Annotated in this window: 56 protein-coding genes and 2 pseudogenes (1 of these 58 cut by a window edge); 38 read left to right on the top strand and 20 right to left on the bottom strand. The window is 68.4% G+C overall.

The window, feature by feature from the left end; genetic code table 11:
* The 3 genes and pseudogenes from VF106_RS19795 to VF106_RS19805 all read left to right on the top strand — a co-directional run.
* Positions 1–229, top strand: a pseudogene (locus tag VF106_RS19795) (succinate--CoA ligase subunit alpha); the annotation flags it as partial.
* 177 nt (positions 230–406) lie between these two features.
* The gene (locus tag VF106_RS19800; protein ID WP_330841239.1) at positions 407–1,099 is read left to right on the top strand and encodes a DUF5336 domain-containing protein; all 693 of its coding nucleotides are present in this window, start codon (positions 407–409) and stop codon (positions 1,097–1,099) included.
* 131 nt (positions 1,100–1,230) lie between these two features.
* Positions 1,231–2,619, top strand: coding sequence for a cell division protein PerM (locus VF106_RS19805; RefSeq protein WP_330841240.1), 1,389 nt, complete (start codon positions 1,231–1,233; stop codon positions 2,617–2,619).
* Here the strand turns inward: VF106_RS19805 and VF106_RS19810 are convergent.
* Complete coding sequence (locus VF106_RS19810) at positions 2,609–3,406, bottom strand: phosphotransferase family protein (RefSeq protein WP_330841241.1); 798 nt, start codon at positions 3,404–3,406, stop codon at positions 2,609–2,611. The genes VF106_RS19805 and VF106_RS19810 overlap by 11 nt on opposite strands.
* Before the next feature lie 117 nt (positions 3,407–3,523).
* Between VF106_RS19810 and purN the strand changes: the two genes are divergently transcribed.
* Together purN and purH are read left to right on the top strand one after the other, a co-directional pair.
* Positions 3,524–4,132, top strand: coding sequence for a phosphoribosylglycinamide formyltransferase (gene purN, locus VF106_RS19815; protein WP_330841242.1), 609 nt, complete (start codon positions 3,524–3,526; stop codon positions 4,130–4,132).
* Positions 4,129–5,691, top strand: coding sequence for a bifunctional phosphoribosylaminoimidazolecarboxamide formyltransferase/IMP cyclohydrolase (purH, locus tag VF106_RS19820; protein ID WP_330841243.1), 1,563 nt, complete (start codon positions 4,129–4,131; stop codon positions 5,689–5,691). Before purN ends, purH begins: the two co-directional genes overlap by 4 nt.
* A gap of 10 nt (positions 5,692–5,701) precedes the next feature.
* Here the strand turns inward: purH and VF106_RS19825 are convergent, their stop codons facing one another.
* Positions 5,702–7,426 (bottom strand): LamG-like jellyroll fold domain-containing protein, encoded by a 1,725-nt coding sequence (locus VF106_RS19825; RefSeq protein ID WP_330841244.1) that lies wholly within the window; start codon positions 7,424–7,426, stop codon positions 5,702–5,704.
* 85 nt (positions 7,427–7,511) lie between these two features.
* On the opposite strand from VF106_RS19825, the gene VF106_RS19830 reads away from it, so the two are divergent.
* The 16 genes from VF106_RS19830 to VF106_RS19905 all read left to right on the top strand — a co-directional run bounded on the left by VF106_RS19830 (position 7,512) and on the right by VF106_RS19905 (position 22,831).
* On the top strand, positions 7,512–8,309 hold the full coding sequence (locus VF106_RS19830) for a class I SAM-dependent methyltransferase (protein WP_330841245.1): 798 nt from the start codon (positions 7,512–7,514) through the stop codon (positions 8,307–8,309).
* A 148-nt stretch (positions 8,310–8,457) separates the two neighbouring features.
* Positions 8,458–9,474 carry an ABC transporter ATP-binding protein gene (locus VF106_RS19835; protein ID WP_330841246.1) on the top strand — a complete coding sequence of 339 codons (1,017 nt, stop codon included), beginning with the start codon at positions 8,458–8,460 and terminating at the stop codon, positions 9,472–9,474.
* Positions 9,471–10,256: an MlaE family ABC transporter permease gene (locus tag VF106_RS19840; protein ID WP_330841247.1), complete on the top strand. Its 786-nt coding sequence runs from the start codon at positions 9,471–9,473 to the stop codon at positions 10,254–10,256. Before VF106_RS19835 ends, VF106_RS19840 begins: the two co-directional genes overlap by 4 nt.
* 4 nt (positions 10,257–10,260) lie before the next feature.
* Positions 10,261–11,118: an MlaE family ABC transporter permease gene (locus VF106_RS19845; RefSeq protein ID WP_330841248.1), complete on the top strand. Its 858-nt coding sequence runs from the start codon at positions 10,261–10,263 to the stop codon at positions 11,116–11,118.
* The gene (locus VF106_RS19850) at positions 11,115–12,356 is read left to right on the top strand and encodes an MCE family protein (RefSeq protein ID WP_330841249.1); all 1,242 of its coding nucleotides are present in this window, start codon (positions 11,115–11,117) and stop codon (positions 12,354–12,356) included. The genes VF106_RS19845 and VF106_RS19850 overlap by 4 nt, the downstream gene beginning before the upstream one ends.
* A 49-nt stretch (positions 12,357–12,405) precedes the next feature.
* Positions 12,406–13,413, top strand: coding sequence for an MCE family protein (locus VF106_RS19855; RefSeq protein WP_330841250.1), 1,008 nt, complete (start codon positions 12,406–12,408; stop codon positions 13,411–13,413).
* A gap of 115 nt (positions 13,414–13,528) precedes the next feature.
* A complete protein-coding gene (locus tag VF106_RS19860; RefSeq protein WP_330841251.1) occupies positions 13,529–14,518 on the top strand; it encodes an MCE family protein in 990 nt (329 codons plus the stop codon).
* Positions 14,515–15,537 (top strand): MCE family protein, encoded by a 1,023-nt coding sequence (locus VF106_RS19865; protein ID WP_330841252.1) that lies wholly within the window; start codon positions 14,515–14,517, stop codon positions 15,535–15,537. The genes VF106_RS19860 and VF106_RS19865 overlap by 4 nt, the downstream gene beginning before the upstream one ends.
* Before the next feature lie 14 nt (positions 15,538–15,551).
* The gene (locus tag VF106_RS19870) at positions 15,552–16,592 is read left to right on the top strand and encodes an MCE family protein (protein WP_330841253.1); all 1,041 of its coding nucleotides are present in this window, start codon (positions 15,552–15,554) and stop codon (positions 16,590–16,592) included.
* Complete coding sequence (locus VF106_RS19875; protein ID WP_330841254.1) at positions 16,592–17,803, top strand: MlaD family protein; 1,212 nt, start codon at positions 16,592–16,594, stop codon at positions 17,801–17,803. The genes VF106_RS19870 and VF106_RS19875 overlap by 1 nt, the downstream gene beginning before the upstream one ends.
* Entirely contained in the window at positions 17,788–18,291 is a 504-nt protein-coding gene (locus VF106_RS19880) for a hypothetical protein (RefSeq protein ID WP_330841255.1), read from the top strand. Before VF106_RS19875 ends, VF106_RS19880 begins: the two co-directional genes overlap by 16 nt.
* The gene (locus tag VF106_RS19885; RefSeq protein WP_330841256.1) at positions 18,288–18,941 is read left to right on the top strand and encodes a hypothetical protein; all 654 of its coding nucleotides are present in this window, start codon (positions 18,288–18,290) and stop codon (positions 18,939–18,941) included. The genes VF106_RS19880 and VF106_RS19885 overlap by 4 nt, the downstream gene beginning before the upstream one ends.
* Positions 18,942–19,151: 210 nt before the next feature.
* Entirely contained in the window at positions 19,152–19,706 is a 555-nt protein-coding gene (locus tag VF106_RS19890) for a hypothetical protein (RefSeq protein WP_330841257.1), read from the top strand.
* Between the two features lie 90 nt (positions 19,707–19,796).
* The gene (locus VF106_RS19895) at positions 19,797–21,257 is read left to right on the top strand and encodes a DUF6801 domain-containing protein (protein WP_330841258.1); all 1,461 of its coding nucleotides are present in this window, start codon (positions 19,797–19,799) and stop codon (positions 21,255–21,257) included.
* A 21-nt stretch (positions 21,258–21,278) separates the two neighbouring features.
* Complete coding sequence (locus tag VF106_RS19900) at positions 21,279–21,863, top strand: hypothetical protein (protein ID WP_330841259.1); 585 nt, start codon at positions 21,279–21,281, stop codon at positions 21,861–21,863.
* Positions 21,864–21,904: 41 nt separating this feature from the next.
* On the top strand, positions 21,905–22,831 hold the full coding sequence (locus VF106_RS19905; RefSeq protein WP_330841260.1) for a hypothetical protein: 927 nt from the start codon (positions 21,905–21,907) through the stop codon (positions 22,829–22,831).
* Positions 22,832–22,878: 47 nt separating this feature from the next.
* On the opposite strand, the gene VF106_RS19910 is transcribed toward VF106_RS19905, so the two are convergent.
* From VF106_RS19910 to VF106_RS19920, 3 genes are all read right to left on the bottom strand, one after another.
* Positions 22,879–23,556 (bottom strand): hypothetical protein, encoded by a 678-nt coding sequence (locus VF106_RS19910; protein ID WP_330841261.1) that lies wholly within the window; start codon positions 23,554–23,556, stop codon positions 22,879–22,881.
* Between the two features lie 128 nt (positions 23,557–23,684).
* Positions 23,685–24,911, bottom strand: coding sequence for a PucR family transcriptional regulator (locus VF106_RS19915; RefSeq protein ID WP_330841262.1), 1,227 nt, complete (start codon positions 24,909–24,911; stop codon positions 23,685–23,687).
* A 372-nt stretch (positions 24,912–25,283) separates the two neighbouring features.
* Positions 25,284–25,694 (bottom strand): hypothetical protein, encoded by a 411-nt coding sequence (locus VF106_RS19920; RefSeq protein WP_330841263.1) that lies wholly within the window; start codon positions 25,692–25,694, stop codon positions 25,284–25,286.
* Between the two features lie 129 nt (positions 25,695–25,823).
* Between VF106_RS19920 and VF106_RS50925 the strand changes: the two genes are divergently transcribed.
* From VF106_RS50925 to VF106_RS19930, 3 genes are all read left to right on the top strand, one after another.
* On the top strand, positions 25,824–26,366 hold the full coding sequence (locus VF106_RS50925) for an FAD-dependent oxidoreductase (RefSeq protein WP_414639030.1): 543 nt from the start codon (positions 25,824–25,826) through the stop codon (positions 26,364–26,366).
* Positions 26,288–26,872, top strand: coding sequence for an FAD-dependent oxidoreductase (locus VF106_RS19925; RefSeq protein WP_330841264.1), 585 nt, complete (start codon positions 26,288–26,290; stop codon positions 26,870–26,872). Before VF106_RS50925 ends, VF106_RS19925 begins: the two co-directional genes overlap by 79 nt.
* 553 nt (positions 26,873–27,425) lie before the next feature.
* On the top strand, positions 27,426–28,616 hold the full coding sequence (locus VF106_RS19930) for a serine hydrolase domain-containing protein (protein WP_330841265.1): 1,191 nt from the start codon (positions 27,426–27,428) through the stop codon (positions 28,614–28,616).
* Between the two features lie 561 nt (positions 28,617–29,177).
* On the opposite strand, the gene VF106_RS19935 is transcribed toward VF106_RS19930, so the two are convergent.
* Positions 29,178–29,876, bottom strand: a complete 699-nt coding sequence (locus tag VF106_RS19935) for an SDR family oxidoreductase (protein WP_330841266.1) — start codon at positions 29,874–29,876, stop codon at positions 29,178–29,180.
* Between the two features lie 330 nt (positions 29,877–30,206).
* Here VF106_RS19935 and VF106_RS19940 point away from each other — a divergent pair, with 330 nt between their 5' ends.
* Positions 30,207–30,779 carry a TetR/AcrR family transcriptional regulator gene (locus tag VF106_RS19940; protein ID WP_330841267.1) on the top strand — a complete coding sequence of 191 codons (573 nt, stop codon included), beginning with the start codon at positions 30,207–30,209 and terminating at the stop codon, positions 30,777–30,779.
* A 66-nt stretch (positions 30,780–30,845) separates the two neighbouring features.
* On the opposite strand, the gene VF106_RS19945 is transcribed toward VF106_RS19940, so the two are convergent.
* The 5 genes from VF106_RS19945 to VF106_RS19965 all read right to left on the bottom strand — a co-directional run bounded on the left by VF106_RS19945 (position 30,846) and on the right by VF106_RS19965 (position 35,831).
* Positions 30,846–31,712 carry an alpha/beta fold hydrolase gene (locus VF106_RS19945; protein WP_330841268.1) on the bottom strand — a complete coding sequence of 289 codons (867 nt, stop codon included), beginning with the start codon at positions 31,710–31,712 and terminating at the stop codon, positions 30,846–30,848.
* Between the two features lie 74 nt (positions 31,713–31,786).
* Positions 31,787–32,638 carry an alpha/beta fold hydrolase gene (locus tag VF106_RS19950; protein WP_330841269.1) on the bottom strand — a complete coding sequence of 284 codons (852 nt, stop codon included), beginning with the start codon at positions 32,636–32,638 and terminating at the stop codon, positions 31,787–31,789.
* Positions 32,639–32,857: 219 nt separating this feature from the next.
* The gene (locus VF106_RS19955; protein ID WP_330841270.1) at positions 32,858–33,769 is read right to left on the bottom strand and encodes an alpha/beta hydrolase; all 912 of its coding nucleotides are present in this window, start codon (positions 33,767–33,769) and stop codon (positions 32,858–32,860) included.
* Positions 33,770–33,972: 203 nt separating this feature from the next.
* Positions 33,973–34,974: an NADP-dependent oxidoreductase gene (locus tag VF106_RS19960; protein ID WP_330841271.1), complete on the bottom strand. Its 1,002-nt coding sequence runs from the start codon at positions 34,972–34,974 to the stop codon at positions 33,973–33,975.
* A gap of 41 nt (positions 34,975–35,015) precedes the next feature.
* Positions 35,016–35,831 (bottom strand): oxidoreductase, encoded by an 816-nt coding sequence (locus tag VF106_RS19965; RefSeq protein ID WP_330841272.1) that lies wholly within the window; start codon positions 35,829–35,831, stop codon positions 35,016–35,018.
* Between the two features lie 136 nt (positions 35,832–35,967).
* Here VF106_RS19965 and VF106_RS19970 point away from each other — a divergent pair, with 136 nt between their 5' ends.
* From VF106_RS19970 to VF106_RS19995, 6 genes are all read left to right on the top strand, one after another.
* Positions 35,968–36,627 carry a TetR/AcrR family transcriptional regulator gene (locus VF106_RS19970; protein WP_330841273.1) on the top strand — a complete coding sequence of 220 codons (660 nt, stop codon included), beginning with the start codon at positions 35,968–35,970 and terminating at the stop codon, positions 36,625–36,627.
* A 299-nt stretch (positions 36,628–36,926) separates the two neighbouring features.
* Complete coding sequence (imuA', locus tag VF106_RS19975; protein WP_330841274.1) at positions 36,927–37,820, top strand: DnaE2-dependent mutagenesis accessory factor ImuA'; 894 nt, start codon at positions 36,927–36,929, stop codon at positions 37,818–37,820.
* 95 nt (positions 37,821–37,915) lie between these two features.
* Complete coding sequence (locus VF106_RS19980) at positions 37,916–39,457, top strand: DNA polymerase Y family protein (RefSeq protein ID WP_330841294.1); 1,542 nt, start codon at positions 37,916–37,918, stop codon at positions 39,455–39,457.
* Complete coding sequence (locus VF106_RS19985; RefSeq protein ID WP_330841275.1) at positions 39,457–39,588, top strand: hypothetical protein; 132 nt, start codon at positions 39,457–39,459, stop codon at positions 39,586–39,588. Before VF106_RS19980 ends, VF106_RS19985 begins: the two co-directional genes overlap by 1 nt.
* Complete coding sequence (locus VF106_RS19990) at positions 39,588–42,914, top strand: error-prone DNA polymerase (RefSeq protein ID WP_330841276.1); 3,327 nt, start codon at positions 39,588–39,590, stop codon at positions 42,912–42,914. The genes VF106_RS19985 and VF106_RS19990 overlap by 1 nt, the downstream gene beginning before the upstream one ends.
* Before the next feature lie 96 nt (positions 42,915–43,010).
* Positions 43,011–43,589: a DUF8817 family protein gene (locus VF106_RS19995; RefSeq protein ID WP_330841277.1), complete on the top strand. Its 579-nt coding sequence runs from the start codon at positions 43,011–43,013 to the stop codon at positions 43,587–43,589.
* A gap of 132 nt (positions 43,590–43,721) precedes the next feature.
* On the opposite strand, the gene VF106_RS20000 is transcribed toward VF106_RS19995, so the two are convergent.
* Positions 43,722–44,255, bottom strand: coding sequence for a pyridoxamine 5'-phosphate oxidase family protein (locus VF106_RS20000; RefSeq protein WP_330841278.1), 534 nt, complete (start codon positions 44,253–44,255; stop codon positions 43,722–43,724).
* A gap of 41 nt (positions 44,256–44,296) precedes the next feature.
* The gene (locus VF106_RS20005; RefSeq protein ID WP_330841279.1) at positions 44,297–45,388 is read right to left on the bottom strand and encodes a serine hydrolase domain-containing protein; all 1,092 of its coding nucleotides are present in this window, start codon (positions 45,386–45,388) and stop codon (positions 44,297–44,299) included.
* 253 nt (positions 45,389–45,641) lie between these two features.
* Here VF106_RS20005 and VF106_RS20010 point away from each other — a divergent pair.
* Both VF106_RS20010 and VF106_RS20015 read left to right on the top strand, forming a co-directional pair.
* A pseudogene (locus tag VF106_RS20010) lies at positions 45,642–46,210 on the top strand (SDR family NAD(P)-dependent oxidoreductase).
* A gap of 217 nt (positions 46,211–46,427) precedes the next feature.
* Positions 46,428–47,132, top strand: a complete 705-nt coding sequence (locus VF106_RS20015; protein WP_330841280.1) for a helix-turn-helix transcriptional regulator — start codon at positions 46,428–46,430, stop codon at positions 47,130–47,132.
* A 79-nt stretch (positions 47,133–47,211) separates the two neighbouring features.
* On the opposite strand, the gene VF106_RS20020 is transcribed toward VF106_RS20015, so the two are convergent.
* Positions 47,212–47,562 carry a VOC family protein gene (locus tag VF106_RS20020; RefSeq protein ID WP_330841281.1) on the bottom strand — a complete coding sequence of 117 codons (351 nt, stop codon included), beginning with the start codon at positions 47,560–47,562 and terminating at the stop codon, positions 47,212–47,214.
* 139 nt (positions 47,563–47,701) lie between these two features.
* Between VF106_RS20020 and VF106_RS20025 the strand changes: the two genes are divergently transcribed.
* Both VF106_RS20025 and VF106_RS20030 read left to right on the top strand, forming a co-directional pair.
* Positions 47,702–48,307 carry an RNA polymerase sigma factor gene (locus tag VF106_RS20025; protein WP_330841282.1) on the top strand — a complete coding sequence of 202 codons (606 nt, stop codon included), beginning with the start codon at positions 47,702–47,704 and terminating at the stop codon, positions 48,305–48,307.
* A complete protein-coding gene (locus tag VF106_RS20030) occupies positions 48,300–49,379 on the top strand; it encodes a CU044_5270 family protein (protein ID WP_330841283.1) in 1,080 nt (359 codons plus the stop codon). Before VF106_RS20025 ends, VF106_RS20030 begins: the two co-directional genes overlap by 8 nt.
* A 134-nt stretch (positions 49,380–49,513) precedes the next feature.
* Here VF106_RS20030 and VF106_RS20035 read toward each other — a convergent pair whose 3' ends face one another.
* Together VF106_RS20035 and VF106_RS20040 are read right to left on the bottom strand one after the other, a co-directional pair.
* Positions 49,514–49,954 (bottom strand): pyridoxamine 5'-phosphate oxidase family protein, encoded by a 441-nt coding sequence (locus VF106_RS20035; protein ID WP_330841284.1) that lies wholly within the window; start codon positions 49,952–49,954, stop codon positions 49,514–49,516.
* A gap of 10 nt (positions 49,955–49,964) precedes the next feature.
* Positions 49,965–50,609 carry an AAA family ATPase gene (locus VF106_RS20040; protein WP_330841285.1) on the bottom strand — a complete coding sequence of 215 codons (645 nt, stop codon included), beginning with the start codon at positions 50,607–50,609 and terminating at the stop codon, positions 49,965–49,967.
* Positions 50,610–50,655: 46 nt separating this feature from the next.
* Between VF106_RS20040 and VF106_RS20045 the strand changes: the two genes are divergently transcribed.
* The gene (locus VF106_RS20045) at positions 50,656–51,600 is read left to right on the top strand and encodes a pentapeptide repeat-containing protein (protein WP_330841286.1); all 945 of its coding nucleotides are present in this window, start codon (positions 50,656–50,658) and stop codon (positions 51,598–51,600) included.
* Positions 51,601–51,694: 94 nt separating this feature from the next.
* Here VF106_RS20045 and VF106_RS20050 read toward each other — a convergent pair whose 3' ends face one another.
* From VF106_RS20050 to VF106_RS20065, 4 genes are all read right to left on the bottom strand, one after another.
* The gene (locus VF106_RS20050) at positions 51,695–52,489 is read right to left on the bottom strand and encodes an MOSC domain-containing protein (protein ID WP_330841287.1); all 795 of its coding nucleotides are present in this window, start codon (positions 52,487–52,489) and stop codon (positions 51,695–51,697) included.
* Positions 52,490–52,575: 86 nt separating this feature from the next.
* Complete coding sequence (locus VF106_RS20055; RefSeq protein WP_330841288.1) at positions 52,576–52,908, bottom strand: winged helix-turn-helix domain-containing protein; 333 nt, start codon at positions 52,906–52,908, stop codon at positions 52,576–52,578.
* Positions 52,905–53,663: a hypothetical protein gene (locus VF106_RS20060; RefSeq protein WP_330841289.1), complete on the bottom strand. Its 759-nt coding sequence runs from the start codon at positions 53,661–53,663 to the stop codon at positions 52,905–52,907. The genes VF106_RS20055 and VF106_RS20060 overlap by 4 nt, the downstream gene beginning before the upstream one ends.
* A 66-nt stretch (positions 53,664–53,729) precedes the next feature.
* Complete coding sequence (locus VF106_RS20065; protein WP_330841290.1) at positions 53,730–54,749, bottom strand: glycoside hydrolase family 113 protein; 1,020 nt, start codon at positions 54,747–54,749, stop codon at positions 53,730–53,732.
* 102 nt (positions 54,750–54,851) lie between these two features.
* Between VF106_RS20065 and VF106_RS20070 the strand changes: the two genes are divergently transcribed.
* Both VF106_RS20070 and VF106_RS20075 read left to right on the top strand, forming a co-directional pair.
* On the top strand, positions 54,852–55,493 hold the full coding sequence (locus VF106_RS20070; protein ID WP_330841291.1) for a TetR/AcrR family transcriptional regulator: 642 nt from the start codon (positions 54,852–54,854) through the stop codon (positions 55,491–55,493).
* 4 nt (positions 55,494–55,497) lie between these two features.
* Positions 55,498–55,891, top strand: partial view of a GNAT family N-acetyltransferase gene (locus tag VF106_RS20075; RefSeq protein WP_330841292.1) — the 5' portion only. Its footprint extends 161 nt past the window's final position; 394 of the gene's 555 nt are visible here — the first part of the coding sequence; its start codon is at positions 55,498–55,500; its stop codon lies off the right edge, out of view.

Below are 55,891 nucleotides of genomic sequence, written 5' to 3' on the forward strand. Positions count from 1 at the left end.
GGCCGCGGCCTACATCCAGGAGCACGTGTCGAAGCCGGTCGTCGGCTACGTCGCGGGCTTCACCGCGCCGGAAGGCAAGACCATGGGCCACGCCGGCGCGATCGTGTCCGGTTCGTCCGGCACCGCGCAGGCCAAGAAGGAGGCCCTCGAGGCGGCGGGTGTCAAGGTCGGCAAGACGCCGTCCGAGACGGCTGAACTGGCCCGCAAGCTCGTGGCCCAGAACGCCTGACCACCGCGAGTCACCAGACCGTGGGGCGGTTAGCTCGTGTAGCGTGCCGCCCCACCGACGGTAGTTCGTGGTCCCGGTCTCGCTGTGGGAACCGCCTCGTGTCTGCGACCGTCGAATGGTCTGCAAGCAGACGTGTGTCCTTACTATCGCGGCAAGTGAGCTGAGGAGAGCAACGCGATGACCTTCCCAGGCGGGGCCCCGGGTGGCTACCCGGGCCAAGGGCCGCAGCAGCAGCCCCCCTTTCCTGGCCCCGGCTACGGGCCGCCCCCCGGCGGGGGTACGAAGCTGAGCCTGCCGGCCATCCTGCACCTGGCCGTCGGTGGTCTGGGTCTGATCACCTTCTTCATGGGCTTCGCGGCCCAGACCGAACGCGACAGCGGCTTCTTCGCCAACGGCTCGGCCCTGCCGGCGCTGTTCCTGCTCGCCGCTGTGTTCTCGTTGCCGGCGATCCTCCCGGGCGAGGACAAGAAGGCGGGCGTCGCGCCGGCCGGGCTCGCCATCGCCGGCTGGTTGTCTGTGCTGTTCTTCACGTTCTCCACGTCCGCGGACGTGGGCACCGGCACCATCCTGCTGATGATCTTCGGCTTCCTGCAGACGGGTGCCGCGGTGGTCGCGTTCCTGTTCGACGCGGGCATCCTGAAGGTCCCGGCCCCGAACCCGTACGGTCACCAGCCCCAGCAGCCCGGTGGCGCGTTCCCGCCGTCCGGCCAGTTTCCGGCCCCGCCGCCGCAGCAACCGCAGCCGCCGCAGCCGGGTCAGTTCGGCGCGCCGCCCGGGCAGCAGACGACGTTCGCGCCGCAGCAGGGCCAGTTCGGCCAGCCGCCGCAGCAGCCCGGCACCCCGCCGGGTGGCTACCCCCAGCAGCACTAGAAGTTTTCTGACCGCCCGGATGGGGTGGCACCGGTTCCTCCGGTGCCACCCCATCCGCGTTTTCACCTGATCGGGTCATGCCGGCGCGTGGCGTCCCGCGCCTGGCGATGTCCACATGCGACTGTGGCCGCATGGCCGCCGACCTCGACGGATCCGACGAACCGGTGCCCGGAACGGAGTACGCGGAGCCCGGTGAGGAGCCGACCTCCGCCCAGGACGCAGCGCCTCCCGAGGAACGCGCACAACCCGAGACCGCGGGTGTCGTGGGTTCGGCCGCCGAGCCGGAGGTGTTGGCAGACCCGGTGCCGCCACTCACCCAGCTGCGCGTGCTCACCTTCCTCGCGGTCGGCCCCATCCTCACCGGCTACGTGGCGATCGCTTCCTTGCTCGCGGTCGTCACCGCGCTCGCCAGTCACGCACGTTTCACCACGACCGGTGTCCTGGGCGCCGCGCTGCCCAGCTGGCTCGCGGCCTACCAGGTGCCGGTGTCGGTTCTCGGGCTCGAGTTGGGGGTGCTGCCGCTCCTGCCCACGATCGTCGTCGTGGTGCTCATCGCCAAGACCGTGGCCCGTGCCACCGAGCGGCTGGACCTGCACCGGCCGGGGCAGGCGGCGCTCGTGGTCGGCGCCGTCGCCACGGCGCATGCCGCCGGTGGGCTGGTCGTCGCGATGCTCGTGGCCGGTGAAGAGGTCACCGTGGACCCTCTCGCCGCCTTCGCCCACCCCGCGCTCGTGTCCGCGACCGCCGCCACCTTCGGGGTCCTGTGTGGTCGCGTGGAACTGCTCGCCGTGCTCGCGCGGCGAGTCGACGTGGTGGCCGTCGCCGGGTTGCGGGCCGGGCTCCTCGCCGTGGTGCTGCTGCTCGCCGCCGGCAGTGCGGTCCTGACGTTCGCGCTGCTCACGTCCACCGCCGCCGCCCGGGACATGTTTCCCGCGGGGGCCGGCAACGCGGTCGGCATGCTGCTGCTGTCGATCGGCTACCTGCCCAACGCCGTCGTCGCCGCCACCTCGTTCCTCGCCGGGCCCGGGTTCTCGCTCGGCACGATCACCGTGTCGCCGCTCGAGTTCACCGGCGGCCCACCCCCCGCGGTGCCACTGCTCGCCGCGCTGCCGGAACAGCAGGCCGCGTGGTGGCCCGTGTTGTTCCTGCTGCCGCTGGCCGTCGGCGTGCTCGTCGGGTACCTGCTGCGAGACGTCGACGAGGACCCGGTCGCGCGCCTGCACGCGGTGGGTGTCGCGACCGGGGTCGTCGCGGTGTGCTTCGTCGTACTGGCCGCCCACGCCGGCGGCCGGCTCGGTCGCGGCACGTTCGACCCGGTCAGCATGCGTGCGGCGGCCGTGTCCATCGCGCTCGTGCTGTGGACGGCCATCCCCGCGGCGGTCACCGCCTGGTTCACCGGCACGCGGCCGGCCACCGAACCGCTGCCCGGGCTGATCGACGACCCGGAGGACGAGGACGAGGATGAGGACGACGAGCCACCCGCGCAGCTGCCCGACGCGGTCGAGGCGGCTAGGGACTAGCCAGCTCGCGGATGTCCGCCGCGATCGCGGCCAGCGGTTCCGTGTTGACGATCTCCGCGAACCAGTCCCACAGCTCCAGCGCGTGGAACAGCCGGTACAGCGTGAGCCGCGCCGGCCCGTCCGGCGGCAGTGGCCCGTATCCCGCCAGCAGCCCGGCGACCTTCCCCGGCGACCGCGTCAGGTCGTACTGCACCGTCTTCGCGAGGTCCATCAACGGGTCGGCGGCGATCGCGTTCTCAACGTCGACGAGCCCCGTCACCCGCCAGCCGTCGGTGCCCTGCTCGACCAGCACATTGCCCTCGTGCAGGTCGTTGTGGCACAGCACGGCACCGGCGCAGTTGCCCAACAGGTCAGACCGCTCCGCCACGTACTCGCTCGCCAGCCGGTGGATCGCCGGGTCGCCGTCCCGGTCCGCGAACTCCGCGAGCTTCGTGGCGAACCGCTCGCTCATGTAGGCGGTGTTGTCCGGCGCGGGGTCCAGCAGCGACGTGGTCAGGTAGCCGAACGCGGGTTGCGTGATCGTGTGCACGGCCGCCTGCAGCTCCCCGATCTGCCTGTAGACGTCCTCGATGGTGTCGACCCGCACCGAGGACAGCGGCTCGCCTGGCACACGGGTCAGGACCGTCACCCCGCGCGCCGTGTCGATGTGCACGACCGACGGCGCCCCCGCCACCCCTGCCAGCAGGGAGTAGACGTGGACCTCCTTCGCCTGCTTCCACCGCGACTCGCCGGTGTACCGCTTGACGACCAGCGCCTCGCCCGGCAACTCGTACACGGCCGTGCTCACAGGCGAAAGCTAGCCGAGGCGAACGTGCCGGGCTACCGGTTATCCGTGGTGTTCAGCCGTTGCCTAAGCTGCGGGTATGCCGCAGCACAGGAGCCGACACTGAGCGAGTCAATCTCGGTGAGACCTGACCGCCCGGCCAGGGTCGTCGTCCTGGTCTCCGGATCCGGCACCCTGCTGCAGGCCGTGCTCGACGAGCCTGACCTGCCCATCAGCGTGGTCGCCGTCGGCGCGGACCGGACCGGCATCGCCGGCCTCGAGCGGGCCGGGCGGGCCGGCGTGCCCAGCTTCGTCGTGCGGCTGAAGGACCACGCGGACCGCGCGGAGTGGGACCGCGCGCTGACCAAGGCGGTCGCGGCGTACGAGCCGGACCTGGTGGTGTCGGCCGGGTTCATGAAGATCCTCGGCCCCGAGTTCCTCGCCGCGTTCTCCGGGCGCGTGCTCAACACGCACCCCGCGCTGCTGCCGGCGTTCCCGGGAGCGCACGCGGTGGCGGAGGCGCTCGCGTACGGCGTGCGGGTGACCGGCTGCACGGTGCACCTCGTCGACGTGGGAGTGGACACCGGGCCGATCGTCGCGCAGGAGGCGGTGAGCGTCGTGCCCGGTGAGGACGCCGACGCGTTGCACGAGCGCATCAAGGTGGTGGAGCGTCGGCTGCTGGTCGACGTGATCGCATTGCTTACCCGGCAGGGGTACACGGTGCACGGACGAAAGGTGAGCATCCCGTGACTGACGAGCGGCGCCCGGTTCGCCGGGCCCTCATCGGGGTTTCGGACAAGGCGGGTCTGCTGGAGCTGGCGACCGGCCTGCACGCCAACGGCGTGGAGATCGTGTCGACCGGCGGCACGGCTCGCGTGATCGCGGACGCCGGCGTGCCGGTGACGCCGGTCGAGCAGGTCACCGGGTTCCCGGAGTCCCTCGACGGGCGCGTGAAGACACTTCACCCCCGGGTGCACGCCGGCCTGTTGGCGGACCTGCGCAAGCCGGAGCATGTGGAGCAGCTCTCGGCTCTGGGCATCGAGCCGTTCGACCTGCTCGTGGTGAACCTGTACCCGTTCGCGCAGACGGTCGCGTCTGGCGCGTCGCCGGAGGAGTGCGTCGAGCAGATCGACATCGGCGGGCCGGCGATGGTGCGCGCGGCAGCGAAGAACCACGCGAGCGTGGCGGTGGTCGTGGACCCGTCCCGGTACGAGTGGGTGCTGGAGTCGGTGCGTGGCGGTGGTTTCACGCTCGCGGACCGGCAGGGGCTGGCGGCCGACGCGTACCGGCACACGGCGACCTACGACATCGCCGTGGCGTCGTGGATGGGCTCGGTGCTGGCACCCGAGACCGAGACCGTCTTCCCGTCCTGGGTCGGCGCGAGCTGGGACCGCCGCAACGTCCTGCGGTACGGCGAGAACCCGCACCAGAAGGCCGCGCTGTACGTGTCCGGGCACACCTCAGGTGGTCTGGCCACCGCGGAACAGTTGCACGGCAAGGAGATGTCGTACAACAACTACCTCGACTCGGACGCGGCGTGGCGCGCGGCGTACGACCACGAGCCGCCGTGCGTCGCGATCATCAAGCACAACAACCCGTGCGGCATCGCGGTGTCCACTTCGGACATCGCAGAGGCGCACCGGAAGGCACACGCCTGCGACCCGGTCTCGGCGTACGGCGGGGTGATCGCCGTGAACCGCGAGGTGTCGGTGGAGATGGCCGAGCAGGTCGCGGAGGTGTTCACCGAGGTGATCGTCGCGCCGAGCTACGCCGACGGCGCGGTGGACGTGCTGGCACGCAAGAAGAACATCCGCATCCTGGTGGCGTCGGCGCCCAGACGCGGCGGGCCGGAGTTCCGTGCCGTGTCGGGTGGGCTCCTCATGCAACAGTCGGACATCATCGACGCCCCGGGCGACGACCCGGCGAAGTGGACGCTCGCGACGGGCGCCTCGGTCGACGACGACGTGCTGGCCGACCTGGCGTTCGCGTGGCGCACGTGCCGGGCGGTCAAGTCGAACGCGATCGTGCTTGCCTCCGGCGGCGCGACGGTCGGTGTCGGCATGGGCCAGGTGAACCGCGTCGACGCGGCCAAGCTGGCGGTAGCCCGTGCGGGTGACCGAGCACAGGGCTCGGTAGCGGCCTCGGACGCGTTCTTCCCGTTCCCCGACGGCCCCGAACTCCTGATGGAGGCGGGTATCCGCGCCATCGTGCAACCAGGCGGCTCGGTCCGCGACGCGGAAGTGATCGCCGCGGCAGAAGCAGCAGGCGTCCCGGTCTACCTGACAGGCACCCGCCACTTCGCCCACTAACTCGCGAGGTTTAGTGGGTCATGAACTCCTTGGGGGTTAGTGGGCGGTTCGTGATGCGGGTGTCGCCCAGCCAGCCGTGGTAGGACTTTTCGATGATGTTGTTGTAGGCGTACGCGCCTACCAGCCATGGGCTGCCGACCGTGGCTATGCCCGTGGCCGGGGTGTCCGGGTTGCGTAGCAGTGGTGAGCTCTCGACGTAGAGCGTGGTGTGTGTGCCGTCGTTGACCACGGCGACGTGCCACCACGTTTCCTCGTCCATCTCGTGGCCCCAGTTGGTCGAGATGCCGTTCTGGTTGTCAGGGAACACCGCCCACTGCAGGCCAGCGCCGTCGGACAGGTTCAGTGTGCAGATCGGCTCGCTCGGGTCGTCGCCGGTCTTGCCGGCCGCCGAGCCCGGTGCGAGTGTGGTGAGCAGCCCGCACCACGGGCTGTTGAACCCCGCCGGCAGCTTGATGAACGTCTCGACCGTGTACCCGCCGTCGAACCGCAGCCGGTTCACCGGCGCGTTGTCCACGGTGGTCAGGTAGCCGTCCTTGCCGAAGAACCTGCTGCCGTGGCTGGGCGAGTCCGGGTGGTGGTCGGCAGTGCCGGTCAGCGTGCCTACCTGGCGCAGGTTGTTGCCGTTGCCGGACAGGTCGGTGAGCGAGTCCGACCGCCAGTACGCGACCGTGCCGGGGATGACGAGTTCCTTCGCCGGCCGGGCCGCGCGGACCGGGATGGGCGCGAAGCCGGCGAACCGTGTCGCGAAGTCGATCGGCACGGTGAACCGGTCGACGTCGCCGGAACGCTCGAGCTCCTTGCGTGCCAACGTGTTCAGTGACTTCTTGCCGGCGAGCCACGGCGAGAACGTGCGCACGTCGATGGCGCCGCGCGCCAGGTCGAACTGGTACAGCCGGATCATGCCGCTGCCGCCGTAGTACCGGTCCTGGTAGTTCGTGATGTGCAGGTGGACGTCGTTCCCCGCGGTGTTGCGCAGCACGGTACGGCCGGGCGGCCAGAAGTGGCCGTTGATCGTGAGGAAGATCTGGTCGTGGTCGGCGATCAGGTCGTCCCACAGCCGGCGCCCGTAGTCGGAGAGCGCGGCCACGCCGGTGTCGTCGGCCTCGACCAACTCGTGCGTGGTGAGGATGACCGGCAGCGACGGGTGCTTCGCGAGCACGTCCCGGGTCCAGGCGAAGCCCTTCGCCGACATCCGCCAGTCCAGCGCGAGCACGAGCCAGTCCCGGCCGGCGGCCCGGAACACGTGGTAGCTGTTGTAGCCGTCCGCGCTCGCGCCCCGGAACGTCGGCGAGCCGCTGAAGCGCTGTGGCCCGAACTCGTCGAGGTAGGGCGACGGACCACGCTGGTCGTCGGTGCGTGAGTTGATGTCGTGGTTGCCCGCGAGCACGCTGTAGCCGACCCGCCGCCGGTCCAGCACCCGGAACGAGCGGCCGATGTCCTGGATCTCGCTGCGCAGGGCGTTCTCGACGAGGTCGCCGAGGTGCGAGATGAACACGATGTTCTCGCGCCCGATGTTGTCCAGCAGGTACCGCAGCGCCGCGTCGAGCGGCTCGGAGTCACCCCGGTCCTGGTCGAACAGGTACTGGGTGTCGGGGATCACCGCGATCGTGAACCGGCCGCTGTCGGGGTCGGGCCGGCCGCCGCCCCTCACGTCAGCGGCGGCAGAGGGGTACGAAGCCAGGGGAGCCGCCGCGGCAACCCCGGTACCCAGCAGAAACATACGACGGGTCGTCATGGGCGGGATGCTAGGCAGACCTCGGCGACGGCAAGGCGAACGTGACCTTAACCCTGATCGGTGAATTCGGGCGTAGCTTGGCGGCATGACCACAATGGATCTTGGTGATGTGTTCGACGCAGGTCAGAAGGAGTTCGCCGTCCTGGGACCCGTGCTGTGGAACCCACTCGGTGAGGCGACGGTCGCGGCGGCGGATCCCCGGCCGGGTGACCGAGTACTGGACGTCTGCTGTGGCGCGGGTGCCTCCGCCATCCCCGCCGCGAGGGCCGTCGGGCCGGGCGGGCACGTCGACGCGATCGACCTCGCCGAGCGCCTCCTCGAGCAGGGTCGGGCCGATGCCCGGGACCTGCCCCAACTCGACTTCGTCCACGCGGACGCGACCACCTGGCCGCGCCGGGACTACGACATCGTCCAGTGCGCCTACGGTGTCTTCTTCCTACCGGACATGGACGCGGGAGCCGACCGGCTGGTCTCGTTGCTCGAGCCCGGTGGCCGGTTCGTCGTGACCACCTGGGCCGAGGAAGCCATCACGCCGGTGCCGGAGATCCTCGAGGAGGCAGTGGTGGCCGAGGGCGGTGAGCCGGCGACGAACCGAGGGCGCGGGCCCGCCGCCAGGATCAACACGGTCGAGAAGTTCACCCATTGGCTCACCGCGCGGGGTGTGCACGACGTGCGTGTGGTGACAAAACAGCATCACATGCCGCTGAACGAGACGACCGCGTGGGCGATCGTGGTCGGTTCCGCGATGCGGACACGGCTGAACGGCGTAGCGGAAGGCATCCTTCCGAACGTGCGTGCGCGGTTCCTCGATCTCCTCGCCGCCCGTGAGGTGGCACAAATGAACGCCGTTTCGCTCATCGGCGTAGGCCGAACGGCGTATTGATCGAAGTTTTGCGCACAACCTGACAATCCTGCTTGGCGACATTGTCACGGAGGCCAGAAAAACAAACCCAATCTTGCTGGTCGGGACGCGGCTCGTTAGCGTACTCGCCAGTAGATAAGCCCGGCCTTGACACCAGCGGAGGTGTGCCTTGGGAGTCGAGGTCGTGGTGGAGAACCTCTCGAAGTCTTTCGGGCAGCAGAGGATCTGGCACGACGTCACGTTGACCCTGCCGGCGGGTGAGGTCAGCGTCATGCTCGGCCCGTCCGGCACCGGTAAGTCGGTATTCCTGAAATGTCTGATCGGGCTGCTCAAGCCGAACACCGGCCGGATCGTGATCAATGGCGTTGACCTGGTGCGTTGTTCCGAGCATCAGCTCTACGAGATCCGAAAACTCTTCGGCGTACTGTTTCAGGACGGTGCGCTGTTCGGCTCGATGAACCTGTATGACAACATCGCGTTCCCGTTGCGGGAGCACACCAGGAAAAGCGAACGCGAGATCAGGGACATCGTGTTGGGCAAGATGGAGATGGTCGGCCTGGCCGGCGCGGAGAAGAAACTCCCCGGCGAGATCTCCGGCGGCATGCGCAAACGTGCGGGGCTTGCCCGCGCGCTGGTGCTCGAGCCCCAGATCATCCTGGTCGACGAGCCGGACTCGGGCCTCGACCCGGTCCGCACCTCCTATATCTCCCAACTCCTCATCGACCTCAACGCGCAGGTCGACGCCACGATCCTCATCGTGTCCCACAACATCAACCTCGCGCGCACGGTGCCGGACAACATCGGCATGCTCTTCCGCCGCGAGCTGGTGATGTTCGGACCCCGTGAGGTACTGCTGACCAGCGAGGTGCCGGCCGTCAAGCAGTTCCTCAACGGCAGCCGCATCGGCCCGATCGGCATGTCCGAGGAGAAGGACGACGCGACCATGGCCGCCGAGCAGGCACACGCCGCCGCCGGCCACCACGACGGCTCGACGGAGGACATCCGCGGCGTCGTGCCGCAGCTCCAGCCCACGCCGGGGCTGCCGTACCGCCAGGCCGTGCGCCGTCGCAAGGACCGCGTCATGCGGATCGTGCACACGCTCCCACCTGCCGCCCGGCGCGGCATCCTGTCCAGTTTGGACGCCGAGGACCGGGCGAGATACCAACTCGGGACGCCACTGAGATGACCACGAGGCAAGGCTTTCCCGGTGCCGCGGCGATGCGCGAGACCGGTCGGCTCTACGCGTTGGGCCTGGACGTCATCCGGTGCACGTTCAAGCGGCCGTTCCAGTTCCGGGAGTTCGTCGGACAGTTCTGGTTCATCGCCAGCGTCTCGTTGCTGCCGGCAGCGCTCGTGTCGATCCCGTTCGGGGCGGTCATCGCCCTGCACCTCGGGTCGCTGACCACGCAGATCGGCGCACAGTCGTTCACGGGCGCGGCCAGTGTCCTCGCGATCATCCAGCAGGCCAGCCCGGTCGTGACCGCGCTGCTGATCGCCGGCGCGGGCGGCTCGGCCATGTGTGCGGACCTCGGCGCCCGCACCATCCGCGAGGAGATCGACGCGATGGAGGTGTTGGGCGTCAACCCCGTCCAGCGCCTGATCGTCCCGCGTGTGCTCGCCGCCATGGGAGTCGCCGCGTTCCTCAATGGACTCGTCTCCGTGGTCGGGGTGCTCGGTGGCTACTTCTTCAACGTGGTCATGCAGGGCGGCACACCCGGTGCGTACCTCGCGAGCTTCTCCGCGCTGGCGCAGCTGCCGGACCTGTGGATCTCCGAGATCAAGGCGGTGATCTTCGGTTTCGTGGCCGGCGTGGTCGCCTCCTACCGCGGCCTCAACCCCGGCCGCGGCCCGAAGGGCGTCGGTGACGCGGTCAACCAGTCCGTGGTGATCACGTTCCTGCTGCTGTTCCTGCTGAACCTGATCCTCACGACGCTCTACCTGCAGCTCGTGCCGCCGAAGGGAGCGTGAGTACGTGGCGCTCCTTGACGAGAGACCCAAGGCCGACAACCGCTTCCTGGCCGCGGTCGACCGCCGCTTCACGTTCCTCGACATCCTCGGCGACCAGATCTTCTTCTTCCTCAAGGCGATCGCCTGGATCCCGCGTGCGCTTCGGCGCTACGGCAGGGAGATCGTGCGTCTGATCGCCGAGGTCAGCTTCGGGTCCGGCGCGCTCGCGGTCATCGGCGGCACGATCGGCGTGATGGTCGGCATGACCGCCTTCACCGGCGTCGTCGTCGGCCTGCAGGGATACTCGGCGCTCAACCAGGTCGGCACGTCCGCGCTCGCCGGGTTCATCTCCGCCTACTTCAACACCCGCGAGATCGCACCGCTGGTGGCCGGTATCGCGCTGTCCGCGACCGTCGGCTGTGGTTTCACCGCGCAGCTCGGCGCCATGCGGATCTCGGAGGAGATCGACGCGCTCGAGGTCATGGGCGTGCCGAGCATCCCGTACCTGGTGACCACGCGGATCATCGCCGGTTTCGTCGCGATCATCCCGCTGTACGCGATCGGGTTGCTGACCTCATACATCGCGTCGCGACAGGTGACGATCTGGTTCTTCGGCCAGTCCGCCGGCACCTACGACCACTACTTCCACCTCTTCCTACCGCCGATCGACGTGCTCTACTCGTTCGGCAAGGTGTTGGTGTTCAGCGTCGTTGTCGTGCTGGCGCACTGCTACTACGGCTTCCGCGCGTCCGGCGGTCCGGCCGGCGTGGGTGTCGCGGTAGGACGGTCGGTGCGCACGTCGCTGGTCGCGGTCAACGTGATCGACCTGTTCCTGAGCCTCGCGCTGTGGGGCGCCACCACGACTGTGCAGGTGGCGGGATGAGAAAGCTCGCGAGAAGAGCGGCAGGCGTCGCGTTCCTGCTGGTGATGGCGGCGCTCGTGACGCTGTCCATCCAGGTGTACCAGGGGAAGTTCTCCGACGACGTGGTGGTCACGCTCAAGGCGGACCGAGTTGGCAACCAGCTCAACAAGTCCTCCGAGGTCAAGGCGCGGGGCGTGGTCGTGGGCAGCGTCCGTGCGGTGCACGGCGGCTACGACGGCGCCACCATCGACCTGGCCATCAAGCCGGACATGCTGCCCCGCTTACCCAAGGACGTCACCGCGCTGCTGATCCCGAAGACGCTGTTCGGCGAGCGGTACGTGCAACTGTCCATTCCGGACGACTCGAGTGCGGGCCCGCTGGTGGCCGGGGACGTGGTCCGCCAGGACCGCTCCGCGAACGCGATCGAGCTGGAGCGGGTCTTCGACGACCTGTTGCCGGTGTTGAAAGCCGTGCAGCCACAGAAGCTCGCGACGACGCTCACCGCGATCTCCACCGCGTTGGAGGGTCGGGGCGAGCGCATCGGCCAGGCGATGGCGTCCACGGCCGCGTATCTCGAGGAGTTCAACCCGAACCTGCCGCAGCTCACCGACGATCTGCAGGCACTGGCGAAGGTCAGCGCGCTGTACGGCGACATCGCGCCCGACCTGCTCGACGCGCTCACCGACTCGTCGGTCACGCTCAACACCGTCGCTGACGAACGTGTCCAGCTCACCGACCTGTACGCGCAGGTCACCCGCTCGGCGCAGGACGTCACGATCTTCTTGCGGAACAACAAGGACAACCTGATCCGGCTGGCCACGACGAGCACGAAGCCACTGGAGCTCGCGGCCGAGTACTCGCCGAGCTTCCCCTGCACCCTCAAGGCGTTGACCGACCTCAAGCCGTCGCTCGACGCGTTGCTCGGCGCAGAATCGGGCAAGCCCGGCTTCAACGTCGACGTGACGATCACCGAGTCGCGGGGCAAGTACGTGCCAGGCAAGGACGACCCGGTGTACAACGCGACCGGCGGGCCGCGGTGTTACCCGAGCGGCGTGGCCCCGACCCAGGGCGTGGTCGCCAAACCCACTGGCAGCGAAGGACATCCGCTGCTGACGGGAGGCGACCTCGGGCTGCCGAACTCGCCGCAGGAACAGGAACTCGTGGCCACCCTGCTCGCGCCGTCACTCGGCGAGGTGCCGGCCTGGAGCAGCGTGCTCGTCGGCCCGCTCTACCGCGGCACGGAGGTGACGCTGCGATGAGCGGAGCTTGCGGAGCGTTCCGGCGCCACGGAGCGGGCGAGGGGGCGTCATGAGAAAGCTCGTTGGGCCACTCATCAAGGGCCTCATCTTCGTGCTGGTCACCGGGCTCGCCACGGCGGTGCTCGCGATCTCGATCGGCAACACCAACGTCGGTGACACGATCAGCTACGCGGCCCGGTTCACCGACGTCACGTCGCTGAACCCCGGTGACGACGTCCGTATCCGCGGTGTGCGGGTCGGCCAGGTCGACGAGCTGTCCGTTGTGGACCACAACCTCGCGCTGGTCCGCTTCTCGGTGGACAGGTCCAAGCAGCTGCCGGCCGACGTGACCGCGACCATCAAGTACCGCAACATGGTCGGCCAGCGGTACATCGCGTTGGATCGTGGCGAGAAGCTGTCGTCCGACCTGCTGGCCGAGCACAGCGAGATCCCGCTCGACCGGACGTCTCCCGCGCTCGACCTCACGGACCTGTTCAACGGCTTCAAACCGCTGTTCCAGGCACTGTCCCCCAAGGACGTCAACCAGCTGTCCGGGGAGATCGTCCAGGTACTGCAGGGAGAAGGCGGCACGATCGACAGCCTCCTCGCGCACACCGGCTCGCTGACCGCCACGATCGCCGACCGTGACAAGGTCATCGGCCAGGTGATCAACAACCTCAACTCGGTGCTGGGCAACATCAACGACCAGGGCAACGCGCTGTCCACTCTGGTCAGCACGTTGCAGCAGCTGGTGACCGGCCTCGCCGGCGACCGGACCGCGATCGGGGACGCGATCGAGGGCATGGCCGCGCTCACGGACGCGACCGCGGGCCTGCTGGACCAGGCCCGCGAGCCACTCAAGGAGAGCATCTCCGGCCTCGGACTGCTGTCGTCGAACCTGGTCACCGGCAGCGCGGAACTGGAGCAGTTCCTGACGATCACGCCGACCAAGTTCGACCGGATCGGGCGCAACGCCTCCTACGGCTCGTGGTTCAACTTCTACCTGTGCGAGGCGACCGTCGTGGGCTTCCCCAGCCAGGACTACGACAACCCGCACCCGAGGTGTGACGCGTCATGAGCGGAGCTTGCGGAGCGAATCATCGATATCCAGGACAGTGCCGCGCCCGCGGAGGGCGCCGATGTAGCGGAGCCTGCGGAGCGTTTTGGCGCCACGGAGCGGGGGCGGTGCCGTCATGAAGTCCTTCCGTGAACGCAGTCCGGGCCCGATCGGAGTGATCGGCACCGTCGTGCTGGTGGCCATTGCCGCGCTGGTGTACTTCTGGGGGGACCTGCCGGGCATTCGCGGCGCCACGTACCAGGCCGAGTTCTCCGAGGCGGCCGGGCTGCGCCCGGACGACGAGGTGCGGGTCGCGGGCATCAAGGTCGGCGAGGTGAAGGACGTCGACCTGGACGTCGACCGGGTGCTGGTCACCTTCCGCGTCGACGACACCTGGATCGGCGACAGCACCACCGCCGCCATCAAGATCAAGACGTTGCTTGGCCGCAAGTTCCTCGCACTGCACCCGACCGGCGAGCGCGAGCAGGACCCGGACGTCCACATCGGCATGGACCGCACGGCCACCCCGTACGACGTGACGCAGGCGTTCGAGGGGCTCGCGTCGACCGTCGGCGAGATCGACACCGCACAGCTCGCCGACAGCTTCCGCACGATCTCCGACACGTTCGCCGACTCGCCGGAACACGTCCGGTCCGCATTGGACGGTCTGACCGCACTGTCCCGCACCGTTTCCTCGCGGGACGCTCAGCTGGCGCAGCTGCTGTCGAACACCAGGCAGATCACCACGACGCTGGCCGGCACCAACGAGGAGTTCGACAAGCTGCTCGACGACGGCGAGTTGCTGCTGACCGAGCTGAACAGCCGCCGCGACGCCATCCACAACCTGCTGACCGGGACGACGGAGCTGGCGGAGCAGCTGTCCGGGCTCGTCGCCGACAACCAGCGCCAGCTCGGTCCCGCGCTGGCACAGCTGGAACAGGTGACCGACATCCTGACCAGGTACGGGGCCCAACTCGACCAGAGCCTGAAGCTCGCGGGCCCGTACTTCCGCGTGCTCAACAACATCACGGGCAGCGGCCGCTGGATCGACGCGTATGTCTGCGGTCTGGTGGAGAAGAACCGCGAACCCTGTATCCCGCCACGGATTCCGGGGGCCGCGAAATGAACCAGACACGGGCACGGCGCCGGTTCGGGCGCTTCGTCTCGATCGTGGTGATCCTCGGCGTACTCACGGCCGGTGTGCTGTGGTGGGTGTTCGGCGGCGACGACCCGAAGCGGGTCACCGCGTACTTCAGCCGCGCGGTCGGTGTGTACGCGGGTTCGGACGTACAGGTGCTCGGCGTGAAGGTGGGCTCGGTCGAGTCCGTGACCCCACGTGGCGACCGGGTCGAGGTCGTGTTCACTGTGGACCGTGAGGTCGGCGTCGCGTCGGACACCGGCGCCGTGGTGATCGCGCCGAGCGTGGTGTCCGACCGGTACGTGCAGCTGACCGAACTGACCAGGAACGGCCCGGTGATCAAGGACGGGGCCGTGATCACCGAGTCCCGCACGGCGACCCCGGTCGAGCTGGACGAGCTGTACGCCAGCCTCAACGAGATCATCACCGCACTGGGCCCGGACGGCGCGAACTCCGACGGGGCGCTGTCCGAGCTGCTCGACACCGGCGCGGCCAACCTGGACGGCAACGGCAAGGCGTTCAAGGAGAGCGTGCGGAACTTCGCCGACGCGGCGCGGACGCTGTCCGGCTCGGCCGACGACCTGTTCGGCACGATCGACGAGCTGCAGAAGTTCACCACCATGCTGGCCACGAATGACCAGCAGGTGCTGGAGGTCAACACCCAGCTCGCCCAGGTGTCGGACACGCTGGCCGCCGACCGCGACGAGCTGACCACCGCGCTCGCCACGCTCGCCACCGCGCTCGCCGACATCCAGGCGTTCATCAAGGACAACCGCCTCGCCATCAAGTCCAATGTGGACAAGCTGGCGCAGACCACACAGCTGCTGGTGGACAACCGGGCGTCCCTGGCGGAGGCGCTCGACGTGGCGCCGCTCGCCGTGACCAACGTGCTGCAGGCGTTCGACCCCGAGTCGGGCACGCTGCAGGGCCGGGGGTTGCTGCTCGAGTACATGGACTGGCCGGGCGTGCCCACCCCGATCACCGATGGAACAGCAGGTGGCCGATGAGCGGAGCTTGCGGAGTGAGTCATCGACTCAGGAGAAGAGCCTTCGCCGCCTGTGCCGCGGTTCTCGTGCTCGCCGCCGGCTGCACCTCGACCGGCGTGAGCGGCATCTACGACGTCCCGCTGCCCGGCGGCGCGGACCTCGGTGACCACCCGTACCGGGTCACCGTCGAGTTCGCCGACGTGCTCGACCTGGTCCCGCAGGCCGCGGTCAAGGTCAACGACGTGGTGGTCGGCCGGGTCGAGTCGATCGAGCTCGGCGGCGAGGACGGGTGGACCCCGCAGGTCGTGGTGGCCGTCAACGGCGACGTCCAGCTGCCCGCGGACGCCCGCGCGAGCCTGCGTCAGTCCAGCCTCCTCGGCGAGAAGTTCGTCGAGCTGGCGGCGCCGCCGGAGAGCACGGACACGGCGCGGCTGGTGAACGGCGCGACGATCACCGCCGACCGCACCAACCGGCACACCGAGGTCGAGGAGGTCTTCGGCGCGTTGTCGTTGCTGCTCAACGGTGGCGGCATCGGCCAGCTGCGGACGATCAACCAGGAGCTGTCCAGTGCCCTGACCGGCAACGAGCCGGAGATCAAGGCGTTCCTGGCGAACGTGGACGAGCTGGTGACCAATTTGGACGCCCACCGCGGTGACATCACCGCCGCGCTGGACGGGCTGAACCAGCTGTCCGCCACGCTCGCCGGCCGCAACGAGCAGATCAGGGGCGCGCTCACCGACCTGACGCCCGGCCTGCAGGCGTTGTCGGAGCAGCGCACGGCGCTCGTCACGATGCTGCAGTCGCTCGACGCGCTCGGCGACGTCGCGGTGGACACGATCGAGAAGAGCAAGGACGCCATGGTGGCGGACCTGGAGGCGCTCGCCCCGATCCTGAACCAGCTCGCGGCCGCGGGGCAGAACCTGCCGCAGGCGCTCGAGGTCCTGCCGACGTTCCCGTTCACCGACGAGGTCCTCAACGTGACCAAGGGCGACTACATCAACATCTTCCTGACCATCACGCCGGACCCGGACTTCGTGGCCCCGCTGCCGCCGCTGCCGATCCCGGGAGGAAGCTGATGCTCACCAGGACGGTTCGTTTACAGGTGATGGCGTTCATCGTGATCGCGCTCGCCGCGGTCGCGTTCGTCGGCGCCAACTACGCGGGTCTGGACCGCCTGCTCGGCGGCGGCACGTACGTGGTGCGGCTGGAGCTCGAGGACGGCGGCGGCCTGTTCACCAACAGCGAGGTGACCTACCGCGGTGTCGCGGTCGGCAGGGTCGGTGACATGCGCCTGACCGACCGGGGCATGGAGGCCGACCTCGTGCTCGACGACTCGGCCCCGAGGATCCCGGTGGACACGAAGGCGGTGGTGGCAAACCGGTCCGCGATCGGTGAGCAGTTCGTCGACCTGCAACCACGCGGCGACAGCGCGCCGTTCCTCGAGAACGGCTCGGTGATCCGCAGGGAGCAGACGACCTTGCCCATGCCGGTCACCACGTTGCTGTCGAACCTGAGCGCGTTCAACCAGTCCGTGCCGACCGAGTCGCTGCAGATCGTCGTCGACGAGCTGTACACGGCCATGAACGACACCGGTCCGAGCCTGCAGCTCCTGCTCGACTCGACCATGTCGTTCACCGACGAGGCCAAGAACCACCTGCCGCAGACCACGGTCCTGATCAACGACGGCGCGACCGTGCTCCAGACGCAGCTTGACTCGTCGACGGCGTGGCGGGACTTCTCCGACAACGCCAAGCTGTTCGCGCACGAGCTGGCCAGCGCGGACGGCGACCTGCGGGAGCTGATCGGGGCGGCGCCCCAGGCGGCCACGCAGCTGTCCGGGTTGCTCGCGGACACGAACCCCGGTCTGCCCGTGCTGGTCGCGAACCTGCTGACCACCGCGGACATCTTCGAGACCCGGATCAACGGCATGCGGCAGCTGTTCGTGAACCTGCCGAAGGCGGTGGCCGCGACGTCGACCGCGATCACCCCGGAGGGCGCCAACATCTCGATCGTGAACACGTTCTTCGACCCACCGCCGTGCGTGACCGGCTACGACACGCCGTACCGGCCGGGTGAGGAGACCTCGCTCCTGCCGTTCGACACCACCACCGAGTGCGCGCTCCCGTACGGGGACCCGAGGTTGGTGCGTGGCTCCCAGAACGCGCCGGAGGGTGGCGTGCCCGATCCGGCGGTGCCGGGTGGCGGGGTGCGTATGCCCGGACCGCTCGGCGCTCCAGCGCTCCCCCTGGCGTCCAATGTGGAGGAGATGCTGTGGCTCGACAAGTGAAGGTGCTGCTGGGCGTCGTGGTGCTGGCGCTCGCCTTCGCCGGCTGGGGCGGTTGGACCTGGATTCGGGCGACGAACGACGACTCGCTCGCGTACGCGAACGCCCGCGAGGAGGTACTGGCCGCTGGTCGCACACAGGCAGCCATTCTGACCACATTGGACGCACACGACGTGGACGGCGGCATCGAGAAGTGGCTCGCCGTCTCGACCGGCGGGCTGCGGGACGAGCTGGCCGCGACCGACGCGAAGACCAGGAAGGCGTTGGCCGACGCCGGCACGGTCGCCACCGGCCGCGTGCTCGACGCGGCCGTCAGCGAGCTCGACGTCCGTGCCGGCACGGCGAAGTTGCTGGTGGTGGTGGAGATCTCGACCGCGACCGACGGCTCGCCGACCGCCGCGAAGCGCAACCGGTTCGTCGCTGGCATGTCGCGTGTGGACAGTGAGTGGAAGTTGTCCGCCATGGACCAGGTGCCGTTGGGGGCGCAATGACCACGAAACTCGAAGACGACCGCGACCTGAACCTCGACGCCGACGACGAACTGGACGACGAGTACGAAGAGGACGACGAGACCGAGGACGCCGAGGTCGATCCTCCTGACGAGGACGACGATCCCGAGCCGAGGAGCCGGTTCTTCGGCCCGCGCCGGCTCACGGTGCTGCTCGGCGCGGCGGCGGTGCTGTTCGCGGCCGCCGGCGCCTGGTCGCTGGTCGAGGCGGGCAACCTGCGTGACTCACCGGCCGCGCACAACGAGGCCCTCGTGGACACCGGCCGCACCGCCGAGGTGAGCGCCGCCGTCACCAACGCCATGAACCAGATCTTTTCGTACTCCTATGACAAAACCGGGGTGACCGAGCAGGCCGCGAAGGACGTGCTGCGCGGCGACGCGCTCGCCACCTACGACAAGCTCTTCGCCGAGGTGCGGGCCAAGGCGCCGGAACAGAAGCTCGTGCTCACCAGCAGGGTCGTCTACTCGGCGGTCCAGTCGCTTGAGGACGACCGAGCGGTCGTGCTGGTGTTCCTCGACCAGGCCGCCACAAGGGTCGACACGAACACGACCTCTGCCGCGGCCGCGCAGCTGTCGATAACCGTGTCACGGGAAGGCGACCGTTGGGTGATAACGGACATGGCACCGCGATGACTTTATCCGAACATGACAACTCCACCGGATGTACTTAGCTGAGGCAGACAAAAGAAAAACAAATTCTTGTAGCCTCTGTTACTGACAGGTAACATAATTTTTGGACATGGCGGAAACGCCCATTAATTGTCGGGAGAAAGGAACGATCGCATGCGAGCAAGATTGATCGGCACCTTAGCCACTGGTGCGGCTCTCATCGTATCGGCCATTGTGACAGGGCCCGCCGCGGCACAGCCGGCGACCTGGACGGTCACACCGGGAGGCGCCTTCCACGGCGTCGCCGGCGAGACCCTGCTCGAGGTCCAGGAGTCCGGCATCCAGCTGTCCTGCGCCTCGTCGACCGCCGACGGGACCGCGCAGAGCGGCACCGGGCTGTCGAACCCGCTCGCGACGATCCCGGAGACGCCGGGCATCGTGTTCAACGAGTGCTCCGGCCCGTTCGGCCTGACCTTCGAGGTCACGCAGGTCGGCGACTGGTCGCTGAACGGCGGTTCGTACGACGCGGCCACCGGCGTCACGACCGGCACCATCGACGGCATCGAAGCGGGCATCGTCGGCCCTGGCTGTGAGGCGACGGTCACCGGTTCCGTGAACGTCACCTACACCAACGGCACGGCCACGCTCGCGGTGCTGCCCGACTTCACGCTCGAGGTCACGTTCGTCGACCCGGCGAACAACTGCCTCGGCCTGATCAACGAGGGCGAACACGCCAACTTCGCGGGCTCGTACTCGATCACGCCTGGGCTGACCGTCACCAGCCCGTAGTTTCACCTGGCTCGTTCGACCGGCCGGGGAGGCATCGGCCGGTCGAACGAGCCCGCTCCACACGAAAGGCAAGGCGCCATGGGTGGCCGGATGCGCAGGATGGCCAGTGTCGGGGTGCTGGCCGCCGCCGGGGTGGCGGTGGCACTGGCCAGTCCGGGCGCGGCTGGTGCGCAGGACGACACACAGCAGGTCGACGCCCGGCTCACCTACCAGTGCGACACGAGCCAGGCCCTCCTGCGGGTGACCGGCACCTTCCCCGGTACCGGCACGACAGGCGAGCCGGTACAACCGACCGGGGTGACGCTGGCGGTCACCGTGCCGCCCGAGGTGTTGGCCCAGCTTCCCGACGCGGTCTCGGCGACGTCCGTCGTGCGGCTCGACACCACCGTCACACAGGGCGAGACCGCCGCGTCCGCCAGCTGGGGAGCCGTCCAGGACACACCGGTCCCACTCGGCGCGGACACGGTGTTCACGGGAACGGTCGAGCCAGAACCGGTCACCGCGGGCGAACCGGGTGAGATCACCTTCGCCGCGGCCGGCCTGAGCGTGACGATCACCGGCCAGAACGCGGACGGCGCCCCGACCGAGCCGCCGAGCGTGGAGCTGACCTGTCTACCGGCTGACGACCAGACGACCGAGTTGGCCGCCGTGTCGGTCGCGGACGTCGAGGATCCCGTCACCCCGTCGACCGAGAAACCCGAGCCGGGCCTGCGAGTGGGCACGGAATCGGTGTCGGCTGCCGCCGAGCCAAGCAAAGTACCGTTGGAATGCCACGCCATCGACGCGCCGGAGACGCCGAAGAACGACCCGACGATCCCGGTGCCGAACCCTTATCCGTTCCAGAGCTACTGCGCGAAACTGACCGGGTTCACCAACGTCGCGAAACTCAACGCCTCGGTGTTGCAGCCTGGCGGTTTCATCAACATCTCCGCCGGGAGTTTCATCCGCAACTGCGTGTCCACCGGGCGATTCTGCTCCTTCAACGCGGTTTATTCGAACAACCCCCGCCCGGTCGACGATCCGCCGGCGGATTGTTCGAAGCCGCCGAACAGCACCGAACCGACGCCGATCACCAAACCACTGCCCGACGACCACACCTATCCGAAGGCACCTGGCTCGTTCTTCGTGTTCGGTTTCATGCCGGCGAGCGGCACCATGCAGCTCACCCAGCTCGCACCGGCCAAAGTGGACATCTGGTTCCGAGGCACCGCGGGTGAGGTGACCGCGAAGATCCAGCTGTCCGTCCAACTGATCGACGCCTGCGTCAACGGCGTGAAGGTCCCCCTCGGCAACGACTGCAGGTCCGCGTCGCCGATCGACGCGGTGCTGACCGCGACCCCGGCGACCTACAGCATCACCAACGGCGGCGTGCTGACCGGCAAGGTCACGATTCCACCGTTTTCCGGCTGTGGTGTCGGGGAGGATCTCGACCGGCTGCTGACCGAGCTGATTTCCGGGCCGGACAATTTCGTGAAAATGACGCAGAGCAAGGTCTGCTCGCTCGGCAACCAGGTCAACTGTCCACCCGTCACGCCGACTCCGCAGCGCTGATTTCCGGATGGGGTGAGTTCTGTGCGCAGGTTCGTGCTGCCCTTGATCGTCGGACTGATGCTCGGCACCGCGAGTCCCGCGCCGGCCACCGGTTGGACCGTGACACCGGGAGGGAACATCACCGCGAGCGGCGGGGACGTCTCGTTCTACTTCCCGGAGACCGGCTTCGAGTGGTACTGCGAGTCGCTGGCGCTGCCGGGTGTCGCGCCGACCGTCGGCAACCCGGTCGCGGTCTTCCCGGAGACACCGGGTGTCCAGTTCTCCGACTGCTCCGGCCCGCTCGGTTTCGCCCCGGAATACGTCCAGATCGGTGACTGGACAATGCACGCCCAGACCTACGACGCCGCCACCGACGTGGTCACCGGAACCATCCCCGACGTGTCGTTCGCGTGGACGGGTCCGGCCTGCGAAGCGACTTTCTCCGGTTCGCTCGACTTCCGGTACCACAACGGGAACGGGCAGCTCGAAATCCTGCCGAACCCCACCATCGACGACATTTCCGTGGATCCGAACAACGACTGTTTCGGTGCGCTCGACGGCGCCACCCACGCGACGCTCGGCAGCACCTTGTCGGTGGTGCCGGTGCAACACATCGTCCCGTCCTGACCTTTCGAACAGTTTCCGTGAGAGGTGTGCCCGTGTCAGGTATGCGAAGAACCCGAACCGTGTTTCTTGCGATGGTCGCGGCAGCCGCCGCGTCCCTCGCGCTCGTGACCCCGGCGTCGGCGGCGACGACCCTCGCCGGTGCGTGGGCCCCGCTGAACCGTTGCCCTGTCGACGATCCGGCGATGCTGGCCGCCGACGGCGTGACGGTCGCCGCGCTGTGCCTGTCCTCCAGCGCGCCGTCCGGCACGTTCACCATCGGCGCCACCACGCTCACCACCGGCGCGACCGACCTCCAGCTCGGCGTGCTGAACCAGTCCGGGACGTACACGACCGTCGCGCCGGCCGCCGGCGCCGTCATCGGGGACTCGGTCGACATCCCGGGCGGGCTGCTCGGTCTCATGTGCCCGAGCGCCATCCCGTTCATCTCCGACATCTGCCGCCAGCTGACGAACAGCCCGCTCAACAGGGTGACCGCGACCATCCAGTCCGCGGGCGCCCCGACGGACTTCAACCTCGCCGCCGGCGTCGGCACCGGCACGCCGATCATCACGCTGCCGGTGAAGATCAAGCTGGACAACCCGTTCCTCGGCTCAACCTGCTACATCGGCACCAACGCGAACCCCATCGTGTTGAAGCCGGCCAACCTGGCCAGGCCGACCGGCCGGGTCGTCCGCTTCAACGCCGACGGCACGGCGAACGCGACCGGTCAGATGGGCTACCTGTCCCTGTCGGGCGCGGCACAGGGTGACAGCACGTTCGCGGTGCCGAGGGCCAGCGGCTGCGGCCTGTTCGGCATCCTGTCCGGCGCGGTCGACCTGAAGCAGGGCCTACCGTCCCCGGCCGGCTCGAACAGCCTGGTCCTGAACGACGCGGTCACCAACCTGGGCGGCTTCCAGGTTCCGCGCAACTTCGCCCCCACCCAGGGCCAGCAACTGTCCCAGCGCTGGCACGCGGCGGTGGTCAACTAGCCGCAAATGAGAATGCGGCCGATCCCCGGGTCGGCCGCATTCTCATTTCACATGGGCCTGGTGCCGAACGCGAACGTGATGTCGTTGTAGGTGCTGCCCTGGACGCAGCCGATGGACGCGGTTTCGCCGTCGTCGGTGGTGCAGTGCCAGCCGTCGGAGAGGTCGGTGCCGTCGAGGGAGGCGCCGCGCTGCGCCGCGGGGATCGTCAGGTACTCGTCGAGGATGTTGAACGCCTCGGTGCAGCCCACCACGCCGTCCACGGTCGGCTCGGCGATCAGCATGTGCTTGTTGCCGTCCACGTCGACCTCGCCGCACTCGACCGGCTTGGGCGTCGTCGCGTCGATGGCCTCGGTGTGGAAACCGAGTCCCTCGGGGTCCTGGGCGTCGCCCTTGACGCAGGCGACCGAGGCGTCGTCGGGGGCGCAGGCCCAGCCGTCGGAAAGCTGGGTGGTTCCCTTGGTGAGGTACTCGTCGAGGACGTTGAACGCCTCGGTGCAGCCGACGACGCCGCCGTTGGCCCCGACGGCGATCAGCTTCTGCGTGCTGCCGTTCACCTCGACCTCACCGCAGTCGACGGGCTCTGACTCCTGGTCGCCGTCGGTCGCGAGGTTGACGTCCACAGTGGCCCCGGTCTTCCCGTCGCTGGCCGACATGGACGCGTTGCACGCGGTCAGGAGCACAGTGCCGGCGGCGAGGGCGGCGAGGATGGCAACGCGCTTGAACATCGTGGTTTCTCCCGGTCTTGTTGATCGCTCTTACGCCCTGTTCAGACGAAGGACCGGGAGTCAGGTTCTGTGTGAACGACGGCTCTGGCCGAATGGCCATCCGTCAATGGCCGAACGGTCAGCGAACGTCAGCGGCGTTGGGCCGGAAGTACGACTTCCTGGTCGCGGCGCCGCGCCGGAGAAGCACGCAGCACCAGTTCCAGCTCGAAACGCTGGTGCGGGTCGTGCAGCAGGTGGCCGAGGGACTGTTCGAGCTGGCGCATGCGGTAGCGGACCGTCTGCGGGTGCACGTCCAGCAGCGCGGCCATGTCCGGCACGCTGCCCTGTACGTCCAGCCAGGCCCGCAGGGTTTCCAGCATCCGCTCACGCTGCTTGACCGTGAGCCCTCGCAGCGGGGCCAGGAGCCGGTCCCGCAGGGCCCCGAGCAGCCGGTCGTCGGAGTGCACGAGCACGGTCGACAGGTAGTGCTCGGCGCGGATGACCTGCCGGTCCGGCAGCACGTTCTGCTGTGCCAGCGACAGTGCCTTGCGGGCCCAGCGCAGCGCGTACGCCGCGGAGTCCAGCCGCACACACGGCCCAACCGCGAGCCGGCACTGCGGCAGCGCGGCCCGGATCGCCGCCAGCCGCCCGTCGGTCACCTCGCCTGGCACGAGCAGGCGTGGCTCGATGCCGTCGAGATCGGCGAGCACGTCCGCGTCAAGGGTGGGTTTCCGCTGGTTGTGACCGGTGCCGGGCAGCGGGTGCACGGCGATCGGCGAGACCTTCTCCGGCACCTCCCAGCTGATCAGCTGCGCAAGCTCGGCGATCGCGGCCGGTGGTGCGGCCGGGTTCTGCAGGATCATGCCGAGCAGCCGGCGCCGCCAGGTCTCCAGTGCGCCGGCGGAGGTCGCCTTGGCCTCGAGGTACCCGTCGAGCGCGACTGACGCCAGCTTGTCCATGTAGGCGAACACGGCGTCGGCGAGCTGCGACATCACCGCTGAGGACAGACCGTTGCGCTTGCCGACCCGCATCACCCGGCGCCACGCGACCCGCGCGCCGATCCGGTAGGCGGCCTGCAGGTCGTCGAGGCTGCGGCCCTCCCGCATCTCGTTCTGGCCGAGCTTCTGGTGCACCTCGTAGCACTTCTGCGCGGACGCGTCCGGGTTCGCGATCTGCTCGATGAACAGTGTGAGGGCGTGCTGCACACCGGCCTTGAGCGACTTGCCGTACGGACCGTCGAGCGGGCGCGCGTAGTTGGGGATCTTCGCGCGTATCTCGTCGACGATCTCGGCGGCGACGCTGGCGAACTCCGGCCTCAGCACATCCGCGAGCGGCTTGGGCAGGACGTTGTTGTCGAGGCGGTACTCGACAGTCATGTGGTGCTCCCTTACAGCCCGCGCACCTTCGAGCGGTAGCACTGGCTTTATCGGAGCACACGTTCGAGATGTCACATCCGGACGGAACAAACCCACGGTTTGTCACGTACGTGACAAGTTCTCGGCCGGCACCTGAACGGTGTTGACAAGTCGGATGGCCGGCCATTGGTCAGACCACTGACTATTCGTCCGCGCCGCGGCGGTCGGCGTCGGCGACCTCGCGGTGGGTCGTGTGGTGCGGCGCTGCTCCCATTGTTCGGTGCCGCCCCAGCGCTGTTCGGCGCGGGCCGCGTTGTCCTCCAGTCGGGTGCTGCCGAAGATCTCGAGTCGCTCGCGCGGGGTGAGGGTGAGCCCGAGATGAATAGGTGCCGATCAGGTGCCAGGTCGGTCGGGTGACCAATAGCCGCTCTCTGTGGTTGTCGGAGGGAATGATCTCCGCGCGGAGCCGCGTCGATCGACAAGGGAAACCCGACCATCGGCTGACCGGTCGAGCCGGATCTCGAGAAGTGACAAGTAGATGTCTGATTCGAAGATTTCCTCGATCCGCATGGCGATGTGCTTCGCCCGGACTCGGTCCCGTGCATCCTGCGGTGAGCCGGGGATGTCATGCTCATTCAGCTGATTGAAGTACTCCCCAAGAAGATCCAACTCTAATGTGACACGAACCGTTCGATCCTCGTCATGCAGTTCGAAAGTCCCAGACTTGGGATCCAAACCAGAAAGCCGGTGTCGACGCCCAATAATCTCGCCGATGCCGCTGAACAATACCTCTCTGTCGGTCATGTTAACCTCGATGATTCATGGTGATCGTCAGGATGGATGGGCGAAAGCCCCTCTCCGGCAAGGAAGGGCACTTCGCGGCTGTTGCCGTCTGGTCCTTGTCAGACCGTTACGCGGGGGTGAGATCGGACCATGCGAGTCGTGGTGGTCGGTGCCGGTGTAGTCGGGCTGGCGGTCAGCCGCGTGTTGCTGCGTCGCGGTTGCGAGGTCATCTGTCTCGAGGCCGCGGTGCCGATGGCCGCGCGGTCGGCCGGTAGTTCGCGCCTCCTGCGGACCACGGACACCTGCTCCGAGCCGATCTGGTCCAGGGCTGGGCGGGACCGCTCTGGTCCGAGTGGGACACCGAGTTCCGGACACTCTTCGCCCGGCGACGGAACACGACCCGCGCCGAACGCCGCCACGAACTTTCCGGCCTCGTCCGCCTCCACCGGCACGGACTCGTCATCACGACGCCGTACCGCGAAAACAAGGCCACCATCGAGAGACACAAGCGCTGGCCGTCAGGGCCGACCGGTGGACGTGCCGGCGTCATCGACGCCGCCGCGACCGGCCGGTATCTGCGCAGTGCCGTCGGGGCGAGCCTGCGTGTTGAACGGGTGGACCGCATCGAGCCGGCGGCCGACCGGGTCACGGTGTGGACCGACGCCGGGCGGCACGACGCCGACCACGTCGTGATCGCGGCCGGGCAGGGCACCTCCGAACTCGCCGCACAGGTCGGCATCGAGACCCCGAGCGCGCTGGCGCATCAGGTCCAGTTCACCTTCGGTCTCCGATACCGGGAGGACCAGCCGCCGTGCTGGCTTGACCGCAGCCACAACTGGCAGCTCGGCGTGACGTTCTACCTGTACCCGCACGGCGACGACCGCCTGACCATCGGAGTGGAGTTCGGCGACGGGCTGCCCTGGGACACCGGCAGGGACGAAGCGGTCGCCCACTCCCTCGAGACGGTCCGGGCCTACACCCGCGACCTCCTGCCCGGCGTCGGGCACGAGGTCCTCGAAACGGTCCACGGCACGGTCATCCCAGGTCTGGGCGACGGCGTCCACATCGGCCAGAACGGACCGGCCACCGCAATCTGGGGCAACAACCTGTTCATGCGCGCCCCTGCCATCGGCCACACGATCGCCGACACCCTCCACGATGGCGCCACCCCCGGTCCGATCGAGACCCCGCCCCGATGAGCGCCAAGCAGGCCAACCACCACGCTCAACCGGCCAACTGAAGTGCTCAGCCACAGCGACCATTGTGACGAGTCAGGCTAGTTGTCATCGGAAGCCGTCCCCGAACACGATCTTTCGCCAGTTTGGCCGCGATGGTTGTCACCGCCTGGCCGACGTTGTTGTCACCTCGCGCTGTCGGCGTTGCTGCAGGAGGGGGTGTCCAGTGATCGGCCGCAAGGCCCCAGGCGGCTCGCTACGGGTGACCGTGCCCAGTTTCCTGCTGTCTCGAGGCGACGACGGCTAAGTCGAGCTGCTCGTCCGGGGGCGGATGTCGCGCGGCGGCCGCCCCGTCTGAGCGCGGTGGTTGTGCTTCGTCAGTCTGCGCTGCTGTCGCGCGAATCAAGGTCGCCGTGCCGGTGAACCGCCGTTTCGCGCTGTGGGGATGCCGTGTCACGGGTGGTGTCAGCGCGGTGACTGTCCTGTGTCAGGGCGGTTGGCGATCGTGGTTGCCATGATCAGTTCATCGACTGTGGCCTCAGGGCCTCGAATGGGTGCCAGGAACGACAGGGTCCGGATGCCGCGGCTGTTTCGGCGGGCGGGGGTCACGGCGGTGGCGGCTGGGCTGCTGGCCGGGGTGGCCCTGCCCGGGGTGGCTGCCGCGGACGGCGTGGCCGCTGCCGGGCAGGATCGTCCGGACCTGCAGGCGACGGTCCAGGCGATCGCCGACTCCGGGTTTGCCGGGGTGCAGCTGCGGGTGCACGACCAGCGGGGCGAGTGGGTCGGCAGTGCCGGGGTGCGCGAGCTGGGATCGACCGCGAAGCCGCCGACGAACGGGCGGTTCCGGATGGGCAGCAACACCAAGACCTTCATCGCGACCGTGGTGCTGCAGCTGGTCGGTGAGGGCAGCGTTGGCCTGGACGCACCGGTGGCCGACTACCTGCCCGAGTACGGGCTGGACCGGCGGATCACGGTGCGGATGCTGTTGCAGCACACCAGCGGGTTGTTCGACTACGTCGGTGCGATGCTGCCCGACGGGACGATCGTGTCCGGGTTGATGCCCTTGGCGGGCCAGGAGTTCGTGGACAACCGGTTCCACTCCTACCGGCCGGAGGACATGGTGCGGTTCAGCGTGTCCAAGCCGGCGCTGTTCGCGCCGGGCACAGACTGGGGCTACACGAACATCAACTACGTGCTGGCCGGGCTGCTGATCGAGAAGGTCACCGGCCGCCCCTACGGCGACGAGCTCGAGCGGCGGATCCTGCGGCCGCTCAAGCTGCGGGACACCGTGGTGCCGGGCACGCGGTCGGGGATCCCCGGGCCGCACGCCCACGGCTACTACCGGTACCAGGACGCCGGGCAGTGGAAGGTCGTCGACATCACCCGCCAGAACCCCTCCTGGGTGTCCAGCGCCGGTGAGATGATCTCGACCACCAAGGACCTCCACACGTTCTTCTCCGCGCTCAACCGCGGCAAGCTCCTGCCGGCCCCGTTGCTGGCCGAGATGCGCAGGCCGCACCCCAAGGGCGGCTACGGCCTCGGGTTGTGGGTGCAGGACGCGGGCCCGAACTGCGGCACCGTCTTCAAGGGCATGGGTGGCTTCCACGGCTACGGGACGATTATGGGCAGCACGCCCGACGGCAGCAGGACCTTCGAGCTGTCGCTGACCTACGGGGACTCCGTATCCGACAACGACCTGGCACTTGCCTACGACAAGGCGGACCGGACACTGGTCAACAAGGTGATCTGCAACGGGCAGGCCGGGTAGGACCGACGGCACCGGCCGAGCAGGCGGAAATCGGTCGACAACCCCGGCGGGGACCGAGGTTGACCGAGGGACTGCCTGCTCGGCCGTGGCGTGCGTGGCCGCAGCCTTCGCGGACGACACCAGTACCGCGGCCCGAACGCGCAGGGCAAGACCGAGCCCCTGCCGCCGAGCGCGCGTTCTGACCAGCCAACGGACAGCAGCCGGCGCGGTCAGCTGAGCACGAGTTCCTGTACGCGACTGGGCACATTCACCCGTACGCCGACAGACGTGGGTGAACGCTGGTTCTGACCGGCGTTTCGGAGAGAGTTCGTTGGGCCATTTGGGCTGTCTGTGGTGAGCGTTCGGCGAGTCACTGAGGTTTGGTGATGAGTTCTGCGTTTCGCTGTGGCGGTGATGGTGGTCGAGGACGCCCTCTGGTCGCACAACTGTGACACTGCGACAGCTCGCCGGCGGCGACCGCCTCCTCGTGGACGACGACCTTCTGGCGGTACACGGTTCCAGCGGCGTTCGGCGCGGGCGGTTCCTGGCGCGGCGGTGGTTCCGGGCCGCCGCCGCTGCCCCTCAGGTCAGCTGTGGGTAGAACGCCGGGACACCCCCGGCCAGCGCGGCCTGGGCCTGGCGGGAGGCATTGTCAGCGAGGATTTCGTAGGAGCCGGCGGCGATGCCGTCGATGGCGATTCGGGCGATGTCGGCGGGGTCGGACTTCTCGGCGGTGACGCTCGCGGTCATGTCGGTGTCCATGTAGCCGACGTGCAGTCCGGCGACCCGGATGTTCTGGTCGGCGAGTTGCAGACGCAGTGCGTTGGTCAGTGACCATGCCGCGGACTTGGCGGCGCAGTAGGCGCCGACTTCCGGGAAACTGACCCAGGACAGGCCGGACAGGACGTTCAGGATCGCACCGCCGCCGTTGGCCGCTATTTGTGGCGCGAAGGCCCGGACCATCGAGAGCGTGCCGAAGTAGTGGGTGTCCATCTCCAGGTGGATGTCGTCCAGGCCACCGGTGAGCAGGTCGGCGCCGGTGGCCGAGCCGGCGTTGTTGATCAGGACGGTCACGTCGCGGGTGGCCTGTGCGGCGGCCTGGACGGAGGCGGGGTCGGTGATGTCGAGAGCGATCGGCTTCGCGCCCGGGAGGTCGATCTGGTCGGGGTTGCGGGCGCCGGCGTAGACGGTGGCGCCGCGGCCAAGCAGTTCGGCGGCGAGTGCGCGGCCGAAGCCCCGGTTGGCTCCGGTGACGAGGACGGTGCTGGCAGAGATGTCCATGAACAGGCTCCTGGTGGAGTAGGAAACGGAGTGGTCGAACGGACCGCTGAGCCGGTGTCTTCCGGCCGAGCGGCAGATCAGGTGTCCTTAAGGCCGCAGGCGTGCGGCTCGGTCAGCTCGCCGAGGCAGTGTCAGAGGCGGACGATCAGCGCGGGAAACGATGGGCGGCTCACCGCACTGCGGGCGTCGAGCGAGATCCCATCCGCGGTCGACGGGCGGCTGGCCCACGGCCGGATCGGATTGTCTGCCGATGATAATATTACGTACGTCAGACTATGACCTGGGTGGAGTGCGGGGTAATGGCCTTGTCCGAGCGGATGGAGTAGTCCGGTGGCGCGTTACGGCAAAGAGCACAAGCAGGCGACACGGCAACGGATCGTCGAGACGGCCGGCCGCCGGCTCAAACAGGACGGCATAGACGGCTCCGGCGTTGCCACGCTGATGGCGGACGCGGGGCTGACCAACGGCGCGTTCTACGCCCACTTCGAGTCCAAGGACGACCTCGTCGCCACCGTCGTCGCGGACCAACTGCGTACTCAGGCCGCGAGGTACAGCACGCTGCCGCCCGGCCTCGCGGGACTGGAGGAGTTCGTCCGCGAGTACCTGTCGCCTGAGCACCGGGACAATCCCGCCGCCGGATGCCCTTCCGCCGCCCTGCTCGATGAGATCGGGCGCTGCGCGACCGCGACCAAGAGCGCCTACACCGACGGTGCGTGGACCATCGTGGACGGCATCGCCGCCCATCTGGCTCCCGACGACCCGCGGTCCGCGCGCGGAAAGGCCCTCGGGCTGTTCACGCTGGCGGTGGGAACGTTGCAGCTGTCCCGCGCCATGGCCGACCCGGAACTCGCCGACGAGGTCCTTGAGCAGGGCATCCAGAACGCCCTCGCGTTCATGCGCTGAACACACCACGCGTGGTGCTCGGCGTATGGCTCGTGGCGGCGGGCGGGACCGCCGCCTCCTTCGGGTCTACTGCTTGAGGAACTCGAGGGCTTTGTCGACGAACTGGTCGTGGTATTGGAAGATGCCGCCGTGGCCGGCGTCGGGGTAGATGACCAGTTCGCTGTTGGGTAGGCGGTTGGCCAGGTCGACCGTGTTCTTCGTGGGCACCATGCGGTCGTTGTCGCCGTTGGCGACGAGCACGGGTTGGCGGATGACGGAGAGGTCCGAGGGCTGGGCCAGTCCCCACTGGTGGATGGCCTTGAGTTGCGTGAAGTAGGCCTTGAGGGAGATCGCCTTGTCCCGGTTCTCGGTGCGTTCCTTCAGGCGTGCCAGGAACTGCTTGCCTGCCCGCCTGCCGTTGGGGGTCCTGGTGAAGAAGAGGAACTGCTTCGGGTCCTGGAAGGTGAGCAGTCCCCGGATGGTGTCCAGATGGGAGAGTTTGGTGACGTTCTTGATGCCCTCGCCGCCGGCGGGTCCTGTGCCCGCGAGGATCAGCTTGCGGACGAGTTCCGGTTCGTTCGCGGTGATCACCTGGGCGACCATGCCGCCCATGGAGAAGCCGAGCAGGTCGACCTGGGTCAGGCCCAGGGCCCGGATGAACGTGACGGCGTCCTTGGCCATGGCCTGGATGGTGTTCGGTGTCTTGCCGGTGGAGGCGCCGACGCCCCGGTTGTCGAACGTGATGACGCGGTGTTTCGCGGCGATGCCGTCCACGACCCGTGGGTCCCAGTTGTCGAGGACCGCGGCCAGGTGGTGCAGGAAGACCACCGGGATGCCCGTCTTCGGGCCGAGCTCGCGGTAGGCGTAATTCACGCCCTCGGCGGAGACGGTGCGGGTCGGCGCGTTCTTGAATGACGTCACCACGTCGTTTCGTTCCTTTTGTTCGTTGTTCACGGTCATATCCTTATGCCGGTGGGATTCGGTGAGTGTTGGCACCGCGCCCCTCCAAGGAGTGCGCGGAAATCCGTCTAGTCGACGAGGAAGAGAGTCACCTGGGCGACGAAGTCGTCGATGTGCTGGAACAGGAAGGCGTGGCCGGCGTCGCTGTAAAGAACAAGCTTGGAGTCGGGGACCAACTCGACCGCTTTGTAGGAGGCGACGGCGGGGATCATCACGTCGTGGATCCCGTTCGCATACAGCACCGGCTGGCTGATCGCCTGCAACTCGGACTTGAGCTGGCCCCACTCCCGGGCCAGGAGTCGGCCGACAGCGACGAGCTGCCGTTGGGCTGCCTCCTCGGTCACCGCGGGGCCGCCGTTCCGCAGGCGTGTCGAGACCTTTGCGAGGTGCTCGAGCCCGGAGGCGCGGGCCTGTTCGGTATCGGGGTAGAAGAGGTAGAGCATGTCCTCGGTGTCCGCGTCCGGCTTGGCCATGATGGAGAGGACCCGCTCGTTCATGTCCGGAGTGCCCGGCACCACGCCTGGCCCGCTGCTGCCCGCGACGATGATCTTGCGTACGAGGTCGGGTCGGCGGGTCGCGACCTGCTGCGCCACGATCCCGCCGAGTGACCAGCCGAGCAGGTCGACCCGCGTCAGGCCGAGGGCTTCGATGAACTCGATCGCGCCATCGGCGAACCCCTCGGAGGTGTCGCGAGGCTCGCCGCCGGTGTACCCGATGCCGACGTTGTCGAACAGGATGACGTCGTGGTCCCGGGAGAGGCGGTCGATGAACTCCGGGTCCCACCAGTCGATGGTGCCGCGGAACCGCATGAGCAGAACCAGGGGCACGCCACCCCGCGGGCCCGTGCGCCGGTAGGTGAACACCGCGGAGGGGCCGGCGGCAGTGTGGTTTTCGAGGGTGTCAGCCGTGTAGGGCGTCATGATTCTGTTCCTGAGTCTCCCGGGCGGCGGCCCGGGGTTCGACGGTCGCGGGCGGCGGGATCGAGTCCTCGTCGCCGCGTACCAACAATTATATTATGACCATAATTCTATCTGGGTGGGAGTGGCCGGGCTACCCGAGATGACGTGACCCGGGCGACACGGAGGCCGTCATCGTCGGGCGCTACCCCGTCGACCAGCAGCTATAGGTGGCGGTTCTGCTCAGGCGCCGAGGTGCCGGCGGAGCCACTGACCCATCTGCTGGATCGCCTGGTCCACCTCGGGTACGCGCCCGGCAGCGAGGATGAACGAGTGCTGGCCCTCGGGAAGGGGGTGGACCTCGGAGGTGACCTCGAAGTCCGCGAGCCGTCGCCCGAACTCGGCGCCTTCTCCGGCGAGGGTCTCGTACTCGCCGTAGTGGACGCTCGTGGGCGGCAGGCCGGTCAGATCGGCGTTCACGATGCTGATCGCGGGGTCGGTGAAGTCCACGGCGGGGTCCTGCAGCCACGCACCCCGGAACAGCTCGAGGGTGTTGCGGCTGAGCATCTTGTCGTGTTCGGAGTTCTTGTCCACTGTCGGGTTGGTGATGGTGAGGTCGGTCCACGGCGAGATGCTGACGATCGCACCGGGGGTCGCCTCGCCCTTGGCGAGCAGGCGCAGCGCCAGCATGACTGCGAGGGTGCCGCCGATGGAGTGGCCGGTGCTGCCGATGTTCCGCGGTTCGTAGCCCTGGGAGAGCAGCCACCGGTAGGCCGTCTCGGCGTCGTCGAGCTGCGCCGGATACGGGTGCTCGGGCGCCAGACGGAAGTCCACGACGAGCGAGCGCACCCCTGCCGCCTTCGCGATGTGACCGGCGGCCTTGCGATCCGAATGCATCGAGGCGGTGACCGACCCGCCGAAGTGGAAATGGAGCAGCGCCTTGTCGGTGCCGGCGCCCTCGGGGATGCACCACAGGGCGGGGACACCGCTGGCGTCCACCTCGGCGTAGGTGACGCCCTCCGGCTCGGTCGACGCCAGATGGTGCGTCTCGACGATGTCACGAACGACGGCCAGGTCCAGACCCGGTGTCGAGGACTTCGCGCGCACACTTTCAAGGAACTGCGCGAACTGCTGTGCTTCTGGACTGATTCCCATGATGATGCTCCAATTCAGGTCAGCACGGCGCGCTTCGCGCGCAGTGAGGGTCGATGCGCTGGGGCGAGATCAGCCGGGCGACCGGTTGAGTCGCGGATCTGCTCGTCGAAGACCCCGGCGAGGGCGAGGCGGCCCGCTGCGCGGACGCCTGAGGGGTGTCGGGCCGAGTTGTCGGTAGGCGAACGTCTGACGTGCGCGTGGCGTTATCGCACCTTGACGACGACCTTGCCTTTCGCGCGTCCTTTGTCGACGTACGCCATGGCCTCGTTGGTCGATTCGAAGGGAAAGACCCGGTCCATGACCGGTTCGATGATCCCGGCGTCGATGAGACCGGTGATCTCACGGAGCTGGCTACCACTGGCCCACATGAACAGGAACGAATAGCTGACCTTGCGGCGGGTGGCCGCTTTCCTGACCCGATGACTCAACACACGCATCACCGGCCCCAAAGTCCACGGCTTGCCGATCTGTCTCGCGAAGGCGGGATCCGGTGGGCCGGAGATCGAGATGAGCTTTCCACCGGGCTTCAGCACGCGCAAAGACTTCGTGAGCGTCTCGTTGTCCAGGCTGTTCAACACCACGTCGTAGTCGTGCAGGACAGTTTCGAAGTCCTCGGCCCGGTAGTCGATCACGACATCCGCGCCCAGGCGGCGGACCAGATCGATGTTGGCCGCGCTGGTCGTCGTGGCCACGGTGGCCCCGAGATTTTTCGCCAACTGGATCGCGAACGTCCCCACACCACCCGCGCCGGCGTGGATGAAGACCTTCTGCCCCTTCCGCAGCTCGGCGATCTCGACCAACGCCTGCCAAGCGGTCAAGCCGACCAGCGGAATCGCGGCAGCCTCCTCCATCGTGAGCCGCTGTGGCTTCGGCGCCAAGTCGTCCTCGTTGACGGCGATGAACTCCGCGAAGGTGCCGATCCGGTCCTTGTCCGGCCGCGCGTAGACCTCGTCACCGGGCGTGAACGTCCGCACCCGAGCCCCGACCCGGACCACGACACCGGCCACGTCGTTACCCAGAACGAGCGGCAGGCGATAGGGCAGGATGAGCTTGAACTCCCCGTCCCTGATCTTGGAATCCAGGGCGTTGACGCCCGCGGCGTGGACCTGGACCAGCACGTCGTGCTCACCCACCTCAGGCTCCGGCATCTCGCCGGCCCGAAGAGTGCCGCCGCGTCCGTAACGATCGACGATAAATGCCTTCATGACTTGCCTCTCCGATGTGTCCCAGCCGATACCGGGACGAGTCAGCCGTTCATCCGATTGAGCTTGCGGATGCTCTTGTCGAACATCCGGGCCGGCACGACACGACGCAGCACCGCGACACGTCCGGCAGTCGAGCCAGCCAGGTAGCGCGACTTCGGCTTCGGGTCGGTAGCCGCCACGACGATCACCTTGGCCACGACGGCGGGATCGTCACCACCGCGCATCGCCTCCGTCATCACGTCCTCGAACACACGCCGCCGGTGCGCGTAGACCGGCAACGGGCTGTCGGCCCGCACCAGGTTCGCGTCGAACGGGGTATTGATCGGACCGGGCTGGACACGCAGCACCCGGACCCCGTGCTCGCGGACCTCGTGATCCAAGGACTCGGAGTAGCCCTCGACCGCGTGCTTGGTCGAGACGTACACGGCCATGAACGGGTTGGGGACGAAACCCCCGACAGACGACACGTTGATGATCCGGCCGCTGCCCTGGGCACGCATGTGCGGCAGAACCGCCCTCGTCATGCGCATCAGGCCGAAGACGTTCACATCGAAGACCGTCTGCGCCTGGGCGACGGAGACCTCCTCGGCGGCGCCGTCGGTGCCGACACCGGCGTTGTTGACCAGCACGTCGAGCCGCCCGAAGCGTGCGATCACCTGCCCGACCACGTCGGTGACCGACTCGTCGCTGGTCACGTCCAGGTTCAGGAACGTCACGCCGTCACCGGAGGCAATTCGCGAGGTGTCGCGGCTCGTGCCGACCACCCGGAAACCCGCGTCCACTAGAGCGACCGTGGCCGCCTTGCCGATGCCAGAGGATGCGCCCGTCACGAGCGCCACCTGCGGAGATGCTGTCATCACGTGCTCCCACCCTTTAGATTATGACCGTACTACCATAAGTATGACGCAGCCCCTGGAGCAAGAGTTACGACGGATTTAGATTATGATCGTACTAACATGTGGGCAGGGAGCGTCTCAGCGAGCGGAGGAGCACGTGGCGCGGTACGCGAAAGAGCACAAACAAGTCACACGCCAGCGGATCATCGAGACAGCCGGCCGCCGGCTCAAGCGCGACGGCATCGACGGCTCCGGGGTCGCCACGCTCATGAAGGACGCGGGCCTGACCAACGGCGCCTTCTACGCCCACTTCGCCTCCAAGGAGGACCTGGTCGCCGCCGCGGTCTCCGACCAGTTACGCGACCAGCGCGAGTGGCTCGCCTCCATCGTGTCCGGCCGCGCCGGACTTGAGCAGATGGTGCGCACGTACCTCTCGCCCGAACACCGCGACAACCCCGAGGCGGGCTGCCCGTCCGCCGCCCTGCTCGACGAGATCACCCGCTGCGCGGACCCGACGAAACAGGCCTACACCGACAGCGTGCTCGCGTTCATCGACGACATCGCCGCCGGACTAGCACCCCACGACCCACCCTCAGCGCGCACCAAAACCCTCAGCGTCTACGCCCTCATGATCGGCACACTGCAACTCTCCCGCGCCCTCGCCGACCGACAACTCGCCGACGACCTCCTGGAACAGGGCATCTGCAACGCCCTCGTCGTGCTAGACGTCACGCAGCAGGACTGGGCTGCTGGATGCTCCGATCGGACGGCAGGCGTCGAGCACGCCCAGCTTCGCCACGAACGACCGGACACGTAAACGCTTGATCTCAGTACGCCTGGTCCTTGATTCCCAAAGGCCCTTTCGCCGGCTCGGCTCCCACGTCGATGCCTCAACTGGGCCCCCAGAACGGCCGCGGCTGAGAATCCCTGGCGTGCAAACACTGTGCGCCGCGATGCTCGTCTTCTGACAGTTAGCGTGGCCAGGTGACAGATATCGTGGCCGGTCACCAACCATCGACAAGCTCGCCTTCTCGTCCGGCTTCGTGCTACTATCGAACAGGCGTTCGAGTTCGCTGCCTTCCCCGCAGCGCCTGGCGGGGAAAGGGGTGCGTGCGGATGCCGGCGTTGGGTGCGGTGTCGTCGCTGGCTACTTCCGGTGCGGTGGGAGTAGCCAGCGACCTCGCCAAGACTCCGGACGACCGGTCCCGGATGCTACCCGTGCACTCGGACATCGCGGACCTGCTGCCGAGAGGTGGCCTGCGGCGGGGTAGCACCGTGGCGGTCCGGGGTGGCACGTCGTTGCTGTTCGCGCTGCTCGCGCGGGCCACGGAAACGGGCTCGTGGGCAGCGCTGGTCGGCATGCCCAACCTGGGGTTGCGCGCGGCCGCGGAACTGGGGGTCGCGGTGAGGCGTCTGGCGCTGGTCCGCCATCCCGGTGCTGACCTCGCCAGAGTGGTGGCGGCGCTGTTGGACGGCATGGACATGGTGACGGTGGATCCCGCGCGTCTCACGGACTCGCAGATGCATCGCCTGTCGGCCAGGGCTCGCCACCGTGGTGCGGTGCTGTTGTCCGTGGGCCCGTGGCAGGGGGCGGACCTGGAGCTGACGCAGGAGTCAGCCGCCTGGTCCGGTCTCGGCGACGGTCACGGCCACCTCGCTGCCCGGGAGCTCCACCTCCTGGTGCGAGGCAGGGGCGCGGCCGCCCGCCCGATGGCGGCGTCGCTGCGCCTGCCCACGGCGGACGGCGGCATCGCCGACGCCCTGAAGGACCCCGTCGGGACACTCCCCGTCCCCAAGGGGTCCTTCAGGGCAGCACCCGTCACGTCCAGTGGCGGCCTCCGGCTCACGGTGCCGAATGAACCGGCGCCTTCGGGGCCCACCTTCGAGCCGCCCTCGGACGATCCACTCGAGACACTGCCCGTGCCGAGGGATGGCCGCAGGCCGGTCGCGGAAGACGATCCCTGCCTGATCGACCTGGCGTTCGAGCCGCCTTCCGGGGCCTCCGCCTGACGTGCTCTTTTCCTTGTCGCGCAAGGGATCCAGCCAACCCGCGGCACCCGCTTGACGTCCACGGTGTTCGAACGTATGTTCGACGCATGCAGCGGATGCTCGTCGTGTGGTGCCCCGACTGGCCGGTCACGGCCGCGGCGGCCGCTGCCCGCCTCGCGCCGCTCCAGCCGGTAGCCGTGGTCGAGGCCAACCGGGTCGTGGCCTGCTCCGCGCCGGCCAGGGCCGAGGGTGTGCGCCGGGGCATGCGCCGCCGGGACGCGCAGGGCCGCTGCCCCGAGCTCGTCGTCTTCCCGAACGACCCCGTGCGGGACGCGCGGCTGTTCGAACCCGTCGCCGCCGCCGTCGAGGAGCTCGCGGTCGGCGTCGAGATCATCAGGCCCGGCGTGGTCGCGGTCCCTGCCCGCGGCCCCGCCTCCTACTTCGACGGCGAGGAGCGTGCCGCGGAACGCCTCATCGACCAGGTCGCCGACCGCACCGGCGCGGAGTGCCAGGTCGGGGTGGCCGACGGGCTGTTCGCGGCCGTCCTCGCCGCCCGTCGCGGTGTGCTGGTCCCGGACGGTGGCAGCCGGGAGTTCCTCGCCCCGCTGAGCGTGCGCGAGCTGCACCGGCCCGCCGAGGGCCACGACCGTGCCGATCTCGTCGACCTGTTGCGCCGCTTGGGGTTGCGCACGTTGGGCGCGTTCGCGGCACTGCCGGAGAAGGACGTGTCCGCTCGCTTCGGCGCCGACGCGGTGTACGCGCACCGCCTGGCCAGGGGAGAACAGCTTCGGCCGCCGTCGCGGCGCCGACCGCCGCCTGAGCTGGCCGTCACCGAGTCCTTCGAGCCGCCGGTCGAGCGGGTGGACGCCGCCGCGTTCGTCGCGCGCACGCTCGCCGAGAAGTTCCACGCCGGCCTCGCGCGACACGGCCTGGCCTGCACCCGGCTCGGCATCAACGCCATCACCGGCAACGGCGAGGAACGGGACCGGGTCTGGCGCTGCGCCGAACCACTCACCCCGACCGGCGTCGCGGACCGCGTCCGCTGGCAGCTCGACGGCTGGCTCACCAGCGTCGACGGGCGGCCGTCCGCAGGCATCGTCACGCTGCGGCTCGAACCGGTCGAGGTCGTCGAGGGCCGCACGCTGCAGCTCGACCTGTGGCGTGGCGAGGGCCGCACCGAGGCCGACGAGCGTGCCGGCCGCGCCATGGTCCACGTGCAGGGCCTGCTCGGCCCGGAGGCCGTGGTCACCCCGGTCCTCGGCGGCGGCCGCGACCCCGGCGAGGAGGTACGGCTGGTGCCATGGGGCGACGAACGCGCGCCACGTCGTGATCCGGAGGCGCCGTGGCCGGGCCGGCTGCCGGCGCCCTCCCCGGCGACCGTGCTGGCGAATCCCTTACCGGCCAAGGTGTTCGACGAGAAGGGCGCGCTGGTGGACATCAGCGCGCGACACGAGCTGACCGGGAAACCGTGCCAGGTCTCGGTCGACGGCGGCCAGCCGCGCCGCGTACGTGCCTGGGCCGGCCCGTGGGCCACGGACGCCCGCTGGTGGACCGACCCGTGCCGCCGCGCCCGCCTGCAGGTGCTGCTGGAAGAAGAGACCGCGCTGCTCCTCGTGCTTTCCGAGGAACGGTGGACAGTGGAAGGAATCTACGACTGATGGACAAGCCCTGCCCGGAGTGCCGCTTCTACGGCCACTGTCGGGAGCACCCCGCCCTGGACGAGATGGACCTGTTGGACCTCCTCATCCCGGCTCCGCGCCGTTCTCCGGAGAACGTGCCGGTACCGTAATGGGCTGGAACAATCCGCCGGTCAAATGGGCGGAGCTGGAACGCATTCTCTCCGGACGCGCTGAGCCGAAGGGCGACGGCGGGGACAGTCCAGCGTGGACACACAAGCGCGAGCGGTACTCCGCGCCGGCCGGGGTCGGTCCGCCGAGCCTCACCGACTACGCGGGCGGCGACGTCCGCGTCCCGTACGCGGAGCTGCACTGCCACTCGAACTTCAGCTTCCTGGACGGCGCGAGCCACCCGGAGGAACTGGTCGAGACCGCGGCGCTGCTCGGACTGGACGCCATCGCGATCACCGACCACGACGGCATGTACGGGGTGGTCCGGTTCGCGGAGGCGGCGCAGGAAATGGGCATCCGCACGGTGTTCGGCACGGAGCTGAGCCTCGGGCTCACCCAGCCGCAGAACGGGATCGCCGACCCGGAGGGCGACCACCTGCTGCTGCTCGCGACCGGGCCGGCAGGCTACGGCCGGCTGTGTCACGCGATCACCGACGGGCAGCTCGCGGGCGGCGACGTCGACAAGGCCGAGAAAGGGCGCCCGGTCTACGACTTCGACGACGTGGTCGACCAGACCAGGGGCGAGGTCGTCGCGCTCACCGGCTGCCGCAAGGCATCCGTGCGCCGCGCGCTGTTGCGGGACGGCCCGGACGCGGCCTACGCCGAGCTGTACCGGCTCGCCGACGCGTTCGGCCGCGACCACACCTTCGTCGAGCTGATCGACCTCGGCTACCCGCTCGACACCACACACAACGACCTGCTCGCGGAGATGGCCCTCGAACTGCGGCTGCCGACGATCGCCACCAACGCGGTGCACTACGCGCAGCCGACCCGGGGTGAGCTGGCGGCCGCGCTCGCGGCGGTCCGGGCCAGACGCGGCCTCGACGAGATGGACGGCTGGCTGCCGCCCGCGCCGACCGCGTACCTGCGCTCCGGCGCGGAGATGAAACGCCGGTTCGCGCGCTACCCGGGCGTGGTGGCGCGGTCCGCGCTGCTCGGCATCCACCTGTCGTTCGACCTGAAGCTGGTCGTGCCGAAGCTGCCGCCGTTCGAGATCCCCGGTCACACCGAGATCAGCTACCTGAGGAAGAGGACGTACGAGGGCGCCCGGCACCGGTTCGGCACGAAAGAGGAGAACCCGAAGGCGTACACACAGCTGGCGCACGAGCTGAGGGTGATCGAGGAACTCGGCTTCCCCGGCTACTTCCTCATCGTCGCGGACATCGTGGACTTCTGCCGGGACAACGGGATCTACTGCCAGGGCCGCGGCTCGGCGGCGAACTCCGCGGTCTGCTACGCGCTGGGCATCACCAAGGTCGACGCCGTGCGCTGGGACCTGCTGTTCGAACGGTTCCTGGCCCCCGCGCGGGACGGCCCGCCGGACATCGACCTGGACATCGAGTCGGACCGGCGTGAGGAAGCGATCCAGTACGTCTACGACAAGTACGACCGCCGGCACGCGGCGCAGGTCGCGAACGTCATCGCCTACCGGGCGAAGTCGGCGGTGCGGGACATGGCGAAGGCCCTCGGCTACTCGCCGGGCCAGCAGGACGCGTGGAGCAAGCAGATCGACCGCTGGGCCCCCGTGAAGGAGACGGTCGGCGAGAACGACCACGACGTGCCGGTGACGGTGCTGGAGCTGGCCGGCCAGCTGGAGGACTTCCCGCGGCACCTGGGCATCCACTCGGGCGGCATGGTGCTCTGCGACCGCCCGGTCAGCGAGGTCTGCCCGGTGGAGCGGGCGCGCATGGACAAGCGCACGGTTCTGCAGTGGGACAAGGACGACTGCGCGGCCATCGGTCTGGTGAAGTTCGACATGCTGGGCCTCGGCATGCTGTCCGCGTTGCGGTACATGGTCGAGCTCGTCGAGGAGCACCACTGGGTGCGGGTGGACATCGACAAGCTTGACCTGGCCGACCACCGCGTCTACACCATGCTGTCCAAAGCAGACTCGGTCGGTGTGTTCCAGGTGGAGAGTCGTGCGCAGATGGCGACGCTGCCCCGCCTGCGCCCCAAGGAGTTCTACGACCTGGTGGTGGAGGTGGCGCTGATCCGTCCCGGCCCGATCCAGGGCGGCTCGGTGCACCCGTACATCCGCCGCGCCAACGGTGTCGAGAAGGTCACCTACGACCACCCGCTGTTGGAGAAGGCACTGAAGAAGACCAAGGGCGTACCGCTGTTCCAGGAACAGCTGATGCAGATCGCGGTGGACGTCGCCGACTTCACCCCGGCGGAGGCCGACGAGCTACGCCGGGCCATGGGCGCCAAACGTTCGACAAGCCGGATGGAACGGTTGCGGGACAGGTTCTACGCCGGCGTGGCGACGCACGGCATCGACGAGGAGCTGGCCAGCCGGATCTACGAGAAGCTGTTGGCGTTCGCCAACTTTGGGTTCCCGGAGAGCCACGCGCTGAGCTTCGCGTACCTGGTGTTCGCGAGCGCCTGGTTCAAGCTGTACTACCCGGAGGCGTTCTGTGCCGCGTTGTTGCGTGCCCAGCCAATGGGTTTCTACAGCCCGCAGTCCCTGGTGGCCGACGCCCGCCGGCACGGCGTGACGGTGCTGGGACCGGACCTGAACGCCAGCCTGCCCCACCCAACACTGGAACCATCCGGTTCGGACGGCGAACCAGCAGTCCGCATAGGACTGTCCACTGTGCGCACGATCGGCGAGGAGCTGGCCACCCGCATCGTGGCGGAGCGGGAAGCAGGCGGACCCTACCGAAACATGGCCGACCTGTCGCGACGGACGCGGTTGACCAGAGCGCAGATCGAGGCACTGGCCACCGCGGGTGCGTTCGGCTGCTTCGAGGTCGACCGCCGCTCCGCACTGTGGGCAGCGGGCGCGGTGGCCAGCGACCGCCCTGACCGCCTACCGGGCACCACGGTAGGCGCGGAAGCCCCGGTGCTACCGGGCATGGACGGCATCGAACTGGCGGTCGCGGACGTGTGGGCGACGGGCCTGTCCCCGGACAGCTTCCCGACCCAGTTCGTCCGCGAGTGGCTGACCAGCCAGGGCGCCCTACCGCTGTCGACACTGCCAAAGGTGGAGAGCGGCACGAGAGTCCTGGTTGGCGGCGCGGTAACACACCGCCAACGCCCAGCAACCGCGGGCGGCGTCACATTCCTGAACCTGGAAGACGAAACCGGCATGGCGAACGTCGTGTGCACCCAGGGCCTGTGGACCCGCTACCGCAGAATCGCACGAAACTCCGCCGCCCTGCTGGTCCGCGGCATCATCGTGAACGCGGAGGGCGTGACAACCCTGCAGGCCGACCACATCGAACACCTGGACCTACGAATCCCAAGCCGCTCAAGGGACTTCCGCTAGCGCAACCCCCAGGCGTTGCTGGGCGGGGCTGTAGCGCTGTTCGCATGAGCAAATAGCTCGGTGTCGTTTCGGCAGGCCCGGGCTTAGCTTCGGGCGGTGGCGAACGAACTGACCATTCCGCTCCTGCCCTGTTCATCCATCGATGAGATCGCGTCGTTCTACGAGATGCTCGGCTTCGAGATCACCTATCGGCAGACGCGGCCGAACCCGCACGTCGCGGTGCGACGGGAAGACATCAACCTGCACTTCTTCGGGATGGACGACTACGACCCGGCTCAGTCGTACAGCACGTGCCTGGTCATCGTGGCGGACACCAGCGAGCTGTTCGAGGCCTTCGCGGCGGGGATGCGGTCCGTGCACGGAAAACTGCTCGTCTCCGGCATCCCGCGCATGACCCGGCCGCGGCTGCGCAACGACCGGTACACCGGGTTCACCGTCGTCGATCCGGGCGGCAACTGGATCCGGATCCACAAGGCCGCCAAGGAACCCGAGGCGCAGACCAAGCTCGCCAAAGCCATGGAGAACGCCGCGAGGCAGGCGGACGCGCGCGGCGACGAACGCCAGGGGCTGAAGATCCTGGAAGGCGCGTTGAAGCGGGCGACCGGCGACGAACCGGAGTTCCAGGCGGTGCGGGAGTACCGCGACGAGCTCGTCGAACGGATCAAGGGGGTCTGAGCCGCGTCCAGGCGCTGGAGCGCGACCCTGACCACCTCGGGGTCGTAGAACCAACGAAACTGAGACCGATCATGAATGACACTCGAATGAGACAACCCAGAACCTGACGCAGAACTCGTTGCCTGCCCGCCCTCAGCTCCACCGGTAGCGTGTTTGGGAAGACTCGCTGCCGGTGGCGAAGGTGAACCCCTTGTCCGGCTGGACCCGGTAGAGCTGAACATTCCCGGTCCGGACGGCGTCGCCCAGTTGGTACCAGGTTCCGTCCTCGCGGGTGAGTTGCCAGCCATAGGCCTGTTCGAACGCGGTCGCCACGGCTTGCCTGGTGTCCTGGTCGGTGACCAGGCTCGCAGTGCCCTCGATGACGTAGTCCATGCCGGTTAGGGTGTCGGTTCCGGTGGTCAGCGCGCAGTGGGGGTTGGCGCTGAGATTCTTGGCTTTCTGCTCGTTGTCGCCGGTGGTGAACCACATCGCGCCGAGCGCCCAGATCGCCAGCAACGGTGTCACGTGGGGACGGCCATCCCGGCGCACCGTGCACAGCTGGAACTTCTGGATCCTGCGCAGTGCCCACTCCGTCGCCTCCCACGGCGTCGGGCTGGCGCCTGGCGAGGAGAACGGACCGAGGCTGGTCCGCGGCGCGGTCGAGTCGCCGCCCGGATGAGTAGACACGATTTTCTCCTTTGATCGTCCCGAATTCCGCCCCGGAAAGCTCAGCGGGTCCCGGCGAGATGATCGGCCAGGATCGTGGTGACCGACAACGCGGTGTCGAAGTTCGGGACGAGCCGGTTCTTCGTCAGCGCGAAGGCGACCCCCCGCGCGGGGTCCGCGTAGGCGTAGCTTCCGCCCCCGCCCGGCCATCCGAACGCCACGGAGTTCTCCTCGGCAGGGGCGCCGATCCTGCCGATCGGGAAACCCAGCGCCATCCGCGCCTGGTTACCGAAAACCTGATCCACACCCTCGAACGCGAGCGTGGACAGTTTCGGCAACCGCGCGGAATCCACGAGCTTGCCCTGCAGCACGGCGTTGAACATCGCGGCAAGGCCGTGCGCGGTGGCGATACACACCGACGGTATATCGGCGCACAGGATCTCGCCGCTGTTGCCGAAATCGGCACTCGGCTGGCTTTCCCACCGGGCAAGGACCGCATCACCGTCGTCGGGGACGGCAGGCCATCCCCGCGTGTGCTGCTCCAGGCGCGCCAACCCCGGCAGCGCCTCCTGCGGAGCGGCGAAGTAGAGCTGCCCCTCGATACCGAGCGGCGCAGTGATCCACTCACGCAGCAGCTCGCACATGGGCCGCCCGGTCGCGCGGCGAGCCAACTCGCCGACGAGATAGCCAAAGGTGTAGGAGTGATAGCCCGTGGCGGTGCCCGGCCGCCAGCGCGGCTCGGCGGCGGCCAGCGACTCACACACCCTGGACCAGCCCGGAAGCTCGCCCGGGGTGATCTCGCGCGGCATGGCAGGCAGACCGACCGTGTGGGTCAGCACGTGCCGCAGCGTCGCCGTGGCCTTGCCACGCACACCGAACTCAGGCCAGAGATCCGTGACCAGGCTGTCGTACTCGACGAAACCGCGCGCGACGAGCAGATGCGCGAGCGTGGCCGCCACGTTCTTGCCAGTGGAGAAACTGAAGATCGGCGTGCCGGAGGTGACCGGTCGCCCGGTGGCCAGGTCGGCCGTGCCGGCCACCGCGTCGACGATCAACGCACCATCCCGATAGGCAGCGACCTGCACACCGGTCTCCGCGCCGGTGCCGACCAACGTGTCGACATGACGCTGAATCCGAGCCTGTATCTCACCCATCGCTACCCTCGTCACTTCCCCGACCACGCGGAGGAACCACCCTCCGGCCGGCGGAGGGTGGTGGTGTGCCGCCCGCCCAGCATGCCAAACCGGCTGCCAGGTCGCGTCAAGCGACGAACTGACCTGACCTCCAGGCAGGGATCGCCGATCCATGGACAAACCGTCCTCTCCCGACCCTGGGGAGGCGCTCCTACGGTCGAGCTGCGGGCGATCACCGGCCCGCTGCGGCGAAGGAGAGAAGACCCCTATGAAGATGACCGGCAACACGATCCTGATCACCGGCGGCACCTCGGGCATCGGGCTTGGCATGGCCGTGCGTCTGCACGAGGCCGGCAACAAGGTGATCGTCGCCGGCCGGCGCAAGGAACTGCTGGATCAGATCACGACGGAGCACCCAGGTATCGAGGCGCTCGTCCTGGACGTCGCGGATCCCGCGTCGATCGCGCGCGTCGCCGAGACGGTGGCGGCGCACTATCCGGGCTGAACGTGCTGGTCAACAATGCGGGCATCATGCTGCGTGAGAACCTCCTCGACCCGGCCTTCCTGCCGGTCGCCGAGGATCACGTGACGGTCAACCTGCTTGGCACGATCCGGATGACGTATGCCTTCCTGCCGCTGCTGGTGGGCCAGGACGACGCGGTCGTCATGAACGTCACCTCCACGCTGGCGTGGGTGCCGCTGCCGATCACCCCCAAGGCCGCGGCTTCGAGCCGGTCGTGGTGCTGGACGCGATCACTCCGTCCTGAGTGCCGATGGGCACGCGGGTCATCCAGGTCACGTGACCTTCTCCGCGCCTGCTCCGATCCCGGCAACCTCGGGTAGTCCGCGGATCACGCTGAGCAGAAGCTCAGCCATGGATCGACGGTCTCTGGCTAGCGGGGTGGGAAGCGACGACGATGGAGGGCATGGACAACAAGGAACTGGCGGAGTTCCTGCGCAGGCGGCGTGAGACGCTGCGCCCCGCGACGTCGGGCTGGTCGAGGGTCCGCGCAGGCGTACCCAGGGGCTGCGACGCGAGGAGGTCGCCCAACTCGCCGGCATGTCCACCGACTACTACGCCCGCCTCGAACAGCAGCGTGCCCCGCAGCCCTCCATCCAGATCGCCACCGCCCTCGCCAGGGCACTGCGGCTGACCCTGGACGAGCGAGACCACCTCTTCGGCCTCATCGGCCACAACGCCCCGGCGCGCTTCCACCACTCCGACCATGTCAGCCCGACACTGATGCGGGTCCTGGACCGCCTGGACGACTCCCCGGCCCTGGTGCTGACCGATATGGCCGACACCCTCGCGATGAACCCCCTGGCCACCGCGCTGCTCGGCGACCAGACCCGCCACACCGGCCTGGCCCGCAGCGCCTACTACCGCTGGTTCACCGACCCCACCGAGCGCCTGATCTACCCAGAAGAAGACCACACACGCCACGGCCGCGCCCAAGCCGCCCGCCTACGGGTCGCACTGACAGCCGGCAGCGACATCCCCCGAGCCACCCGGATTCTCGCCGAACTCCAGGAACACAGCCCCGAGTTCGTCCGCCTGTGGGAACTCCAGGAAGTCGCCCAGCACTACGACGAAAGCAAAACCATCATCCACCCCGAACTCGGCCGTATCGACGTCGACGGCCAGGTCCTCTTCACCGAGAACCGCGCACAGACCCTGGTCGTGCTGACCACCCGCCCCGGCACCGAAAGCCACACCAAACTCGAACTGCTCTCCGTCATCGGCCACCAGCAACTCACACCATGACCCCCTCACCGGTCAATCTCCCACCACGCAAGACGCCGATCGAGAAACGACGCGACAGGCGATCCCGCACTCGGCAAGGTCACAGGCTGTGTGCGATGGGGTGCAGTGGCTGGTACAGGGGCAGCTCGGACCCGCTTGGCAACCGCACCGCGGTGAGTCGCCCCCATCGCTCCTCGGCCACCGGCCGGGTGGTTTCGACACCGGCCGCCGCCAGCTCGGACAGCACCGCGTCCAAGTCGTCGCACATCAGGTAGAACTCGTGCTGCGGCGCCCCGTCGGTCGGGTGCACAGCGACCTCCGCCGGCGGTAGCTTGAAGATCAGCCATCCGTGCCCGGCATCCACATGAGGAAACCTGAGGACGTCGGTGATGAAGGCCCGGTCCGCCTCAGCGTTCTGGCTGTAGAGGATCACATGCGCGCCACTGAACATGGCCGAACAATGCACGCGGTGATGCTGCCACGCAAATCAGAACCGACAAGCGAGTACTCAGGGTGAGCCGGGGTGTCGCAGGACACGTTGGGTTCGTGAAGCGCGTCGTGGGCTGCGGGCAAGTAGAGGCGTGACAAGGATGACCGCGAACTCAGCGGGGCCCCGCCCGAGGCCGCCGCTCGGGGATGGCCTGGATCTGTCGGGGCCGGATCTGAGGTCGGTTTTTGGGCGGCTCTTCGATGAGCATGCTGGGTCGTTGCACGCCTACCTGGCGCGTCGGGTCGGGGACCAGACCGCCGATGACCTGGTGTCGGAGACGTTTCTGGTGGCGTTGCAGCAACGGCACACCTATGACCCGGCTCGGGCTGGGGTGCGGCCGTGGTTGTACGGGATTGCCAGCAATCTCCTGCGGCGGCATGTGCGGCAGGAGGTTCGGGGCTGGCGGGCCAGGGCCCGGATGGTGGGGACGGATCGGGTGCAGGCGGAGTCGCCTGAGGTCCGCACGACCGAGCGGGTCACCGCGCAGCAGCGGGTTCGGCAGTTGGCCGGTGCGCTGGCCGCGCTGGAGCCCGGGGACAGGGACGTGCTGCTGTTGACTTCGTGGGGTCATCTGAGCTCGACCGAGGTGGCCCAGGCCCTGGGCATCCCGGTGGGCACGGTCCACTCGCGCCTGCACAGGGTGCGTCGGTGGTTGCGGTCACACAGTTCTGTCGCGACCAGTGGAACGGAGGCAGGCGATGCGTGAGGAGGAGCGGGCCGGCATGCGGCAGGTATGGACCAAGGACGAGCTCGACCACGCGCTGGCCGGACTGTATATGGACATCGAGACTGATCAACAGGGTCTGGCCGGAGTGCGGGAGAACCTGATGGCGGCCGTGGACAGCCAGGCCCAGCCGCAGCCGGACACGGCCGAGACCGGGGAGGGTGTGCGTCGGCACCGGCCGTTGCGCCGCTGGTTGGCCGCGGCGGCCGCGGTCGCGGTGCTCGCGACCGGGGGTGTGTTGGCACAGACGGTGTTGTTCTCCGCCAACACCGCCACCGCTGAAGCGCAGGAGACGTTGACCAGCGCCGCCGATGTTGCCGCACGGGCCAAGGATCCAGTATTGGCGGCCGGCCAGTACCGCTATGTGGCCACCCATGCCTGGTGGCTGAAGACGACGGGCTCGGAGAACAGGAGCTTTTCCTTTCTCAACGAGAACCTCATCGAGACCTGGATTCCCGCCGATCCCAACGGGGAGTGGCTGCAACGGCGCCGGGAGACCGGCAACCGCAAATGGATCACGGGTACCGAGGCCGAAGCCCGCGCGGCCGGGGCCGTGATCGAGGAGGTGCCGTGGCCGGAACAGCGCGCCAAGGGCGGCGACTTCGTCGAGGGCGCTCCCGGGCAGGGGAACTGGCAATTCCCCAAACCGGAGTTCCTCGCCGGCCTGCCCACCGACCCCGAACAGTTGTACGAGCGGCTGAGCAAGGACAGCGGCGGCGGTATGCAGTCCCTGGTCTACGCCGCGGACGCGTTGCGCTCCGGTCTGATGCCGGCGGCGGCCCGCGCGAACCTACTGCGGGCGTTGACCTACCTCCCCGGACTGGACGTCACCGACGGCGCCGCCGATCTCGACGGCCACAAGGGCGTAGCGCTGGGCATCACCGAGGGCGACGAGCGCCAGGAGATCATCCTCAACCCCAGCACCGGCGAGGTGATCGGGGAACGCAAGGTGTCCGACTCGAGGTTCGCCGGTATCCCGGAGGGCACCGTCACCGGCTACTCCTCCATCACCACGGCGGTGGTCGACGGCATCGGCACCGAACCCACCCGCTGATCCGAAGCATTCCGGTGGTGGGCAAGACCAAGCCCACCACCGGAATGTCATGCGGTCGTGCACGAGCCAGGTCTGGACGTTCAGCGTGAGATCGTGGCCGATCTGTCAGTCCGCGACGGGCAGGGTCGCTGACCCTATCCACCGGCCTTCGTGTAGTCGCGGGTCAGCCAGTGCTCGGGGTGGATGTGGATCGCGCACATGCGGTCGGTGATGTCCCGGGTGGCCTCGATGTAGCGGTCGGCGCCCTCGTGGCCCAGGTAGCGGCGGGCGAGGTCCCAGCGCTGCTCGACGGTGACGGTGTCCTCGATCGCGGTGACCGGGCCCTCGACGGAGGCGTACCGGTAGGGCATCTCCTGGGTCTGCGCGCAGACGGTGACCCGGCCGGCCTTGCGGATCAGCTGGGCTTTGCGGCTGTTGCCGTCGGTCACCACGATGATCTCGCCGCCGGGCTGGTAGTCGTACCAGAGCGGAATGGCCAGCGGACCTCGGCCGCGGTCGTCGGCCACTGTCACGACCGCGACGTGCACTTCGGCGAGGAAGGCCTCGCGTTCGGTGGGCGTCATCGCCAGGGACATAGTCCGTAGGCTACAGAGCACCACGTTCGCCGACCGAACTCGTTGAGGGCAGGCGGCCAGCGGCAGCGAGGATCGCGTCAGCGACCTCAGTCGGCGGCTGTCTGCCGTCGATGATCGTCGCGCCGAGGCGGCGGTACGTGGACTCGACACCGTCGTTGTGTTCGAGTGCCGCCGCCAGCTCCTCCGGGTGCTTGCCGAATGAGTTCGTCGCGCGGGTCAGGAGACGGTGCCGGACGGTCTCGTTGTCCACCACCACGCAGACCACGAGGTCGAAGAGATCCCACACGTCTGCCTCGTTCTCGACACATCCACACAGGAACGCGGTCTTGTCGTGCAGTCTCGCCACAAGGGCCTCGACCTCGGCGCGGCTGATCTTCCACGCGAAGCGATCGAGCCAGCCGGCCGGCACCGGATCGGGAGGATCGACGACAACCTGTCCGCTCGCCCGATCAACCCATTTGTTGTAGCCCTCCCAGTCGGCATCGACAGCCAGCTCGCCCATGCTCTTCAGGAGCGCGCAGACCGTTGACTTGCCGGCCCCTGAGTTGCCGGTCACCCACACCAATGGCACCGACGAAGCATCGCACGGAAACCGGCGCTGACATTTCGGTATCGGTCGGGACTCAAGGGGCGCGTTCGACGGCGTCGCCGACACAGCACTGCGCGGCTGGTCACCTGCCTGAGCGATCTAGGATCTCGCGGTGGCATTGACGAATCGCCAGGAGAGCAAGACCACCGGACTCTGGCCGATCAGGCGACACATCGTCGCGGTCGTCCTGATCGGTCTCAGCGTGTTCGCCGTCGCGGCCGTGCTGTTGTGGCTCGCGTTGGGTTTGCCGGCGGCGCCGAGCCCCGACACCAGGCTGGACGTCATCAAGATGGCGTTGTCGGTGGTGGCTGGCGTTGGCGGAGTCGTGGCGCTGGTGGTCGCCTACCGCAAGCAACGGATCGGCGAGGTGGTCGAAGCACGCGAGCGCGTCAAGGTTCTGAACGAGCGCTTCGCCAGCGCGTGCTCCCAGATCGGTCACGAGAAGCCGACTGTCAGGCTCGCCGGGATCTACGCCATGGCGAGTCTCGCCGACGAGTGGCTCGAACAGCGTCAGGTGTGCATCGACGTGCTGTGCGCGTATTTGCGTATTCCTTATGAGCCCGCGTTGGACTCGCCGTGGTACCACGACGAGGAGTCCGAGGTGCGCCTCTCGATCACGAGTGTGATCAGCGATCATCTTCGTCCCGGCGCGCCGGTCGGCTGGCAGGGACACGAGTTCAACCTGGTCCGGGCGGTGCTGCGGTCAGCGGACTTCGCGGGCATCCAGGTGACCGGCGGCCGGTTCTACCTCAGCCTGACGCGGTTCCCCGCTGGCCGGACGGCGTTCGACGGAATGCACGTCAGCGGCGGCGAAGTCTGGTTCGGCGGCGCCGAGTTCACCGGCGGCACGGTGAATTTCGACAACGCCGAGTTCAGCGGCGGCCGCGTCCAGTTCGACGGCGCCACCTTCACCGGCGGCGAGGTGACCTTCCGCGGCGCCAAGTTCACCGGCGGCGAAGTCGACCTCTCCAATGTCAGCACCGACGACTACACCACGCCACCCGTGTTCGATGAGTGGCAGACCCCGCCACCAGGACTTCTGCTGCCCAAGGGGTGAGCAGCCGGGTCGCTTGAGCTCCGGGCTGTGACAGCTCACTCATACCTTGGCCGTGAGATCTTCGTGCCATGACCACACGTGCCTGATCCTCCGCTCAGCGACTGCTGTCTATTGTGGACCTTCGTTCGGTGATGGTCACCTGGTCGCCGACGGCGATGTGGCCGGGGGTGTGGACGGTGGCCTTCATGCCGAAGGTGACGCCGTTCGGCTCGCGGCGGTAGTCGGCCAGTGTGCGCAACGGTTCGGGGCCCGACCGGACACCGGCCAGCTGGTCGTTCATGGTGATCGCGCACCGGATCGCCAGCTCGCCGAAGCCGAACTCGGCGGTGCCCACGGTCATGCGTGCCACCTGGTCCTCGGTGTGCGCCTCGGCCCAGCCCGTGACGATCACGTTGGGGCGAAAGCGGTTCATCGGTACCGGCGCCGCGTCCCGGGCCAGGATCCGTGCGTTGAGGCCGTCCAGCGACGACTGCGACGTGATCAGCAGCGCCGTCGGGTCGGTGCCGGTGCGGGCGCCCGGCGGCTCACGTACCAGGCGCACCGGAACGTCGAGCAGCTCGGACAACCACTCCGCCGCCTCGTCGCCCTGGTCGATCCCGGTGCCCGGCCACTTCTCCACTTCAACCGCCAGGATCCGCCCGCTGGCCGTCGCGTCCACCACGAGGTCGTCCATGCCTGGGGCGCTCAACACGATTCCCGCGTCCAGCACCCGGCTCCGAACGGTCGCCATCCGCGGTACGGCGCCCTGCCACACGTTCACGCCCGACCGGTTGACGATCGCGAACGTCCGGTCGTGCGTCAAGCCGGCCAGCGTCACCTCGCCGCGCTCCAGAACGACCCCGGCACACCCCTTGATCGGGTAACACACCAACCCGGAAACGATTGCCACATCACCAAATTACGCCGCCGCCACACGCTGCTGAAGATGTGCGACGAAGTCGAGACGTGCCCCAAGGGCACAGCCAAGCGGACGCATCAGTCCTGCTCGGTTCCTGGACGGAGCCGGGCGAGGAGTTTTTCCATGGCGTCGAGTTGGGCGCGGAGTGCTTTGCGCCCGTTGCGGGTCAGCTTGAGCCAGGTGCGGGGTCGGCGGTCCTCGAAGGTCTTGCGGACCTCGACCAGGCCGGCCTCCTCGAGGACGCGGAGGTGTCGGCTGAGGTTCCCGTCGGTCAGTTCGAGTTGGTCCCGCAGCGCGGCGAACGTGCATTCGGTGGTCTCGCTGAGTACCGCGAGGATGCCAAGACGCACCCGCTGATGGGTGGTCTCGTCCAGTGACAGCGCGGGATGCGACTCGGGGGTCGAGGTCACCGTGTGACCTTACGTGCTCGCCACCAGCCCAGGAGCCCGACGCTGAGCAGGGGCAAGGTCATCAGTATCAGGACCGGGCCGGGGCGATGCAGCCCGAACAACGTGAGCTGACCGCCGAGTGCCGAACCGTCGCCGCCGTCCAGCAGCCAAGCAAGCCAACCTGGCAGCTCGCCAACGCCCAGCGCGCAGTTCCAACCAGCGATCAGTCCCAGCCATGCCCCGCCGACGATCAGGCCCAGGCTGCGCTCGACGACCCCCAACGCGATCGCGGCCACCGCCACCGCGACGAGGGGAGTCAGCAGGCCCGACCATCCCGCCTGGAACGGTGGCGTGACCGACCTGGTGGGCACGGCCGCGATGATGGCCAGCAAGGCCAACACCGCGCACGTCACGCCCGCGTACCACGGCCAGGCGATCTTCATCCCCAGCCGGCTGCCACGCCACCGATACCACGCACCGGTGACGATGACCGTCAACGGCAGGCCGACGAACCAGAACAGGTACGCACTGACGTCGCTGTGTGATCCCGCGGGCAGCCCCGCCCAGAACGGATGGCGCCACCACCCGGCATCCGGGGTGTCGAAGTCCGGCACGGCTGGTGGTTCGCCGAACGGGCTGCGGTACAACAGCATGCTGACCAGCACGAGGGCGGCCAGCAGCAACGCGGGCAGCCAGGCGCCACCGTGCGCCAGGCGTCGGCTCCGCGCTCGGAGCTGCCGGATGTCGGCAAGGGTCTTCTCCGCGAGATCGTCCATGACTCTCCATCCCCAGTAGCTTTGTAATGCAAAGTACACGGCGATGCAGAGTGTGTCGAGCGCTCGTCAGTCGCGGTAGTAGTCGGCGAGGGCGGTGAACGCGGCCTTGGGTTCCCACGCCATGTCCGGGTACGTGTCGCCGTTGCGGTCTTCGAGAACCTTGACGATGCCGAGGCTGGCCAGGTCGAGGTCGCGGCGGGGATCGTCGGGGCGGTGCGGGAAGTTGTCGAGCGCGAAGAGGTACACGAAGGCGCTGTCGACGCCCTCCGCGTCGAAGATCTCCAGCAGCTCCCGCAGGTAGGTGGCCTGACCGGCCTCGTCGCGGAGGTAGTCCCCCTTCAGGCCGACCGGGTGACCGGTGTTGTCGTACTCGACGATCTCCATGCTGCGTGGCGCGACGTCGCCGGCGCCCTGCCAGGTGGCCGTGCCGAAGCCGGTGATCGCGACCGGCTTTCCTTGTGCGACAAGGCTGCGCACGCCCGCCGCGAACTGGTCGGCCACCTCGGCGGACCGGATCAGCTCGACCGACGTGATGTCGAAGCGAGTCCAGTCGACGCCCTCGAACGGTATGCAGGCGTAGGTGATCTTCCCATGGAAACGCTCGCGGACAGCCGTGACGGCCTCGTCGAGGAAGTCGTCGAGGCGGGCAACAGCCTCGGCGAGTCGTTCGGCCCGGCCGTCGGGCTGGCTCAACAGTTGGCTGAGTCGCTGTTCCAGGTTGTCGCCGGGTAGGAAGCCCCGGTTCATGATGCTCAGTTCGACGCCGGTGACGAACACGACGTCGGCTCCCGTCTGGCGTACCCGCTCCGCCCGCTGCGCGCAGTCGGCGAACAGCGACAGGATTTCCGTGGTGGTCAGGTCCAGCGGATAGGGCGAGAACCAGACCTCGAGCCCGAGTTCGGCGGCGCGGTGGGCGGCCTGTTCCAGCCGCTCCGGATCGCCGCCGACGAGGTGAACGGCGTTGCAGTGCAGGTCATCGCGGATGATGGCCAGTTCCCGCCTGACCACGTCGAGATCGAAGCGCTCGCGGGAGATCCCGCCGTTGTGGACGAAGCCGGTGTCGTACGCGATCCCCTTGGCACGCATGGGTTTGGTCCTTTCCGCTCAGGAGCTGACGGCCAGACAGTAGAACGAAAAGTGCGTGCACGCAACTTTGCGTGCACGCATGCAGGATGGGATACTCGGCCGGTGACGACACGGCGGACGGGGCTGCGCGAGCAGAAGAAGCAGGCCACCAGGGAGGCGTTGCGCGAGGCGGCCCTGCGGCTGGCTCTGACGCATGGACCGGAGAACGTGCGCGTTGACGACATCGCCGAGGCGGCCGGCGTCTCGCCGAGGACCTACAACAACTACTTCTCCAGCCGGGAACAGGCCATCGTCGCCGCCGTCACCGCCGAGCGGGAAGCGCGAGTCGCGGCCGCGGTAGCCGCTCGCCCCGTCGGGGAGGGCCTCGCCGACGCCGTGGTCGAGGCGATCGTGGCGCAGTACACCGACCCGGGGGAGCACCATCGCGACGCCTTGCTGCTGATCACCACCCGCCCCGCGCTGCGCGACGCGTTCGTCGACACCGCCGGCGCGATCGAGGACCCTCTCGCCGACGCGATCGCCCAACGTCTCGGCGACACCGACTCGTACACCCCGCGTGTACTCGCGGCGAGCGTCGCCGCCGCGACTCGGGTCGCACTCCGCCAATGGGCGAGTCCCATGACCAGCGGGCTCGTCGTGCTCTCCGGTTCACTGCCCGACCTGCTCCGCACCGCACTCGCACCACTCGCACCCGCACTCGACGCGGCCGAGCAACGAGCACGACAACACTCACGGAGTGAATGACGTCATGCCAGTGTCCGTCGTCCGGTTGGCCACACCGAGGCTGATCCTGCGTCGCTTCCGCGACTCCGACGCCGAGGCCTTCGCGGGCTACCGCTCCGATCCGGCCGTCGCCCGTTACCAGTCCTGGGGCACGCCGTTTCCGGTCGATGCCGCCCGTGCCTTCGTCCGCGAGCAGGCGACGGCCGATCCCGCACTGCCCGGTTGGTTCCAGTACGCGATCGAGCTGCGTTCGGACGGCGGTCTCGCCGGCGACGTCGGCGTGAACCTGCACGAGAACCGGATGCAGGCCGAGATCGGGTTCACGCTCGCTGCCGTGCACCAGGGCCAGGGTTACGCCACGGAGGCGGTCGACCGGGTGCTGACCCAGCTGTTCACCGCGGCCGGCCTGGTCCGGGTCT

This window comes from Actinophytocola sp. (genome assembly GCF_036378875.1).
In the GTDB taxonomy this organism is placed as follows: domain Bacteria; phylum Actinomycetota; class Actinomycetes; order Mycobacteriales; family Pseudonocardiaceae; genus Actinophytocola.

What these genes read in the sequence shown, in the direction of transcription:
- VF106_RS19800 (WP_330841239.1), top strand. Translation starts at nt 407, where the DNA reads ATGACCTTCCCAGGCGGGGCCCCGGGTGGCTACCCGGGCCAAGGGCCG.
- VF106_RS19805 (WP_330841240.1), top strand. Translation starts at nt 1,231, where the DNA reads ATGGCCGCCGACCTCGACGGATCCGACGAACCGGTGCCCGGAACGGAG.
- VF106_RS19825 (WP_330841244.1), bottom strand. Translation starts at nt 7,426, where the DNA reads ATGACGACCCGTCGTATGTTTCTGCTGGGTACCGGGGTTGCCGCGGCG.
- VF106_RS19830 (WP_330841245.1), top strand. Translation starts at nt 7,512, where the DNA reads ATGACCACAATGGATCTTGGTGATGTGTTCGACGCAGGTCAGAAGGAG.
- VF106_RS19840 (WP_330841247.1), top strand. Translation starts at nt 9,471, where the DNA reads ATGACCACGAGGCAAGGCTTTCCCGGTGCCGCGGCGATGCGCGAGACC.
- VF106_RS19850 (WP_330841249.1), top strand. Translation starts at nt 11,115, where the DNA reads ATGAGAAAGCTCGCGAGAAGAGCGGCAGGCGTCGCGTTCCTGCTGGTG.
- VF106_RS19855 (WP_330841250.1), top strand. Translation starts at nt 12,406, where the DNA reads ATGAGAAAGCTCGTTGGGCCACTCATCAAGGGCCTCATCTTCGTGCTG.
- VF106_RS19860 (WP_330841251.1), top strand. Translation starts at nt 13,529, where the DNA reads ATGAAGTCCTTCCGTGAACGCAGTCCGGGCCCGATCGGAGTGATCGGC.
- VF106_RS19865 (WP_330841252.1), top strand. Translation starts at nt 14,515, where the DNA reads ATGAACCAGACACGGGCACGGCGCCGGTTCGGGCGCTTCGTCTCGATC.
- VF106_RS19875 (WP_330841254.1), top strand. Translation starts at nt 16,592, where the DNA reads ATGCTCACCAGGACGGTTCGTTTACAGGTGATGGCGTTCATCGTGATC.
- VF106_RS19885 (WP_330841256.1), top strand. Translation starts at nt 18,288, where the DNA reads ATGACCACGAAACTCGAAGACGACCGCGACCTGAACCTCGACGCCGAC.
- VF106_RS19895 (WP_330841258.1), top strand. Translation starts at nt 19,797, where the DNA reads ATGCGCAGGATGGCCAGTGTCGGGGTGCTGGCCGCCGCCGGGGTGGCG.
- VF106_RS19905 (WP_330841260.1), top strand. Translation starts at nt 21,905, where the DNA reads ATGCGAAGAACCCGAACCGTGTTTCTTGCGATGGTCGCGGCAGCCGCC.
- VF106_RS19910 (WP_330841261.1), bottom strand. Translation starts at nt 23,556, where the DNA reads ATGTTCAAGCGCGTTGCCATCCTCGCCGCCCTCGCCGCCGGCACTGTG.
- VF106_RS19915 (WP_330841262.1), bottom strand. Translation starts at nt 24,911, where the DNA reads ATGACTGTCGAGTACCGCCTCGACAACAACGTCCTGCCCAAGCCGCTC.
- VF106_RS19920 (WP_330841263.1), bottom strand. Translation starts at nt 25,694, where the DNA reads ATGACCGACAGAGAGGTATTGTTCAGCGGCATCGGCGAGATTATTGGG.
- VF106_RS50925 (WP_414639030.1), top strand. Translation starts at nt 25,824, where the DNA reads ATGCGAGTCGTGGTGGTCGGTGCCGGTGTAGTCGGGCTGGCGGTCAGC.
- VF106_RS19930 (WP_330841265.1), top strand. Translation starts at nt 27,426, where the DNA reads ATGCCGCGGCTGTTTCGGCGGGCGGGGGTCACGGCGGTGGCGGCTGGG.
- VF106_RS19935 (WP_330841266.1), bottom strand. Translation starts at nt 29,876, where the DNA reads ATGGACATCTCTGCCAGCACCGTCCTCGTCACCGGAGCCAACCGGGGC.
- VF106_RS19950 (WP_330841269.1), bottom strand. Translation starts at nt 32,638, where the DNA reads ATGACGCCCTACACGGCTGACACCCTCGAAAACCACACTGCCGCCGGC.
- VF106_RS19955 (WP_330841270.1), bottom strand. Translation starts at nt 33,769, where the DNA reads ATGGGAATCAGTCCAGAAGCACAGCAGTTCGCGCAGTTCCTTGAAAGT.
- VF106_RS19960 (WP_330841271.1), bottom strand. Translation starts at nt 34,974, where the DNA reads ATGAAGGCATTTATCGTCGATCGTTACGGACGCGGCGGCACTCTTCGG.
- VF106_RS19965 (WP_330841272.1), bottom strand. Translation starts at nt 35,831, where the DNA reads ATGACAGCATCTCCGCAGGTGGCGCTCGTGACGGGCGCATCCTCTGGC.
- imuA' (WP_330841274.1), top strand. Translation starts at nt 36,927, where the DNA reads ATGCCGGCGTTGGGTGCGGTGTCGTCGCTGGCTACTTCCGGTGCGGTG.
- VF106_RS19980 (WP_330841294.1), top strand. Translation starts at nt 37,916, where the DNA reads ATGCTCGTCGTGTGGTGCCCCGACTGGCCGGTCACGGCCGCGGCGGCC.
- VF106_RS19985 (WP_330841275.1), top strand. Translation starts at nt 39,457, where the DNA reads ATGGACAAGCCCTGCCCGGAGTGCCGCTTCTACGGCCACTGTCGGGAG.
- VF106_RS19990 (WP_330841276.1), top strand. Translation starts at nt 39,588, where the DNA reads ATGGGCTGGAACAATCCGCCGGTCAAATGGGCGGAGCTGGAACGCATT.
- VF106_RS20005 (WP_330841279.1), bottom strand. Translation starts at nt 45,388, where the DNA reads ATGGGTGAGATACAGGCTCGGATTCAGCGTCATGTCGACACGTTGGTC.
- VF106_RS20015 (WP_330841280.1), top strand. Translation starts at nt 46,428, where the DNA reads ATGTCCACCGACTACTACGCCCGCCTCGAACAGCAGCGTGCCCCGCAG.
- VF106_RS20020 (WP_330841281.1), bottom strand. Translation starts at nt 47,562, where the DNA reads ATGTTCAGTGGCGCGCATGTGATCCTCTACAGCCAGAACGCTGAGGCG.
- VF106_RS20025 (WP_330841282.1), top strand. Translation starts at nt 47,702, where the DNA reads ATGACCGCGAACTCAGCGGGGCCCCGCCCGAGGCCGCCGCTCGGGGAT.
- VF106_RS20030 (WP_330841283.1), top strand. Translation starts at nt 48,300, where the DNA reads ATGCGTGAGGAGGAGCGGGCCGGCATGCGGCAGGTATGGACCAAGGAC.
- VF106_RS20035 (WP_330841284.1), bottom strand. Translation starts at nt 49,954, where the DNA reads ATGTCCCTGGCGATGACGCCCACCGAACGCGAGGCCTTCCTCGCCGAA.
- VF106_RS20060 (WP_330841289.1), bottom strand. Translation starts at nt 53,663, where the DNA reads ATGGACGATCTCGCGGAGAAGACCCTTGCCGACATCCGGCAGCTCCGA.
- VF106_RS20065 (WP_330841290.1), bottom strand. Translation starts at nt 54,749, where the DNA reads ATGCGTGCCAAGGGGATCGCGTACGACACCGGCTTCGTCCACAACGGC.